Consider the following 57,671-nt stretch of genomic DNA (forward strand, 5'->3'; position numbering starts at 1 on the left):
CAAAACTTTGTCAGGTTTCAATTCAGACAGTAATACGTGTTCTTCGTTCTGTTGAAGACCAACTTCCTAACCTTGCAAAACCAATTTCTTTACCAAAGGTTTTAATGGTGGATGAATTTCTCTCTCACGCGACAGAACATCATAAAATGAGCTTCATTTGTGCCGATGGAGAAACTACTGAATATGGTGAGTTAGTAGTTCCTGAATTTAGTGACAGATAATCAAGGTGAGTTATACTTCAAAGATAGCATTAATAACATTATTTATGATGCTGAAACAAATGAAACTAATATTTACTTTGATAGTAAAAATAACCAAGATTCTTATTTGAAATTTAGTGGAAATATTAGAGAATCTCTAAACATTGGAGATAATTTACAATTAACTATGGATATTATAATATTATAAGTTTAGATGGGGAAAATAAAATAAAAGTTCCATCATATGGAAAATATTTATTAGACAATGAAAATAAAGCTCCCCTACTACAAAATTTTGTAAAAGAATAAACTATTTAGGAATGTGCTTGAATATGAAAAAACTTTTTGTAATATTTCAAACAATATTAAACTTCATAGCATTAAACGTAATTTTTGATAGAGTGGCTAACATACTTATTCCTATTGCTCCTATGGGTGCATTTCTAGGTATCTTATATTGGGGTATTTTATTGTTATTATCTTATGCTATTGCAGTTCGTTTTAAAAATAAAGATTAATTTGCTTAGTATAACGTGATTTATATAAACTCTAATCATTTTTAGAGAAAAACATGGAGAAATACCTTATAAAATATTCAAAGCCCTCAGATCGATTCTGAGGGCTTTTTAACTAGTAATAAATAGATAATAGGAACACCTAAGACACAATCATCTTACCGAACAATCCATATTGGTCCTTCTCTCCTATCGTTATTAAAAAAATATAAGCTCAGACAAAAAGAGAATAAATTATTTTACAGAGATTTTTATACTCAAACTGAATTTGTTTGCACTAAAGAAAACGGTGAGCCAGTTACGTTAAACTCAATTAAATGGTACACAGAGAAATATCGTAAAGAAAGTGGCGTCGATTATAATTTCCACTCATTTAGGCACACTCATGCTACTATGCTTCTTGAAAACGGAGCGAAACCAAAAGAGATACAAGTCCGTCTTGGTCATTCAAGGTTGGCCACAACTATGGATACGTATGCTCATGTTATCAAAAAAATGAAAAAAGAAACAGTTGATATCTTTGAAAATATAATGAGAAATGAGGCATAAAAAATCCAACATTCTTCCAACGTTTATTAAAATTGTTGGAAGAATGTTGGAAAATACTATTATTCAGTTAATCACGGTTTGCACAAACCCTTACTACTTCTTAGGTTCGTCCTCATCCATCTTAAGAACCGCCATGAAGGCTTCTTGCGGAACTTCCACGGATCCAATAGATTTCATACGTTTTTTACCTTCTTTTTGTTTCTCTAACAATTTACGTTTACGGGAGACATCTCCACCGTAACATTTAGCCAAAACATTCTTACGTAAGGCTTTAATATCTGTACGAGCGACGATTTTAGTACCGATAGCCGCTTGAATTGGTACCTCGAATTGTTGGCGAGGAATTAATTTTCTTAGCTTATCAACAATCAAACGTCCACGCTCATAAGCAAATTCTTTGTGAACAATAAAACTTAGTGCATCGACCGTTTCATTATTTAAAAGAATCTCCATCTTCACTAAATTACTTGGTCGATAACCGATTAATTCATAATCAAAGGATGCATAACCTTTTGTACTCGATTTTAATTTATCAAAGAAATCAAACACAATTTCCGAAAGCGGAATATTATAAACCACATTGACACGATACTCATCAAGATAATCCATCGTGACAAACTCACCCCGTTTACGTTGTGAAATTTCCATCACAGCTCCAACGTATTCATTTGGCACCATAATTTGAGCCTTAACAAATGGTTCCTCAACCGAATCGATGACACTTGGTTCAGGAAATTCCGCAGGGTTATCAACCACTTGTTGCGTACCATCTGTTCGATTAACATGATAAATTACTGAAGGTGCTGTAGTTATCAAATCTAAGTTGAATTCACGTTCTAAACGTTCTTGGATAACATCCATATGTAATAATCCTAAGAAACCACAACGAAAACCAAATCCTAAAGCCTGAGATGTTTCTGCTTCAAATTCTAAAGCTGAGTCATTTAATTCTAGTTTTTCCAACGCCTCTCTTAAATCAACGTTTTTAGAGGTATCAATTGGATATAATCCACAATAAACCATGGGATTCATTCGGCGATAACCTTGTAGCGCTTCTTCCGCAGGATTATCAGCTAATGTGATCGTATCCCCAACACGTGCATTTTGAATATTTTTAATACTTGCGGTGATATAACCTACATCTCCAACCATTAAGAATTCACGTTTAACGGCTTTCGGAGAGAAAATACCAACTTCTGTGACTTCATACTCTTTTCCATTGCTCATTAGCTGGATAGTATCTCCTGGTTTAACAACACCATCCATCACTCGAATATTAAGAACTACCCCACGATAGGCATCATAAACTGAATCAAAAATCAAAGCTTTTAATGGCGCTTCAAGCTCTCCGATTGGTGGTGGAACAAGCTCAACAATTTGCTCTAAAATATCTTCAATTCCAATTCCTGATTTGGCACTTGCTAGAACAGCTTCGCTAGCATCAATACCAATAACTTCTTCAATTTCACCACGCACTCTTTCAGGGTCAGCTGCTGGTAAATCAATTTTATTAATGACTGGTAAAATTTCTAAATCGTTGTCAATTGCTAAATAAACATTAGCTAATGTTTGCGCTTCAATTCCTTGGGCCGCATCTACTACGAGTACTGCTCCTTCACAAGCAGCTAAACTTCTGGAAACCTCATAAGTAAAATCGACGTGTCCCGGTGTATCAATTAGGTGAAAAATATACTCTTTTCCATCTTTCGCATTATAAGTTAGTTCGACGGCATTCAATTTAATAGTAATGCCACGTTCTCTTTCTAAATCCATTGAATCTAGTAATTGTTCTTGCATTTCACGATCAGAAACCGTTTCAGTTTGTTGTAAGATACGGTCTGCTAATGTAGATTTTCCATGATCAATGTGTGCTATGATGGAGAAGTTACGAATAGACTGCTGCCTCTTTCTCATTTCATCAAAATTCATAAATATCTCCTACTTTCTTTTCAATCAGCATTTCTTATTATATCAACCTTTTGTCCCTTTTTAAAGTATTTTCCAATAGAGTTTGTTATAATGATGAAGAATATAGAGATTAGGAGAATTTTTAATGGATGCAAAGGAAGTTAAAAAGCACTTAACTTTAAAAAAAGTTGAATTAAAACATTTAAAACAGTTTAATGAATTACTTCGTTATGTTTTTCAAGTCACTGATTCTGATTTAGAAGAAGGAGGCTACGAAGATGAATCAGAAATTATTCGTGCCAAACGACCCGTTTTACGTGAAGCCGATGTTTATGGATGGTTCAATAATGAGGATAAGTTGATTTCACAAATTGCAATTTATCCTTGTGAAGTTAATATTCATGATACGATTTACAATATGGCAGGTGTGACTGGGATTGGAACCTATCCTGAATACACCAATTTAGGTTTAATGAGTGATTTAATTAGTTTAGGTTTAAAAAAAATGCGTGAAAATGGGCAATCGATTTCTTATCTTTTCCCGTATAGTATTCCTTATTATCGCCGTAAAGGCTGGGAAATCATGTCAGATAAAATGGCATTTGAAATCAAAGATTCTCAACTTCCAAAACAAGTCAGTGTTCCTGGTTATGTTGAACGTGAAAATATTGATCATGAGGATGTTTTTAAAATCTATGATCAATTTGCAACGGTCAATCATGGTGCCATGGTTAGACAGGATTTAAATTGGGAAGAGTATTGGCGTTGGGAAAATGAAGAAGAACGAACAGCAGCCATTTACTATAGTGCCGATGGTGAACCTTTGGGCTTTTGTTTTTACTGGATTGCAGAAGAAGTTTTTCATATTAAAGAGATGGTTTATTTAAATCAAGAAGCTCGTAAAGGCTTATGGAACTTTGTATCTGCTCATTTTTCAATGGTTGAGCTTGTCCAAGGGGAAACATTCAAAAACGAACCTATTGCTTTCCTTTTCGAAGATAGTGAAATCAAAGAAACGATTGAACCTTATTTTATGGCACGGATTGTTGATGTTGAGAAGTTTATTAGAAAATATCCCTTCATCACCACTGGTAAACCTTTTCATTTTGTGGTCGATGATGCCATTGCAGATTGGAATAACCGTATTTTCAGTCTTACTTGGGATGAATTTGACCAATTGACAATCTCTGATCAGCCGATTGGAAATCCTGTCTATCTTGATATCCAAACACTAACTGCTTTATTTATGAGTTATCGACGTCCCTCGTATTTGTATCGAATTGAACGCTTAAAAACAGATAAAGAAACTCTACGAACGTTAGAAAGAATTATTCCAGATCAAGTGGCTTATTTTAGCGACTATTTCTAAAAATAAAAATCCCTTAAAGATTTAGAAGTTAATCTTCTATATTTTTAAGGGATTTTTTATTCAAATATATTTTTTGCTTTTTTTAAATTCTTTTTGATGGTGTTGATATTCTATTTCCAAACTCAAAAGCTCTGAATAAACCCAATCCATACTTTTACTCGTTGCTAAAGATAAGGAATAAATAAAAGAGACGGGTAAGCTTTTTACTTTTCGTTCTCGACTAATCCACGTGGCAACTGTAGATTGAGGATAATCAAAAAGTTCACAAAACTCATTAACCGTTAACCCAATTGAACGAATGATAAAAGTATTGATAGGGTGTGGATAAACAAAAGTATTGGTAGACATGGCGGGTAAACCTCCTTTTAAAATATTATTGATTTTGCGATAATAGTTTCATTTATATTAACATTTTTATTCGAATTTGCAAAGAAAGAACCAATAAGCAACTAGCTTATTGGTTCTTTCTTTCTTACGGTTCAATTAATTCAGTTAAAAAACTAAGTTTTCCATCGGTTTCTTCTATGATTATTTTTGATTTTGGCGGGATATTTCCACCGATAATCTCTTTAGCTAATGGTGTTTCAACTTCTCTCGTTAAGAAACGTTTGATTGGTCGTGCACCATAAATCGGATCATAGGCTTGTTCAGCAATCCAATTTTTAGCCGCTTCTGAAATTTCTAAATAAATTTCTTGATGCTCCAAGCGATGTGTTAATTGATCTGTCATTTTAACAATAATCTCTTTAACATCATCTAAACTTAAAGGCGTAAATAAAATCGTGTCATCAATTCGATTTAAAAATTCAGGTTTGAAATGAGTTTTCAATAATCCTTCTACTTGATCTACTGCTTCAGGTGTAATGTCTCCCTTTTCATTCGTTCCTTCTAATAATATTTGAGATCCTAAATTACTAGTCATAATTAAGACTGTGTTTTTAAAATCAACCACACGACCTTTAGAATCTGTCAAACGACCATCATCTAAAACTTGTAATAAAATATTAAAAACATCTGGATGGGCTTTTTCAATTTCATCTAATAAAACAATCGTATATGGACTACGACGGACTGCTTCCGTCAATTGTCCACCTTCTTCATAGCCTACATAACCAGGAGGAGCTCCTACTAAACGAGAGACACTATGTTTTTCCATGTACTCACTCATATCAACTCTGACCATATGTTCTTCTGAATCAAATAAATTTTCAGCCAAAGCTTTGGCTAGCTCGGTCTTACCAACACCTGTTGGTCCTAAGAATAAAAATGAACCAAGTGGACGATCAGGGTCTTGTAAGCCCGCACGTGAGCGTATAACAGCATCTGCTACTGCATTGACTGCTTCCTCTTGCCCAATCACACGTTCATGTAGAGTTTCATTCAAACGCAAGATTTTTTGCCGCTCACCTTCTTCTAGTTTTGAAACTGGAATGCCTGTTAAACGACCAACAACAATCGCAATTTCTTTTTCAGTCACCACTTCCTGTACGAGTCGAGTTCGGTCACCTTCTTGATCAGCAATTTCCAAATCTTCCAATTCTTTTTGAAGTTTTGGTATCGTTCCGTGTCTCAAAATAGCTGCTTGTTCTAAATCATAAGTACTTTCTGCATTTTCCAATTGTGTTTTGGCTTTATCAATTTCTGCACGTTTTTCATTTAATTTATTTACTTCTTCTTTTTCAGTTTCCCACTGCATTTTAAGCATATTGGCTTCTTCTCGTAACTCAGAAAGCTCTTCTTGTAATATTTCCAAACGACGAACACTTGCATCGTCTTCTTCTTTTTTCAAAGCAGCTTCTTCGATCTCTAACTGCATTAACCGACGAGTCACTTGATCCAATTCGGTCGGCATAGAATTAATTTCAACCCGAATAGTTGCACATGCTTCATCAACTAAATCAATTGCTTTATCAGGTAAAAAACGATCCGTAATATAACGATTAGATAAAGTCGCAGCTGAAACTAAAGCATTATCATGAATTTTAACCCCATGATGAATTTCAAATCGTTCTTTCAATCCACGTAAAATACTAATTGAATCTTCAACGGTCGGTTCTTTAACCAATACTTTTTGGAAACGACGCTCTAAAGCTTTGTCTTTTTCCATGTTTTCACGATATTCATCTAAAGTTGTGGCCCCGATACAGTGTAACTCACCACGGGCTAACATCGGTTTTAACAAGTTTCCAGCATCCATACTCCCCTCTGTTTTACCAGCACCGACAATCGTATGAATTTCGTCGATGAATAAAATGATTCGTCCATCACTTTTTTTAATTTCTTTTAAGACAGCTTTCAAACGTTCTTCAAACTCACCACGAAACTTCGCGCCTGCAATTAACGCTCCCATATCTAAAGAAAAAATAGTTTTATCTTTAAGATTTTCTGGAACATCTTTTCTTACAATACGTTGAGCAAGTCCTTCAACAATCGCTGTTTTACCTACACCAGGTTCTCCGATTAAAACAGGGTTGTTTTTTGTTTTACGTGATAAAATCCGAATAACATCGCGTATTTCTTCGTCTCGACCTATAATTGGATCTTGCGTTCCTTTTTTTACTGCTTGAACTAAGTCAATTCCATATTTTTCTAATGCTTCATATTGTTCTTCTTGATTTTTGGAAGTCACACGATCTCCTCCTCTGAGTTCTTCTATTTTTTCTCTGAGTTTTTTTTCTGTGATTTGATGGGTTACTAAATATTTTGCAAGTGGATGATTTTTTAGTTTAAATAAAGCAAGCACAACAATTTCTGTTGAAAGAAAATCATCACTAAAACTTTCTCTAATCTGGTTGGCTTCATTAAATAAATTAAATAAATTTTGGCTCATACTCTGCCCATACTGCACACTACTTCCAGATATTTGGGGTAATTTATCAATTTCATGATCGATTTCTAGTTCAAATTGGTTAACATCTAAGCCCGCATCTGAATACAAGTTCCGTGCAAAATGATTAGGTTGAACAAAAATTTTCCAAAGATGCACCACATCAATTTCTTGTTGCTTTCTTGTGACTGCAATTTGCTGTGCCTCAGCAATCGCTTGTTGAAGCGTGGTTGTCATTTTTTCAATATCCATTCGTCTTTCGCCTCCTATTCAATTAACCTACAAAAATAGTATAATCGATTGGTTAAAAATGGTCAAAGAAAAACCTCTCGAAAACACAAAATAATTTTATTATGTAAACCTAGTATGCTGCCAACTTATTTTAAAGTTTGTTATAATAAAGACATTACTAGAAAGAGAGGTTTTCCCATGCAATATTATGATCAACATGTCCATACCGCTTATTCTTTCGATTCAACAGAAAAAATTGAAGCCTACATCACCAATCATCAGCCCCACTACTTTGTTACAACAGAGCATCTCGATTTTTCTAATCCTAGTGATGGTGGTTGCGATAGTATTCCAGATTACCTTGCATATACAGAAGAAATAAAAAAGTTAACCCCTCTTTATCCAACTAAATTCTTAAAAGGAATTGAAATAGGATATGTTAAGACGCACCAGAAACAAATAAAAAAATTTCTAGAGAATAAGAATTTTGATTTAATTTTACTAAGCGTTCATCAAGATGGCAACAAAGACTTTATGGATCCCCTTGTACTTGAAGAAAATCCTGAAAAATTAATTGTTGATTACTATACCCGTATGATTGAAGCCATTGAAGTCATGTCTGAAGCTAACATTTTAACTCATTTTGATTATGGTGTTCGGCGATTAAAAATCAGTGTCACAGACTATCAAAAGATTGCTGAGCCTTATTTAGAAAAAGTTTTTCAATTAATCATAAAAAAAGAATTAGCCCTTGAATTAAATGGTAAAAGTTTTAAATCTTATGGTAATCAACACTTATATGAATATGCATTACCTTTATATCAACGCTTGGGTGGTAAACTCTTTACACTTGGCTCTGATGCCCACCAAACGAATAAATATGAATTAGCTTTTTCTGAAATGAAACAGTGTTTAACCAAGCTAAATATTGCTGAACTGGCAACTTATCAAAATCAAACGCTAAAAATGGTACCTCTTATTTTAGATTGATAAAATAAATATAAATAAAACGAGTCCTCTTATTTATAGAAGACTCGTTTTATTAATTTAACAGTGCGACGTGAGCGGAAAAAGAGTTAAATCGTCTATCACTGCTTGTTTTCCTTTAACAAATAACACATCATCATTCACCTCAACAAAAGTAGATTTCACATCTTTCACTGCAAAATAAAGGATAATTTCATGACTTACTAAGTGAGTTAACATCGGTAATATCCTTTGTAATTCAAGAGGATGATCGGCTACAATATCATACAAATGTAAGATTTCGCCCTCTACTTCCATCATGAAAATCGCGTCCAGTTCTTCAGAATAATAAAGGGAATCGGTTAGACCAACAGAAAAGTAAAAAAGTAATAAACTTTGATTGTTTACTACACTTAAAATTGAAGATGAAGGAACTCGAGTCAAAGCTAAACGTTCCAGTAATGAACGATGAGTGCCTAAACTTACTTTTTCGAGGTTTAATTTTTTTTCAAGGCGTTTAGTAGATTCAAAAACATATTTCTTTTCATTTCTTTTTTCAAAACCAAACTTCGGATAAAATTCAAGGACACTTTCATTAGCAAATAAGTAAATAAAATCACACTGATTTTCAAAATCAGCCATTACCATTTCCAATAATTGTCTTGAGAATCCTTGATTTTGATATGCTTTTTCAGTCATAACAGTCCCAATTTGAACAGCTTTGACTGCTTTCCCTTTGACAATTAAATCCATCAAGTAAACAGAGACATTCGCGACTACACGCCCTTCATCCAAAAAAGAATAAGGAATATAATCTTTCTCCCAGTATCCATTTTCATACCATGAGCTAAAGTCTAAACCAAATGTTGTTTGAGCAAGCGTATTAAAATGGTGACGTAATTCTGGATTTTCTCGATAATTTTTAACAAATTGATAGTTTTTCATTTTACTCTTCCCTTCTTATTTTGTCCCCTTAAAATCACTCCTATTTTACCGAATCAACTAAAAAAAGACCTTATGAGTTCGTTTAAACTCATAAAGTCTCCTAAACACAAAGAACAGATTCGTCCCTTCGTATTTTTTATTAACTAAGACTTGGTTTGTTTTAAACTTTTACCGCTATTTAAGGGGACACCAAATAAACTTACGTCATTTGGCCATCCATTAAATTTTAAATTAAGCTGCGGTAATAAGTTTCAACATGCTCCAAAGTCTCCTCTCTTTTAAAGAAATTAAAAATAACACACGAAAATTAAACGGTCAACCTTACCGATAAAACTAATTTAAGCTTTTTGTTCATTTAATTTTGAAATTTCAATAATTAAACTAGTTGCTTTTTCCATACTTTCTACAGCAACAAACTCAAAGCGTCCGTGCATATTCTCGCCACCCGCAAAAATATTAGGTGTTGGTATTCCTAAGAAAGATATTTTAGATCCATCTGTCCCTCCACGAACAGCTTCAATCAACGGTTTAATTCCAATATTGACCATTGCTTCTTCGGCTAAATCGACAATCGATAAATCTTTAGAAATTACTTCACTCATATTGTAGTATTGATCTTTTAATTCTAAGTTAATTCTTTCTTGACCAAAATCAGCATTCATTTTTGCGACAATATGTGTCAATAACTCTTTACGTCCTTCAAACAATTCACGGTCATGGTCTCGAATGATGTAGCCAATGCTTGCTTCCTCTGGAACGCCACTTAAATCTGTCACATGGAAGAAGCCTTGACGACCCTCTGTTTTCTCTGGTACTTCTTCATGAGGGAGTTGGTTGTGTAAATCCATTGCAACTTGTAAAGCATTAATCATCGTATCTTTCGCTGTACCTGGGTGTACATTCTTACCTTGAATCGTTATTGAAGCACCTGCTGCATTAAATGTTTCATATTGTAACTCTCCAACCGGTCCACCATCCATAGTATAAGCAAAATCAACTGGAAATTGATCAACGTCAAATTTATTAGCACCAACACCAATTTCTTCATCTGGTCCAAAAGCAACCATTAATTTACCGTGTTTAATTTCTGGATGATTGATTAAGTAATCCATCGCTGTCATAATTTCAGCAATTCCTGATTTATCATCTGATCCTAAAAGAGTTGTACCGTCTGTTGTAATCAACGTCTGCCCAACATAATTTTTTAGATTAGGAAAATCTGCAGGAGACAAAGTATAACCACTCGTCCCTAATTCAATTATTGAATCGCCATCGTAACCTTCAATGATTTGTGGGTTCACATTTTCAGCGTTAAAATCCGCCGTGTCCATGTGAGCGATAAAACCAATACTACGTACGTCTTTTTCAGTATTACTTGGTAATGTTGCAATAACAAAGCCATTGTCTTCATTATAAAAAACATCACTCATCCCAATTTCTTCAAGTTCTTTTTTTAATGTTTGAGCAAAATCAACTTGAGTCTGTGTTGATGGTGTTGTCGAACTTGTCTCATCCGAACGTGTTTCCGTTTTAACATAACTTAAAAAGCGTGATACTAATTTTTCATACATGGTCATCTCTCCTATTATTATTATTTATCTAAATTTAAAAGGATTGGTATCGACTTCACTTTCAATAAACTCAGCATCCCATCCTTCTTCTTCCTTCCACTGATTAAAAAGTTGAATAAATCTTGGCTTACATACTTCCTCAATATAGTGTCCCGGATCAATCACAGCCAAGCCTTCTTCCAAAATATCATGAGCTGTATGATAATAAACATCACCAGTAATGTAGACATCTGCTTGTTTACGAACCGCTTCAGGATAAAACTTTTCACCACTACCACCGCAAATCGCAATTCGTTGAATTAATTGAGTTTCATCATTACTAATTAATCTTAAACCCTCTAAATTGAAAGTAGCTTTTACTTTCTGAGTAAAAGCGTTTAATGTCATTGGTTCATCTAAATCACCTATTCGTCCAAGTCCATATGTTTTGGTTAAATTATCAAGTGAATAAATATCAAAGACAGGTTCTTCGTAAGGATGGTGATCAGACAAGGTTGCTAAAACTTGAGGATAAAGTGTTTCCAAGAACACAAATTCCAAACGTGCCTCAGGGACTTCTTCAATGTTTTCTAAAGACCCAATCGTTGATATTGCTTGATTAACAGGTCTAAAACGTCCAATTCCATCAGTACGATAACTACACGAATCATAATTATCAGAATACTTACCCACACCAATCGCATGCAATGCATCTCTCAAGTCAGCGACTGCTCCCATTGGAACATAAACAACTAATTTTTTATACTGTAAAGTATGAGTTCGCTTCAAATAAGTGGTGTTTTTTACGTCTAACATCTCACAAAACCAATCATTTAATCCCGGTTCAACAATATCCATATTTGTATGAGCGGCATACACTGCAATCTCATGCTTTAATAAATCAGCATACATTTTTGTTTGAAAATTATCCGTAACCAAACGCTTAATTGGTCTAAAAATAGGGGGGTGTTTAGCAATAATTAGATCCACTTTTTTATCAATCGCTTCTTGTACAACAGAGGGACGAATATCTAAAGTCATCATAATACGTTCGATTGATTTATCGAGCGTACCGATATGTAACCCTACTGGATCACCTTCTTCTGCTAATTCTTGTGGACAATATTTTTCTAACCTTTGAATAAATGTCTTAGCTTCTATCATTCGGTCAATACCTCCTCAATCTTGTTAATTTCGGCTTGATATTGTTTTATTTTTTCTGTTTGATCCTGGCTTGATTGTTGCAATTGTTTGACTACATAATAACGTTGTTCTAATTCATGTCGCCATTTTTTGATAAAAGATTCTGTTTTTTCTTGTCTCAAAAACGGTCCAAACATCAAATCATCTTTCGATAATTGAAGCTTATCAGATACCTTTTCCGCGACAATAATTTCATAAAACTTTTTGTTTTCTTCAAGAATAAGTTCTTTTATAATTCGATAGCCTTGCTCGTTTAAAAAACGACGCAATAATTCTTCACCGACATTAGGCTGTAAAACCAAACGCTCTTGACCCGTTACCTTTTTATTCGCTAAACCACGCGCCAAGATATCCCGAATCAATCCGCCTCCCATTCCACAAATTGTAATGGTTGTAACATCATCTTCTGGATTGATAACATCCAGTCCATCACCGAGACGAACATCTATCTTGTCAGTTAAGCCTAAGTCTTCAACCAATGTTTTAGCTGAGTTAAAAGGACCTTCAACAACTTCTCCAGCAATGGCATGTTTAATACTTTGATGTGTAATCAAATAAGCAGGGAGATACGCATGATCTGATCCAATATCGGCGACAATCGCCCCTTCGTGAACTTCTTTAGCAACTAAGGCTAAACGTCGTGATAAATGTTGATAATCCAATCTTTTTCGTTCCTTTCAATTTTGCAAGTAACTTTATTATAACATTATTTAAAAGAGAGTTGTAGAATAAAACAAGGAAAGAATAGGTTCTTACTTTATTATCTCTTAACCTTTTTTATCACCGAACGTTGAAAAAGTCTTTTCTGCAAATTAAAATGCTTATTTTTCAGAATCTCGGCTTTCTCTATTTCAATCAATTCTTTCTTTTTAATTGGGTTATCCAAAAAAAGAACCTCCAATAGTAATAAAAAAAGAACAGCAAGATTTCTCCAACTGCTCCATCTTTAATCTTCTAACCTCTAAATTAACTAAATAAGTTGCTGAAAAAATCTTTTATTCCTTGCCAGACACCAGCAATGCCACTTTTAGCTTTCTCTACGTTTTCATCTGAAAGCAAATTACTTTTAAATTCGGAACCATTTTTAATCAAATCATCTTTGAAGTTTGATAATTGTTTAGTCATTTGACTATCTTTAATTGCACTTGTGCTTGTAAAATCAACCATATTATTAACCACTTCAGTTTTTAATTCTGGTGTAATTGCTTCTTGCATCCCGTTTTTTTCAATTTGTTGATCCACCACTTTTTCAACCTCTGTTTGAACTTGTTCCTTTGGTGCATTGGCTAATTTTTTATTAATTTTTTGTAATTCTAATTGAATATCTGCTAACATTACTAAGATATTTTCTGATGAGTAATCTTTATTTTCTTGATTTTGTTGGTCGATTGCAGAAACAACTTGCATTTGTTCTTGAGCCACTGCTCTTTTTTCATCACGTTGAGTTTGTTCTACTCCATCTTTTGCTGGTGTCACTTCATCATAAATCTTATAAATCCCAGCTAATGCTCCACTACCATCCATTGTTCTCACACTAGCAATCCGAATGTAAGCATCATAGACACCACTCGTAATCGCCGCAGAACGATACATTGCTTCTGTTCGAGCGGTAATGTTTTCAGGCGTTACGATTTCGACAGTCACACCTGAACCCGTTTTTGTACGTGCAATAAAAGCACTTGAATATGCTTTTGAGTCTGCAGTAAACTCAGGAACATCGGTCACATATTTCATCAAGTCATGACCATCAACAATAAAAGTATTATTTTTTGCGGTATCAATTCCTTTAAGATCACTAACTTTATCAATATCATTTAATAGAATTTCTGTTGTTTTTTGTTTTTCTACTTCAGTTAAGCCATTTCCTAAAGCAAGATTAGGTATATTCCAACCCTCATCTTTATTTTTTTCTACCGCATTAACCGGTTGTCCAACGAAAACCATTCCTGTAAAAAACAGTAAAGTACTTATTATAAAATATATTTTTTTCATACAATAAATCTCCTCTTTCAACATTTTTAACCACCCTCATTATAACAATCAATAACTAATATCGTCATCCAACTTAAGAATGAATTTAGCAAAACTTATAAAAAATTAAAAAAGCAAGGTCACTATTTTCATAATGAACTTGCTTTTCCTTATTACTGATTAATCTGCTGTTTTTTTCTTTTTAGCAAATTTTTCACGTTCTGATTTATTTAAGATTTGTTTTCTTAAACGAATACTTTCTGGAGTTACTTCACAATACTCATCATCATTTAAAAATTGTAATGATTCTTCAAGTGTTAAAATCTTAGGTTTTTTAATAACCGATGTTTGGTCTTTATTGGCTGAACGAACGTTAGTCATTTGTTTTGCTTTTGTGATATTAACACCTAAGTCATTTTCACGGCTGTTTTGACCAATAATCATTCCTTCATAAACTTCAGTACCTGGTTCAACATAAACGGTTCCACGTTCTTCAATACTCATGATTGAATATGTTGTCGCTTTACCTTGGTCAATAGACACTAACGCTCCATTACGACGACCTGTTGTTAAACCACTAATCACTGGTAAGTAAGAATCAAACGTATGATTCATAATTCCGTATCCACGAGTTAATGACATAAACTCAGTAGAATAACCAATTAATCCTCTAGCTGGTGCTAAAAAGATTAAACGAACTTGACCATTACCATTATTTATCATATCTAACATTTCTGCTTTACGTTGACCAAGTGATTCAATTACGCCACCCATATATTCTTCTGGTGTGTCAATTTGAACACGTTCAAATGGTTCACAAAGAACGCCTTCAACTTCACGATAGATAACACTTGGGCGAGAAACTTGTAATTCGAAACCTTCACGACGCATATTTTCAATCAAAATTGATAAGTGAAGTTCACCACGGCCAGATACAACCCATTTATCAGGTGAATTGGTCGCTTCTACTTTTAATGATACATCTGTTTGTAATTGAGCTTGTAAACGTTCTTCAATTTTACGAGACGTTACATATTTACCTTCACGCCCAGCAAATGGTGAATTGTTCACTAAGAACGTCATTTGTAAGGTTGGTTCATCAATATGTAGTGTTGGTAAAGCTTCTTGATGATTAATTGGCGTTATCGTTTCACCGACGAAGATGTCCTCCATGCCTGAAACAGCAATTAACTCACCCGCTCTCGCTTCTTGAATTTCGACACGGTCTAAGCCTAGAAAACCTAGTAACTTAGTCACACGGAATTTTTTAACTTCGCCATCAAGTTTCATTAAAGCGACTTGATCGCCAACTTTCATTGTTCCACGGAATACTCGACCAATCCCAATACGGCCCACATAATCATTATAATCTAATAATGATACTTGGAATTGTAATGGATCTTCACTGTTGTCAACTGGTGCTGGGATGTATTTTAAAATAGCATCATAAATATAGTTCATGGTATGTTCTTGGTCTGCAGGATCATCTGATAAACTTGATGTTCCATTAACAGCTGCCGCATAAACGACAGGGAACTCTAACTGTTCATCATCTGCACCTAACTCAATAAATAACTCTAAAACTTCATCAATCACTTCAGCAGGACGTGCTGTTGCTTTGTCAATTTTATTGACAACAACAATTGGTGTTAATTTTTGTTCTAGTGCTTTTTTAAGTACAAAACGTGTTTGAGGCATTGTGCCTTCATATGCATCAACAACTAAAATCACGCCATCAACCATTTTCATGATACGTTCAACTTCTCCACCAAAATCGGCATGCCCTGGTGTATCCAAAATATTAATATGTTTGTCATTGTAGTTGATCGCTGTTGTTTTCGCTAAGATCGTAATTCCACGCTCTTTTTCAATATCTCCAGAGTCCATTGCACGTTCTTGTAATTGTGCATGTCCACCTAAAGTATTTGATTGTTTCAATAACTCATCAACTAATGTTGTTTTACCGTGGTCAACGTGGGCAATAATTGCGACGTTACGGATATCTTCTCTAAATTTCACTGTATAACATTCTCCTCACTATTTAAAACCAAAGGCGTCTAGCACCTTTAAAATTTAACCGACTGTTCATTATAACAAAAAAAGCTTATGAAAAAAAGAAAAAGTTTTCATATTTTCTTAATTTTTCCTTAAAATCGACATATAATCAGCATGGGCTTGCTTTGTAGCCACAATAAAATAACGACGATCATCTAAAATATGATACGGTGAACCATCCAAATACGTACACACTAAACCTAATGGCTCACTAAGTGCAACACCTGCCGCAAAATCCCAAGGTGCCAAATTAGAAATATAACCACATTGGTCTCCTTGAATAACACTAATAAAATCTAACCCAGCACAACCTAAAATTCTAACCCCCATCGCTTCTAATCCTGCTTGTTGTGTCCCTAACGTATCATGAGCGTACATCGAGCCATTTGCTCCTAGTAATCCATCTTTTAAAGCAACATCTTTCACTTTAGGTAAAGGGGAGCCATTCAGATAAACACCCGTTTCCACTCCACCATAAATAAAGCAATCTGCCATCACATCATAAATGAATCCTAAAACAGGATGACCATTTTCAAATATTCCAATCATAATACAAAAGTTTTTTTGTTGTAAAACAAAATTCATCGTCCCATCAATCGGGTCAATCACCCAAACCCGACCTTTTGTCGTTGTGGGTTTTTCACTCATTCCTTCTTCACCGACGATATGGTCTTCTGGATAAGCTTTTTTTATTTTCTCAACTAAAAAGCGTTCTGTCGCTTGATCAATATTAGTCACTAAGTCCCGATGATTAGACTTTGTTTTTACATCAATCACTTCATTCAATGACAATTTTATTTGATCACTAGCTTCGTAAATCCAAGTCTTCACTTCTGATACCAACTGTGTTGTTGTCATTTGACTAACTCCTTTTTATTTAAGATTCCTTTTTTTTGCTTTCGTGCTAGTTGAACGACTTGATAAAGAGAATAACCTGTTAACGCTTCATATTCTCTACCTAATTGACGTTCCTCACCGATACTCTTAACAACCCTCTTGAACAATTCATATTTTTCTAAAAAAGCTTCCGCAGATACTTTTTTTTCATAAACTTGCTCTAAGGTTGCCCATAAGTCCACAACCAAGACAATCTCATCCGTTGTCCATTCTGTGTTAATCGGATAACTAAAATTTTCCTTCATTTTACTTACCACCTCATTTTATCTCTACAAGTGTAACAAAAATAAGACTGCAATGAAACAATTTAAACTAGTTTCTTCACAGTCTTAAGTAATTTATTCCTTTTTTCCTTCTACTTGGTCTGGAAAGGTCACACTAAACGTCGTTCCTACTCCTAACTCACTATCTACTTTAATACTTCCTTTATGTAAACGTACTAGCTGATCTACAATCGATAATCCTAGACCGGACTCTCCGTATTTAGTGTTTTTACGGGAAGGATCTGATTTATAATAGCGATCCCAAATATTTTTTAAATCTTCCTCAGAAATACCAATCCCATGATCACTAATTTCAACCGTTGTTTCTAAGTAACCACGCACAACAGAAATTTTAATTTCATCATTTTCTGTAAACTGAATGGCATTTGTAATTAAATTAACCATAATTTGAACAAAACGATCATGATCCGCATCGAGCTGAACGGGCATTGTATTAACTAAAAGCAATTGATTATTTTTAGCCTCAGCTTTCCCTTTTAATTGCGTTAAAAGCGTCTCTAAAATTTCAGTAGCATTTAAACGTTGAACCACGATACTAATTTGATTGGTTAAAATTTTCTCGTAATCTAAATTCTCATTAACTAACCGAATCAGACGTGTCGTTTCATTACTCATTAAGTTCAAACAATTATCAATTTGATTTTCAGGGATGGCATGATGAGTTAACCCTTCAAGTAATCCATTAATTGTTGTCAAAGGCGTCCGCATTTCATGAGCAACATCAGCCATAAAATTACGTCTTCTTTCTTCTTGACGTTCAATCTCTAAATGAGACTCTTTTAACGCTTCTGTCATTTGATTAAAGTCCATTGCTAAGTCATCTAGTTCATCTTTGTTTTTAACTTCTAAATGAACATCAAAATTTCCGTCCGCAATTTGCTTCGTTGCACTTCGCATTCGATTGATTCGATTAACTTGAAATTTAGCAAATAAAAAACTCATAATAATCGCAATAATGGTTGAGATTAAAAAACCCCTCAATAAATTTTGAGTTAATGAATTAACACTTTTATTAATATTACTACCAGGCTGATAGACAATCAAAACACCTTCAAAAGAAAATTCACCCGAAAATAAAGGTTGAATAAACAAAGCCATTGTTTGTTTTTTATCAGGTAGTGATTTTTCATTAACTAGTTTTTTTATTGTTTGGCCTGATTTCAATATTTTTAATTCTTCATCTGAAATCAAATTATTACCTGTTTGACCTTTATCATCTTTAGGATAAGTAGCTGTTAAATCTTTATCTAAAACATAAAAACCTACTTTCTGATGTCTTAAGATTGTTTTTGTTGTATCCAAAGATTCATTTAGCGTCCAATCGAATGTTCGCATATTTGAAAGTACTGTTTCTGAATAGCCATTTAGCTGTTCATAACTCGACTCTTTAACTGTATTCTTTGTGAATTGAGTAAAAGATGCTCCAAAGATTAATAAAACAGTCAAAATAATCACAAAAAATGCAATCATTTGTTGGAGTAAATATCTCATTTCGTTTCTACTCCAGTGTCATCGAATTTATAACCTACCCCCCAAACTGTTTGAATAACTTGAGGTCCAACTTTTTCGATTTTTTGTCTTAATTTTTTAATATGTGCATCCACTGTTCGTTCATCACCAAAATATTGATAATCCCATACGAGTTCTAGTAATTTTTCACGTGAAAAAACTTGTTTAGGATTTCTAGCTAAGGTTAATAACAAATCAAATTCCTTAGGTGTTAATCCTTGAATAGCTTGTTCTTCAAGATAAACTTCACGTGTCTTGGTATTCATTTTGAAATGTTCCGTAATCACATCAAACTCACCTTTTTGTTGCTGATTATCTGCTTCATGTCCATCCTCTACAAAACTAGAACGACGATGTAAAGCTTTAATACGAGCAATCAGTGTTAGTGGACTAAACGGTTTTGTGACATAATCATCCGCCCCCATCTCCAAACCAATCACTTGGTCACTCTCAGAATCACGGGCCGTTAACATAATAATAGGGACCGTTTTAGAAACTTTTCGAACCTCACGACAAACTGCCATACCATCTAAGGTTGGTAAATTTAAATCTAAAGTAATCATATCCCAACTTTCTGGGGATTCTAAAAATTTATCTAGACCTTCTTGACCATCATAGCAAAAACTGACCTCCCAATCCTCATTTAAGAAAAACATTTTCATCATTTCTGAAACGGATTCATTGTCTTCAATCATTAGTAATTTCATTTTTAATATCCTCCTGTTCAATTATTAATTGATCATTAAATTGCTCGATTTTTCGCTCGACTAAATAAAAGAATAAAGCGATTGGAAATAAAATAAAGAAAAATTCAAGCAAGAAAAGATGGGTCCAATACATTGTTTTTAACAAAAAACCAATACAAAAAGTAACACCACCCATTAAGAGTAACATATTCCTTGCTTGTTTTTGAGCATAAATAAAGGTTTTTTCAGTCTCCCGAGCTCTTGGTGTCCGATAACCATATTTAAAATAAGTTTTTTTTGATGGAAAAAGAGCATAAACTACTCCTAAAGTAAACATCGCTAAGCCAACATAATAAAAAATCAAAAATATCCATCCCATCTATATCAATCTAATATATTTATTATAATAGATTTCCTGAATTTAGCTATCTTTTTAAATTTAATAAAAAAACTTGCAATTCTATTTTTCATATGGTATATTTATTGAAGGAATTTTGTTACCATATCGCCTTTTGCGTTAAGTTTTATTTAAGAAAGGAGTTTTTAATATGGTATATTGCACTAAAAAAATCGAATATAGAGTAACTTTAGATACAGATCGTAACGTTTTTATTGTTTTTGATGCTCAGAATGATCGCGTCTCTGCTGAAGGTAACTCAATTCAACAAGCAAATTAGTTAAGGAGTAACCTCACCATGGAAGATACCCACTATTGACTGGCGACTATTTTATCGTAGATACGAGAATAGTCGCCTATTTTTTTACGCAAAAAAAGGCTATGACTTATGTCATTACCTTCTTTTTTAAAAATTTAGTAATCTTGTTTTCTTGATTTTCGTTTCGAACGATCCGTTTGACGACGCTCAACTTTACGTTTTTGACGATCGTTTTCACTAATTGCATATTTAATTTTTTTCTTATAAGCAGGTTTAACTTTTTTCTTTTTCTTCTTCACTAAACCAATCATTTTAGGATCTAATTGTTTTTGTGATTTTTCACGTTGTGTTCGACGGTTACGATCATAAGAATCAACAATTTCACCTTGACGAATAATCTTAGGTTCGAATTTAATTCCTAATTTTTCTAACTCACCAATCGCTTGCTCATCTTGAGGGCTATAGAGAGTAATCGCAACTCCACTCATACCGTTACGTCCTGTTCGGCCCACACGATGAATAAAGAACTCTAAATCTCTTGGAACTTCAGCATTAATAACTAGTGAAACTCCTTCAATATCAATTCCTCGAGCAGCTAAATCTGTTGCCACTACATATTGATAATCTAGATTTTGAATCGACTTCATCACGCGCTTACGTTCACGGGGTTGAATTCCACCATGGATCTTCGCTACTTTTAATCCCTGTGCTTTCAGATATTCAGTAATTTCATCTACACGTTCCTTAGTATTCGCAAAAACCATCGCTAAATAAGGATTTCCCATAGTTAATAAACTATAAATCGCTTGATTTTGATTTTGTCCTTTATTCGGAATCAACCAATTTTCAATGGTATCTGAAATAATTGTCGACGATTTAATATGTTCGACGACAGGATTGTCCATATATTTTTTCAAGAAAGGTTTTAATTTTTCTGGAATCGTTGCTGAAAAAACTAACATTTGTAGATTATTTGGTAAAGTTGAAGCAATCTTATCAACTTCTTCTAAAAATCCCATATCTAAAGTCATATCAGCTTCATCAATAACTAGCGTTTTAGCAGTATAGCTTTTTAATGCCTGATTTTCAATTAAATCTAAAATCCGACCAGGTGTTCCAATGACTAAATGCGGTTGTTGGTTTTTTAATTTTTCAATTTGACGTTTTTTATCCGTGCCACCAACGTAACTAGCCACACGCATTTCTTCTCCAGAAAAACTTGCTAATTCAATCGCTGCTTGATAAATCTGTTCTGCTAATTCACGACTAGGTGTCGTAATAATCGCTTGAACTTCATCTCTTTTCGTATTTAATTCATTCATTATTGGAATTAAAAAGGTATGTGTTTTACCTGATCCTGTCTGTGACTCGCCCACCACACTTCTCCCATTAAAAATGACGGGAATAAGTTTCTTTTGAACAGCTGTTGGCTCTTCAAAGCCTTTTTTTGTTAATGCTTCTAGCATAAACGGTTTTAAATTAAAACAATTAAACTGTGTCATGTTTTAACTACACCTTCTTTCTTTTGATCACTCTGCGCATTATACCATTAAAAAAATAGATTTAACATAATTAAGATAAATAAAACATAAGAAATAATAGAATAGGTTAGACTCGATGTTGCAAATTTTTCATCTGCCCCATAGGAACGAGCAAAAATCGGCAATGCATTTTGAACAGGCATTGCTGATTGTAAGATAAAGACTTTTAGCATTAGTGGTGGCACAGGTATAATAAAAGATAACAAATAAACTACCAATGGTGAAATCACATATCTACCTAAAAGCACTCCAAAAACATCTTTATCCATTTTTAAATTTTTAAAGCCAGTTTGATAAATAATAATTCCAATAACAAACAATGACAAAGCCGTTGTCATTCCCCCAACATAGGTTGAAAAATCAAACAAAGGTTTTGGAACTCCAACTCCTGTAAGTAACCAAAGGATGCCTATTATAAAACCTAAAAGTGCTGGTGATAATAATTGTTTTAATAATTTTTTAAAACTAAAGACGTTGGTACGCAATCTTTTTTCAGGGTTATCGTTGGCTATTAACACTAAGCCGATAGTAAAGAAGAAACTTGTATTACAAATATAATATAACAATGCATAGGGAATTGCCTTTTCACCAAAAACAGCCATATTTACAGGCAAGCCCATAAAAATAGTATTTGCTGCCGTAAACATTACCTGAAAGGAACCTTGTCTTGTTATCGGTACTTTCGTTAACTTTGCATAAATAAAACTAATTATAAATGTGACAATAATGGAGGTAAAAGGCAATAAAATCCCCTGAAATAACTCTAAAAATTCTGCTCTTGTAAATTTTTGTGTCATATTTAAAAACATATTCAACGGCAACGTAATATTCAATACTAATTTTGAAAACGTATTCGCTGTTTGATTATCAAACCATTTTTTTTTAGTTAAAAGATAGGCTAATAAAATAATGGCAAAAACTACTAAAATATTCAAATAGGCAGCTAACAAACTTTTATTCCCCTCGCTTTATTCATTTAAATAGTAGCGTGGTAATCGATCAGATAAATCACACGTCACCTCATAGTTGATTGTTTCAAGGTGCTCCGCTACTTCTTGAGTACTAATAAACTCAGCACCATTTGAACCAATGATAGTAACCTTCGTCCCAATTGAATAAGCTCTAGGTAATCTGATCATACATTGATCCATACAGATACGACCGACTATTGGAACACGCTCGCCCTCAATCAAGACTTCAAACCCTTGGAATGTACGACGCACACCATCCGCATAACCAATGGGTAGCGTACCAATCCATTCCTCTTCAGTCGTTTCATAAGTGATACCATAACCAATTTTTTCTCCAGCTTTAATCTTCTTAACATGAATTAGTGCAGTTTCCAAACTTAAGGCTTGAACAAGTGAATAAGGAAGATTCAACTCTTTTCCTGAAGGGTTCATACCATACATAGCGTCACCAAAACGAATAACATTACTTCCCCAAGCATCATGCCAGAGAGCTGTCGCTGAATTTGCTGTATGAACATAAGGAATATTATTTGGAAAAAGCGCTCTCGCTTTGGTAAACACCGCTTTTTGTTTTTCAAAATAGGTCGTTGACACAGTATCCGCCGTAGCAAAATGAGTAAACAAACCAACCCACTCGATATGTTGACTTTTTTCTAAGAACAGGGCCGCTGCTCTCATTTCTTCCTCTTCTCGGATTCCAATTCGCCCCATACCAGTATCAATTTTAAGATGAACAGAAATTTTCTGACTTATTCCCAATTCAGCGATAGTTTCTTCAGCTTGAGATAACCATGCCAAGCTTGGTGCAGTTAAACTAATTTCTTCTTGAATTGCTTGTTCCAAAAATTGAGAACTAACATAACTCAAAACTAAGATAGGTTCTACTGTAATTCCGGATTCTCTTAACTCCAAAGCTTCATCGAAATTAGAGACACAAAAACCAGTTGCTCCAGCTTCTCTTGCTGCTTTGGCAACTTGTACAGCACCATGTCCATAACCATTAGCTTTTACAACTGCAAATAATTGTTGGTCGGATGTTAGACGCTCTTTTTCTAAGCGAACATTCTGACGGATGGCCTCTAAATCAATAATGACACGACTTTCACGACTATAACTTGGTTTCATTCTTATTCCTTCTTTTCTTTAATTTTTAAAAATTAAACAAATTTAAAAAAAGACTTAATTTAAATGATTAAGTCTTCTATAGATTTCGGAGCAACACCAATGGCTACTGCTTTTTCACCTAAATGAGCTCCGATTACTGGACCGAACTCACAAATAATAGTATCTAAATCTTTATCTTCTTTTAATAAATCCTGCTCCACTCGTTGAGCAATTTCACTATTATTACAATGAATAACATAGAACGTCAACTGGTCTGCTGATAAATATTGCTCGTTAAGTGCAATCGCTTGAATACGAGCTAGTGCTTTTTTTTGAGAGCGTATTTTCTCTTTTAAAACAATCGCTCCATCCTCAAAGTAGAGAATAGGTTTAATTTTTAATAGTGTTCCCAGAATAGCTGCTCCATTTTTTAAACGACCGCCACGAACCAAATGATTTAAATCATCAACAACAATATAGCCATTTAAATGTTGACGCATCATTTCTAATCTTTCTATTATTTCTTCTATTTCTACTTTTTTTTCGCATAAATCCAATGCTGTTTCAACTAATTTTCCCATTGGACCTGTTGTTAATTTTGAGTCAAAAACAGAAATTTTAATGTGAGTCAGCTCACTTGCTAAACTCTGAACTGTTCTAGTAAAACCAGATATTTCAGAAGATAGATGTATCGAAATAATGTGATCATATCCTTGGTTAATAACGTCTTCGTATAATTCTAAGACCTCCCCAACAGATGGTTGTGATGTCTTTGGTAACTCATTCTCTTGTTTTAATAAGTCATAAAACTCCGTTGACTCAATATCTATTCCTTCCCTAAATAGTCGATTACCAATAATTAAAGGAACTGAAAGGATAAACAAGTTTTCTCTTTGGCGATACTCTTCTTTTAAAAATACAGTACTGTCTGTTATGATTGCTGTCTTCATCTTAATCTCCAATTCTTTTTCAGTAAACTTATAGAAAGATAATACAATTCATTATAAATTTTATCTGATGAATTGTAAAATCAGTTTATTTTTTCAAAAAAGCATCAATAGCAGCTTTATTAACGGCTTGATCAATTTCAAGTACACTTCCAGCACCGTCATAGTAATTGTCCCAATAGCTACCTTTAACAGGTACGGTTAGAATTTCTAATGGACGGTGTTTACTAAACGTGTAAGACAACGCACTTGATGGCGCTGTTGTCATCGGTAAATTTGTTTCAGTGTATCCATTGACAGCTCCTAAAACTTCTGGTATTCGCCAAACATTTTTAGGATTAAAAGCTGATTTTACAAGCGCGTTCATCACTTGTTGCTGACGACGAACCCGTCCAAAATCACCTTCTTCATCTTTTCTAAAACGAGCATATTGCAATGCCTGGTGACCATTTAATTTTTGTTCTCCCTTTTGAATAGTTGTTCCCTCCACATCTAATGTTTTTTCTGCATTAATTGCTATACCACCTGGAGATAAAATATCAACAAATTTTGGAAATGTATCGAAATTAACAACCGCATAATACTGAATTGGAATACCAAAAGAATAACTTAAAGTTTCACGCATTCTTTCAGCACCACCGTAAGCATAAGCTGCATTAACCTTATTAAATTCAACATTATCTTGTCCACCCATGGGTATTGGTAAATAAGTATCTCGCATAACAGAAACTAATTTAGGTGTTTTGTCTTTTTTATTATAGTGAGCAATCATAATTGTATCAGCACGACCTTGATCGGCTCCTCTAGAATCACTACCTAACAGTAAAATATTAATCGAGCCATCTTGGCTTGCTTGACCTTTAAAGTCAGTTACTTCTTGAGGTTGATTAGCTTTATCTGCTTTTGCACTGAAAAAACCTTTAGCATAGCCTATTCCAGACCCAACCATTAGAAGAAAGAGTAACAATAAAAAATAGAAAAGAATTCCTTTTCTTTTTTTCTTCTTTTTTTTATTTTTCGGGGGTTTCAGGGGCTTTTTATTTTGGCTTACTCTAGGTTCAACCGTTTCTACTTTTTCCGCTTCCTTAGTCTGCTTATGACGATCCATCCTTGTCATCTGAGTCATCTCTACACCTCGTTTTTTATTCACTAACTTATTATAGCATAAACGGATTCGCAAAAAAAAGAAACCAACTAAAGTCGGATTCTTTTTTTAAATAACACAATACTGTTTTCTGATGAACTGTACTATTTCTAAAACAGATAAATCATCGACTTCAATAACTACACTTGCTACTTCACGGTAGTAAGCTTGCCTTTCTTCATAAAGCTGTTTAAAACCCTCTAAATTTTCACTATCAAATAAAGGACGTCGATTCTCTTTATCTTGACTCACTCGATTAACAATTGTTTCAAAACTTGCTTTTAACCAATAAACAGGTTGCTTTTTTAATTGCTCACGAGTGCCCAATGAACTAATAATCCCACCACCGGTCGCTACCACACCACTTTCAAGGACTAACTCTGATAATAATTCTGCTTCTAATTTTCGAAAATAACGTTCGCTTTTCTCAGCAAAAATAGAGACTATACTTTGTTGTTCTCTCTGAACAATGACTTGATCCATATCAAAAAAAGGAATAGACAATGCTTGTGACAACTCGTAGCCCACACTTGTTTTTCCAGACCCCATAAATCCTACCAAAATCAATGTTTGATTACTCATCGTGGTTTCACTAGTCTTTCTAAATCAGTAAAGAAGTGAGGATACGATACAGAAACCGCCTCTGAATGAGCTAAAACCACATGTCCCTCTTTCACTAAAAGTGCTGCTATTTGTAGCATCATTCCCATTCTATGATCCCCATAACTATCGACTTGTGTTGCTTTTAAAGGCGTTTTACCTTCAATAATCAAACCATCTTCTGTCGGTGTGACCATTGCCCCCATTTTAGTTAGCTCTGTTGCTACCGCTAATATCCGGTCGGTTTCTTTGACTTTTAATTCTTCAGCATCTTTAATAATCGTTGTGCCATGTGCCTGAGTTGCAAGTAAAGCAATAACTGGTATTTCATCAATCAACCTTGGAATTAACGCTCCTGAGATTACCGTGCCATGAAGTTCACTCGTTTCGATTGTTAACGTCCCCGCTTGATTTTTTGCATCCCAATCACTAATTGTCAATTTTCCGCCCATTGCTTTAACGACATCGATAATCCCTGTTCGGGAAGGACTTAATCCGACATTTTTTATCACAAGTAAACTCTCAGGTATCATCAATGCAGCTGCGATGAAAAAAGCGGCTGAAGAAATATCCCCCGGGATAGTGACTTGCTGACCTTTTAAATCTTGAGGTCCAACCACTGTTATTTCCTTGTCCTTCACTTCAACTGTCCCACCAAATTGTTTAATCATAACTTCAGTATGGTCCCGTGTAACTTCTTTTTCAATAATTTTACTAACTCCCTGAGCTTGTAATGCTGCAAAAAGTAGGGCTGATTTAACTTGAGCACTCGCGACAGGTAAGTGATAGTCAATTGGTTGTAAAGCAGATGTTCCTTTGATAGTCAATGGTGGATAACCATTATTCTTTTGTTGCTCAATGCTTACCCCCATTTTTCCAAGTGGTAATAGCACACGATTCATAGGACGTTTTTGAATAGATTCATCACCTGTCAGCGTCACTGGAAAAGCAGTTCCTGCTAGAATCCCCATAGTTAAACGAATTGTCGTTCCTGAATTGCCGACATCTAGTTCTTTTTTCGGTTTCTTTAACCCTTGCCAACCACAGCCATCAACCGTGATTTTTTCTCCATCGTCAACAATTGAAATGCCCATTTGTTTAAAGATTTCCAGAGTTCGTAAACAATCATCCGCTCTTAAAAAATTGGTTATCACTGTCTTACCATGGGCGATTGAACCAAACATGATACTGCGATGCGAAATTGATTTATCTCCTGGAACTTCAAGAATCCCTCCTAAAGAACTCTCTTGCAAACTTATTAATGTTTTCATTCTTTACTTCCTCTCGCCTAACTCTTGTTGCACTTCTAATCCTAATTGCGTTGACAATAATTTTTGTGCTGTCAACTGGTCTTTTTCTGTTCTAAAACTTAATTGTAACACCCCCTGAATGTCTTCTCTTGTTTCTAAAATACGAATATTAGTGATACTTATTTGAAATTCATATAAGAGCTGGGTGATACTTGCTATCGCACCTACTTCATCCGTCACATTAATAAACAAATCATAAAGATTCGGAATTGCCCCCTTCTTGTGTTGAGGTAGTTGATTACGGATAGACTGTGCTTCGGTAAAAAAAATATTGATTTTTTCTTCATCGCTCAATTGGAGCGCTTCTTTTATTTTTTCCATCGCTAACTGCCATTTCGAAATTTGATCAATCAACGTAAGGCGATTAGTCAGTAAGATATCCGTCCACATTACCGGATCGGAAGAAGCAATGCGTGTGATGTCACGAAATCCCCCCGCTGCTAATCGTGAAAAAAGAAGTGAATCCTGACTTTCTTCTTGAACTAAATTAACTAATCCAGCAGCGATAATATGAGGTAAATGACTTAATAAACCCACAATTTCATCGTGTTCTTGCGGCTCTAGAAATAAAAAATTTGCCTTTGTTTCTGAGAGTAACTGCTCCAGTTCCTGTGCTCGTACTTGATCTTCAGTAGAGGTTGAAACTAATAAATAATAAGCATTTTCAAATAGATCAACCCGACTAGCTACATAACTCGTTTTATGTGAACCTGCCATCGGATGGCCCCCTACAAAATCAATCCCTTTTTGCCTTAATAAAGAAGCCTGCTCCATAATTTCACTCTTAGTACTACTGACATCCGTCACTAAAACGTTTTTTTTAAGAGATAATTCAGCTAATTCTGCTATCAGTTTTAACGTCACTCTAACTGGCGTACAAAGAAAAATCACGTCCGCCTTCTGGACTGCTTCTTGTAAATCTAAAGAATAAGAATCAATCAAGCCCAATGTTTTAGCACCCTCAAGTTCACTAATTGAATGACTATAACCTGTAATCATAAGTTGCGAGTCTTTCTTTTTTAAATTATAACAAATTGAACCGCCAATCAGTCCAACACCAATCACCGTAATATGCACTTGCTGATCTCTCCTTTCCTAGCCCATCGACTATTTAAAATTCACGAACACGGTTTCGATACATCTTAATTTCTTTTTTTAATTGTTCAAACGAATCACTTTCAAACTTATCCAATACAGCTTTGGCTAATTCAATTGTCACCATTGCTTCCGCAATAACACAGGCCGCAGGAACAGCCGAACTATCCGAACGCTCCACACTCGCTTTAAAAGGTTCCTTTGTATCAATATCAACTGACATTAGAGGTTTATACAAAGTTGGAATGGGTTTCATCACACTACGAACAACAATTGGCATCCCTGTTGTCATCCCTCCTTCAAAACCACCTAAATGATTGCTCATGCGGTAATATCCTTTTTCTTTACTCCAGACAATTTCATCCATTACCTCACTACCATACAATGCACTCGCTTTAAATCCAACGCCAAACTCAACACCTTTAAACGCATTGATACTTAGAATTGCTTGTGCTATTTTACCATCAAGTTTGGCATCCCATTGCGTATAACTTCCCAAACCAACGGGTACGTTTTCTGCGACAACTTCAATAATTCCGCCTATTGTATTACCAGCCTTTTTAGTTTCATCAATTTTTTCTTTCATTGCCGCTTCAATTTTAGAATCAACACAACGGACACTTGATTCTTCAGCACGCTTACGAATTTCTTTAACCGTTAAAGTCTCCGTTATTTCCGCCTTAACTCCGCCTATTTCTAATACATGTCCGGCTATATCAATCTCTAACTCAGCTAGCATTCTTTTGCAAACAGCTGCCACCGCAACACGAACAGTCGTTTCTCTAGCAGATGACCGTTCTAAAACATTTCTTAAATCATCGTGTTCGTATTTAATACCGCCTACTAAATCAGCATGTCCTGGTCTTGGTTTTGAAACACGACGCTTCTTTTTTTCTCGGTCAGAGACTTCCTCAATCCCCATTACGGTTTGCCAATTTTTAAAATCATCATTCTTCACAATTAAAGTTATCGGAGACCCTAACGTTTTCCCATGTCGAACACCTGAAGTGATTTCAACGGTATCTGTTTCAATCTTCATCCTCCCCCCTCGACCATGCCCTCCTTGTCTTCTTTTTAATTCAGAATTTATTTCATTCACGTCGATTGGTATTCCTGCTGGTAATCCATCTATAATTGTTGTCAATTCTTTACCATGTGATTCCCCTGCTGTTAAAAAACGCATGATGATATCCTCCTCTATTTAAATTAAAAACTCTTTGAATTCATTCATATTAATTGTTTTTATTTTAGCTGTTCCAATTTCTTCAAGTAAAATAATTTTTATTTGACTACCTCGTGCTTTTTTATCATGTGTGACCGCCTTGAATAATTTTTCCTGATTAAATTCGGAAAAATCAACGGGTAAATGAAATTTACTTAACATTTTAACCAATTGAAGAGTTGTTCCTTTAGCTGTTTCACCTTTCGCCTCACTGACTTTATTAATTTGGCACATTCCAATAGCGACAGCTTCACCATGAGTCACTACTCCAAAGCCAGCACTTTGCTCGATAGCATGTGCAATCGTATGTCCAAAATTCAAAGTCAGACGACTACCATAATCGAACTCATCTTCCTCAACAACTTTACGCTTAACCTCTATTGATCTTGTTATTAATTCAACAGCGTGCTCCATGGCTTCACTCTCATCTTGACACTTATCTAACAATTGCCACAATTCAATGTCACTGATTGCCCCACATTTTATAATTTCAGCTAACCCCTCACGTATTCGTCGAGGTTCTAAAGTTAATAATGTCTCTGGATCAATCAAGACACCATTTGGTTGAGCAAACGTTCCAACTAAATTTTTAGCACTTAATGTATTAACAGCTGTTTTTCCACCTACACTACTATCAACTTGGGCTAATAAGGTTGTAGGAATTTGTAAAAAACTTAGCCCACGCATGTATGTTGAGCTTACAAACCCAGCTAAATCACCCACAACGCCTCCCCCTAAAGCGAGGACACCATCATGACGAGTCATTCCAAATTCAGCAAGACATTCATAACAGTTGGCAGCTGAAATTAAATTTTTACTATTCTCACCTGGTTTTATCGAATGAATCAAAACGTCAAAACCACTTTTTTCTAATTGACGTGACACTTTGTCACCATGTAATGCATTAACTGTATCATCTGTGATAATAACAACTTTTCTTGGTGCCCACAATGATTGCACCCACGCGCCCACTTGATTTAAACTCCCTTTTTCAATCCATAATTCATAATGATGATGTGGTAAATTAACAGCTACTTTCATTTTTTTCTCCTTACCTTTTAGTTTAATTTTATAGCGATGATGGTTCAGTTCACCCTCTAATTCAATTCTCTTTATCCTTTTCTTGATTCTTCTTTAATTCTAATAATACGTTCTCTGTAACTGAAGCGACTGGCATCTTCTTACCAGTCATCATTTCAAATGCGATGGCTGCTTGATGTACCAACATTCCTAATCCATTTTGTGTCGCACACCCTTTGCTTTTAGCTTCCCTCATTAATTGCGTCTCCAAAGGATAATAAATTAAATCGGCAACATAAAGTTGCGAATGTAGCCCTGCTAATGAAGCCATTGGTAAATCTAGGGTACCCATCCCAATATTGGTTGCATTGATTAAGATATCACTCGCTAATAAGCAATCTGTCATTTTTTGAGTTGCTTCATAAGGGTGAACATAATATAAAGAGTTTACTTCTTTAGCGAGCTTTTTAAAATAAGACATTGTCTCACCAAAAGTTTTGTTTTCTCTTTTAAAAATGTGTGTTTCCTTAGCTTGCTCTAAGCCACACTGGCAGGCGATAGCTTTGGCGGCTCCACCAGCCCCCAAAATAACAATTTTCTTATCTTTTAATGAGATACCCACTTCTTCTAAACTACTAACGAAACCAGCACCATCAGTATTAGCTCCTAAAATAGTTCCCTCTCGGTGAATCAATGTATTACAAACACCTAATATTTTAGCAACTTTAGTGTGACTATCCGCTTTCTCAAACGCTCTCTTTTTGTAAGGCATTGAAATATTGACGCCTAACATATCAAGCGAACGAATACTTTTAAACGCTTCATCAAAATTTTCCGGCTCAATATCAAAAGCTAAATAACATGCATCCGTTTGTGTCATAGCATAACCACTATTATGAATGAATGGTGATAAACTATGTTTTATTGGCGTTGCCATTACACCTGCTAACCTTGTTTGTCCTGTAATCATTTTTTACCTCCTTAAACTAATTCATCAAAAAAACGATACCTATCATAGATAAAAATCTACTGGTATCGTTATCTAATCTTGCTTATTAAGATAATGAAAAAGCCATATAGATTTTTTATCTATATGGTCTCTAAGTCAACTTGAAACAACCTAACCATCATAGACACAAACTAACCAAATCAATTGTTTGTATCCAATTAAATATTGAGTACAAACGTTATCTATAATAGCTAAGCTGAAATTTAATATTCGATTGTGAGTTCATGTTTTGAATTGATAATTTCATTATAATCACTCCATCAATTATGCTTCATTTAATTTACCAAATTATAGCTTTAATACAAATTAATGTCAAATTAAAATTTAGAGGTATTTTATTCAAAATGTTTTTTTTAAAAGCTTATCTTTGTTATAATTCAAGAAAAGGACTGATGATAAGATGGTAAAAAAATTAGTAATTATTTCGATTGATGCTTTTGGAAGTGAAAATTTAACCAAATATCCCGAAGCTATTCCAACTATTTTAAATTTAATAAAAAATGGCGCTATCGTTAATGAGATTAAAGAAATTTATCCGTCACTCACCTATCCGTCGCATACCTCAATTGTCACCGGTGTGAAGCCTAATATCCATGGAATTGTTAATAATACAAAAATCCAACCCGAACGACTGTCACCCGATTGGTATTGGTATCATAAGGATATCAAAGTTGAAACACTCTACGATAAAGCGAAAAAGAAAGGTTTAAAAACAGCCGCTTTTTTATGGCCTGTTACTGCTAATAGTTCTATTGATTATAATATTGCAGAAATTTTTCCAAACCGTATTTGGACAAATCAAGTTCTTATTTCTTTAAAAGCGAGTTCTCCTTTCTTTTTGTTAGAGATGAACCATAAATATGGACATTTACGTCACGGTATCGAACAACCTTATCTTGATAATTTTATTACCGCCTGTGCTATCGATACCATAAAAACAAAAAAGCCTGATCTAACCATGATTCATTTGGTTGATTTAGATAGTATGTACCACCGTTATGGCGTTCATTCTGAAGAAGCATATCATGCCTTAATGCGACAAGATTTGCGGGTCAAAAATATTCTAGCGGCGATTGAAGAAGCTGGCATGACTAACGAAACAAATATAGCTATTCTAGGTGACCATTATCAACTAAATGTTGATACATTAATTCGTTTAAATAAGCTTTTTGAACAAAAAGGGTGGTTGACACTTAACCAAAAAGGCAAAATAAAAAAGAATTGGCAAGTTTTAGCAAAAAGTTGCGATGGCTCTTGTTATATTTATCTCAAACCAACAGCAAGTGATTTATTCAGACAAGTAAAAAAAGAATTAGAAAATATTGAAGGTATCGAAAAAATTTATGAGCCAATTGATATTCTGAATGAAGGAGCTGATCCAAACGCTGTTTTTATGTTAGAAGCAAAAAAAGGGTACTATTTTATTGATGAAGCCATTGGTGAACTGCTCGAAGAAACGGCCTTAAATGAATTAGGTCAACCAGAACGCTATCTAGCAGTTCATGGGTATCATCCTTCAAAATCCAACTATGCCACAACTTTAATCTTGAATGGACCAGATATTAAAAAAGGAGTTCATCTTCCTACTGCTAATTTAGTAGATGAAGCCCCCACTTTTGCGAGGCTACTAGACCTGCCTCCTTTTGATTCTAGTATTGAAGGTCAATGCCTCAATGATATTTTTGTTTAATATAAAAAGAACACTTTAACCTATCTTCTTAAAAGATAAGTAAAAGCGTTCTTTTTTATTTATTCTTTTTCAACTTTTTTAAATGATGCAAAAACACTAATAACACTTAAAATCAAAATTACAAGTAAGCACACGATAGCAACCGTAGAACCTGTACTTGTTCCTTGAGCAAAATCAGCTGAGCGTTTTTGAAAAACACCGACAATAATTGCTACGAAAGAAGTTGAAATCGCACCCATAAATTGTTGTAGCGTACTAAATACAGCATTACCATCGTCTTGCAGTTCTTTTCCGATAGCCGATAAGCCAACGGTCATCACGTTACTATAAGCTAAACCTACACCTATCATATAGATAACATGCGAAGCAATAATTAGTGGTATTATCCCTGTATGTATTGTAAAAATAAAGCTCGACCAACCAATCACAGCCAAAAGACTACCGATGGCAATTGGTTTTTTAAAACCAAATTTATCTAATAAAGTCCCAGAAACAGGTGCAAACAACGCTCCAACCAAGGCTCCCGGGAACATCATCATTCCGGCATTCGAAGCCGGTGTCTCTAATACAATTTGAACAAAATTAGGTAAAATAAAAGAAATACCTAAAAGAATAATTTGATAAACTAGGAAAGCCATTAAATAGATAGTAAATGTTTTATTTTTAAAAACAGTCAGGTTAAGCAACTGCTTTTCCTGGTTAAATCGATTGAATAAATAAGCACCAATTAAACCAATTAGTAATGCTAGCCAACCAATCATACTAGTTGCATAACTAAAGAAACATAAAAGACCAGTAAACATCACAGAAAGCGCCATTACTGCTTTCATATTAATGGTATCTGACTTAGTCACTTTCTCTTTAGGTATCGCTAGTAAACCGATTAACGTGGATAAAATTAAGATAGGAATTAGAAAGAGATAAATGTAAGTCCAGTCTAATCGTGTCGTCAATATCCCACCATATGTCGGCCCCATCGCTGGAGCAATCGAGGTTGTTAAATTACCAATTCCAATCATCATTCCCCTTTTTTTCATTGGAACTTTCGTCAAAATAATATTAAACATCAAAGGTAATGCCATACCGGTTGCAATCCCTTGCAAAATTCGACCAAATAAAAGCATCGTAAAATTGATTGAAAAAGCATTAACAATCACTCCTACTAAAAAGAAAAGACTTGAAGCAATAAATAGGCGACGCTTATCAAAGTTCTTTATCAAATAGGATGATAACGGTACCACTATTGAAATCATCAAAAGATAAATTGTTGTTACCCATTGGACTTGCGATGTACTAATATTGAATTCCTTCATCAGCGTTGGAAATGTGACATTCATCGCTGTTTCAATCAGCACTCCTGCAAATGCCATCATTCCTGTAGCCAGTACTGCTAAATTGACATGAAACTTTTTTTCAATCATTTGCTCACTCCTAAAATTTCGTAATAAAAAGACGATATTCATCAACTGATAAATATCGCCTCTATTTCGGCACAAAATCATGTGCTATCTGTACGAATAATATATTCTCATTTTAAGAGAGGTGAGAACAAAAGTCAAGCAATAAAAGTATAAATTACTTTAACTTTATTTAACATAAGCTAAGCGATAGGAAATACTTCTCCCAAACGGATAAACTTGCAGGCCTTCCAATCTATCTGATTTCAAGTAGCCTAGAGCCCCTTGATAAATTGGTAAGACACCTGCATCTTGTTCAATCAAAATCTTTTCTAACTCTAACATCTTATTCCAACGCGCTTCTTTATCATTGGATAAAGCATTTTTCACATCATCTAATCCTTTATCATAATCAGGATTATGATACTTAGCTGTATTCAATCCACCTTTAGAATCATAAAATTCTAAAAAATTAATTGGATCAGCATAGTCAGGAGTCCAAGTTCCAAAAACCAAATCAAATTCACCCTGTTGTTGTAAATCTAAACGATTTTGAAGTGGCATTGATTTTAATGAAATTGTAAGACCGGGTAAATTATCTTGTAATTGCCCCTGAGCAAATTCAATTGTTTTTTTAGCATTACCTGTATCTGCTGAAATCAATTCCAAAGAAATTTCATCTTTTCCTAATTCTTTTTTTGCTATTTCCCAGTATCTTTGAGCTTCTTTCACATTGTATGTTAGTAATTCGCCATTTTGCTTTCTAAAATCTTCCTTATCTTTTGGTGATTTTGCAAAGCCCTCTGGAATAAAGCCATTCAAAGGTAAAGAACCATCACCCAAAATATTTTCAGTAAACTCAGCTTTATTGATAGCTAACAAGAAAGCCTTTCTAGCATTAATATTACCAGTTACTTCACGTTTCTGATTTGGACTTAGATAGCCTATCATCGATTTAGGAACGAAAGTAGCTTGTTTTGAATCTTTGTATTCTAAAGCATAAGTATCAGCTAAAATAGTATAGTCTAGTTCTCCTGCTTCAAATAATTGGATTCCTGTTGCTATTTCTTTTAAAACTTGAACATTTATTTTATTGAGTTTTATATTCTCTTTATCCCAATAGTTATCATTTTTCTTTAATGTCCAAGTATCATTAGTCCCTTTCCATCCTTCAACAACAAATGGACCATTTCCAATGAAAGTGTCTGAACTTGTTCCATATTTCTTACCTTGCTCTTTCGCAAACTTTTCATTTTTAGGCATGAAAGGCGTTCCGACTAATAATTCAGATAAATAAGGAATAGGGTATTCTAATTCTAATTCTAAAGTTTTTTCATCTAAAGCTTTTACACCAAACGTATTAAGTTCTGCCTTACCTTCACGAATAGAACGACCGTTTTTAAAAACATCCATCTGATTGCTACTACTCGAACCATAAGCCGGATCAACTACCGTTTGGAATGAATAAACAAAATCTTGAGCCTTAACAGGTTCTTTATTTGACCAAACGGCTTCTGGTTTTATTTTAAAAGTATACTTTAAACCATCTTCACTTATTTTCGGTTCTTCCAGTGCCATTGCCAATTCTGGTTGTTGTTCCTTATTTAATCGATACAAACCTTCTGTTGCCTGACCAATCATATCTGAACTATAAATATCAGAATAAAATGCGCTATCTAAAGTGGATAATTCACCTGCTGAAGACACATTTATTTCTTGTTTATCCACCTTTTGCTTTTGTTCTTTATTGCTACCACAGCCTACTAAAATGAACAACCCAACCATTAATAAAACAGTTAACTTATTTTTCATCGTCTTATTCTCCTTTACAGTTTATTCACTACAAAATCAAAGACACGACGCTCTTGTTCCAAAGTTGTATAAGCAAAATCAGGATGCCATTGAACCCCCATGATTTGTTTATTTTGATTTTCAATTCCTTCAATAATCCCGTCTTCACTCTGAGCTGTCGCTTCAAAACCTTGTGCTAAACGTTTGACAGCTTGAAAATGAAATGAGTTTACTTTTGTCTCTTTACCATATATTTTTCTTAATAAACTATCTTCTTTAGTTGTAATCAAATGAGTAGGTATTGTACTCGAAATGGGGGCTTGCATATGCCTAACCGGTTCTGGACTTCGTTGACTCAAATCTTGATACAACGAGCCTCCAAAGTAAACATTTAAAAGCTGCATTCCTCGACAAACACCAAAAATAGGTTTTTTTTGTTTTAACGCTTCTTTAATAATTGCAAACTCAAAAGCATCACGTTTGTGCGACATTAAATTATCAGGAAAAATTGCTTTTTCTTGATAATAAACTGGATTTACATTTTGTCCACCTGTTAAAACCAATTTATCAACCATAGAAACATATTGCTTAACATCTGTTATTTGATGACTGATTGGAATTAAAAAAGGTAAACCTCCTGCTAATTCGATACCTTTAGCATAACCTGAGGGTAGATAGCTGACTTCTAAATGATGTAATTTCTCACCAGAATCTTCTATCTCATTTGCGATAATACCAATTGTTTTTTTCACTATCCTCTTGCTCCTTTTTAAATTTTTTAATTAAAATTTAATAGAGCAACACTGGGGCTCAGCTCCTTCATCTATTCGAAACATATCTTTTAGATGGCGTATTCGTTTACGATGAAATTGAATTGTACTTAAAATAAAGTAACGATAACTATTCTTCACTTTTCATTGCCCCTTTCTAATAATTACATTAATTTTTTTTAATGTATTTTAGAAATGATAGCAATAATCAATGATAATGTCAATTTTATTTTCTTATAAAAAAACAAATAAAAAGAAGACTGTGTTTTAATAATAACATTAAAACAGCAATCTTACTCGTTAGGCCTCTTCTTTTTTCATTTGTTTACTTCTAAGTTGACCACAGGCAGCATCAATATCCGTCCCATGTTCCTGACGAATAACGCAATTAATCCCCTGTTTTTTTAGCTCATCATAAAAAGCTAACGTCGTTTGTTTGGAGCTACGTTGGTATTGATTGTGTTCATCAACTGGATTATATGGAATTAAATTGATATATACCAATTTCTTCTTATTTTGCATTAATTGAGCAAGTTCAGTGGCATGATGAACTTGATCATTCACCCCTGCCAACATAATATATTCAAACGTAATACGACGATTGGTTTTTTCAATATAAAAATCAACAGCCTCCATTAAACGTTCAATTGGATAAGCTTTATTGATTCTCATAATCGATGTTCTAACTTCATTATTTGAAGCATGCAGCGAAATTGCCAAATTCACTTGCAATGGAAGTTCTGCAAAAGACTTGATTTTTGGAACTAAGCCACTTGTAGAAACAGTCATGTGACGCGCTCCAATGGCCAAGCCTTTTGGATCATTCATAATATATAAGAAATTAGTTACATTTTCATAATTATCAAAAGGTTCTCCAATTCCCATCACAACAATATGGCTGACACGCTCATCCTCATCTTTTTCATCAAAGTAAGCTTGAACTTGCATAATTTGGGCAACAATTTCACCCGTTGTTAAATTACGTTGTTTTTTCAACAAGCCACTTGCACAAAAAGTACAACCTATGTTACAACCAATTTGAGTTGTCACACAAACTGATAAGCCATATTTATGACGCATTAAAACAGTTTCAATCATGTGATGATCCATCAATTCAAATAAATATTTTACTGTTCCGTCTGCTGCTTCTTGAACAACAACTTCCTTTAAAGGATTAATAATAAAGTTCAAAGTTAGTTGGTTTACCAAGCTTTTTGAAAGGTTACTCATTTCCTCAAACGTTTTAACACGTTTGACATAGAGCCAGTCCCAAATTTGTTTTGCTCTAAATTTTTTTCGCTATGTTCGACTAACCACAATTCTAATTCAGTTTGCGTTAATCCGTAAATTGATGATTTCAATTTTATTCCTCATTTCCATTAAATCTCATTAACCAACTATATAGTATCAGAAACAACTTTTCAATACTCTCATAAAATTAAAACCTGTTATGTCTTTATTGATTGACATAACAGGTTTTAAATGGTTTATTTATGATTAATTATTTTGTAAATCTTGACCAATAACATCACCTAAAGTAAAACCAGTTGTTTCTTCAGGCATTTCATAAGTTTCTTCAACTTGAGATTCTTCTTTTTCTTCTAAAGCTTTGATACTTAGACCAATACGATGACTTTCTTCATCGACATCCAAAACTTTAACTTGAATAGTTTGGCCTTCTTCAAGAGCTTCATGAGGAGTTGCAATATGTTTATGCGATATTTGTGAAATATGAACTAAACCTTCGACTCCTGGGAAAATTTCAACAAAGGCTCCAAACGACGTTAGACGTTTGACAACTCCTTCTAACACACTTCCTACAGCAGCTTTCTCTTCAATTCCACTCCACGGACCTTCTTGAGTTTCTTTGATTGATAACGAAACACGCTCTTCTTCAGGATTCACACTTAAAACTTTAACTTTAACTACTTCTCCAACTGCTAAAATATCTTCAGGCTTTTCAACATGATAATGAGCAATCTCAGAAACGTGGACTAAACCATCAACGCCACCTAAATCAATAAAGGCTCCAAATGACGTTAAACGAGCGACTGTTCCTTCGATGACATCATCTGCAGATATTTTAGATAAAATTTCTTTTTTAGCTAATGAATTTTCAGCTTCAACAACCGCTTTACGAGATAAAATCAAACGATTCTCTGACGGTTCAATTTCAATGATTTTGAAAGTTAATGTTTGACCTTTATATTCAGAAAAGTCTGATACAAAACGGACATCTACCATTGATGCAGGGACAAAACCTCTAACGCCAGTATCAACAACAAGTCCACCTTTAACAACATCTGTGACTGTTCCTTCAATAAGCTCACCATCTTGGAATGTTTTTTCAATTTTTTCCCAAACTTTTTTAGCATCAACGCGACGCTTAGATAGTAAGTAACTTCCATTTTCCTTGTCTTTACCAATTTCTGAAATAACAACGAGCTCAATTGTATCGCCAACATTTACAACTTCCGTTATATTTTCGACTGGAAGTGTTGATAATTCTTTCATAGGAACCACACCTTCAACGCCAGCACCTAAAATACCAACGATAATTTGTTTGTTATCTTCGATTTTTAGCACTTCACCTTGCACTGAATCGCCTACTTTAACTTCATTTACACTTTCCATTGCATCTAACATTGTTTCATTCATTTGATCTGTCATTTTCCGTCCTCCTCGACAACACTTACTTCTACTACTATATCTATTCTACCTAAAATAATCAAAATTGACTAGCAAAATCTGTTATTTTTTATGCTAAAGTTTTTTTATTGATTATAAACTCAATCTTTTTGACCACCTGTTCAATATTTAGTCCAGTCGTATCTACTAAAATAGCATCTTCTGCTTGAATCAATGGTGAATTTTCTCTTGTCGAATCATAGTGATCCCGGTTTTTTATTTCCATTTTCAATGTTTCAAAATCAGTAGGTATTCCTTTTGCTTGATTTTCTTTAAAACGACGCTCGGCACGTTCTTCAACACTAGCCTCTAAAAAAATTTTTATATCAGCATTAGGTAAGACTACTGTACCAATATCTCTACCATCCATTACAATGCAATCAGAATAACAAAAATCTTGCTGTCTTTTCACCATTTCTTTTCTGACTTCTTTAAATGATGAAACTTCAGAAACAGAGTTAGTCACGTTATTTTGACGAATCTCTTGAGTGACGTCTTGGTCATTCAAGTAAACATGTTGACCATCATCTAATTGCCTAAAAGTAATTTTTGTGGCGTTAAGTAAATTCATTAAAGCTACTTCATCAGAAAGATTAACTTTTTCATTTAAAGCAGAAAGAGTTAAGGCTCGATACATCGCTCCAGTATCGCAATAAATATAGTTGAGTTTTTGAGCTAATATTTTTGCTACTGTACTTTTTCCAGCTGACGCAGGTCCATCAATAGCAATTTGAATTTTTCTTGACATAGATTTACACCTTTACTATTAAATTAAAAAGTCGTCCAAAGACGACTTTTTTTATTTTTACTTAATACGAATAGATTGACCTGGTTGTAAGTTTTGTGAATCAATCCCTGGATTTAATTGCATAACTTCATCAACAGTCAAACCATTGTTTTTAGCAATACGATACAAGTTAACATTTCCGTTTTCGCCTACATTGACACTAGCGCCTCCTGCCGGTGTAGCTGGCGTTTGGTTTTCTTGAGCGGCAACATTAGCATTATCAGCATTTTGCTGATTCGTATTAACATCATTTGGAGAAACTTCAACGTCTGCAAAAGTACTAGAACTTGGAACTGTACTAGTTTCTGGAGTTGATGATGCTACGGTTGAGCTTTCTACGGTTGTCGATTCTTTTGTACTAGATGATGTCTTACTAGTTACATCAGATTTTTCAACAATCAATGATGAGCTCTCAACAATATCTTTTTTCGTATTCATATTTGCATTAACTTTAAAATATAAAATTAAGAATGTTGCAACGATGACAATAAGAAAAAGTAACGTGATTAAAGAAATCGCATACCAGTTTTTACCATCGGTTTTGCTTCTACGGTTTGTTCTAGAAGGATCTGAATTTTCTGCTTCGCCTTCGCCTTCTTCATAAATCGGTTGCTCCCATGGTTCATTATCGAGCTGTTCGTCTTTTTTCTCTTCTACTTTATCTTTATCTTTTTTACTCACAGATATACCTCCTTGAAAACTTCTTTTATCATTTTATCATAATAAACACAATAAAGCTTCCATTTTTTATAATAAAAACAGATTTTTTAATATTTGTTGAGCAGTTGGGTTCTCTCTTTTTTTAATTTTCTCCACTTTTCCGTTCTTTAATTCTGGTCTTTCATCTTGACAATTATCACAACAAAATGGTAATTCCTTAGTGGATTGCGCTCTTTTCTCACCATCAAAATAAGCTTGTATAAATTTTTTACGACATGTCTTTAAGTAGACGTAGTTTAACATCCATTCTAAATTAGTTGTCTGAGAGTGTCTTTTTATTTCTAATTGTTGTTCAAAAGAAGCCCAATCCTGTTTTGTTTTAATAATTTGATTTAACCATTTGCTTTGTAAATCTGTCAATTGAACTCCCTTATTTTTCATAAATAGAGGATCTTTGTCTTTAAAAAAAAGCAAATCTTTTTTTTGTGCATATGAATCTTCATGTAAAAATCGATGAATCTGCTCATCACCTGATTGATACAACAAAATAGCAACACTTGGGAGCCCATCTCGACCGGCTCGACCAAATTCTTGAACATAGTTTTCCAAACTATCTGGCAAATGATAATGAATAACAAAACGAATATTTCCTTTATTAATCCCCATTCCAAAAGCGCTTGTCGCACATAGTATCTGAATAGAACCATTTATAAATTGTTGTTGGATTTTTAATCGATCCTCATTAGAAACATCACCATGATAATAGTCAATCGGTAAACTTAATTTTCGTTCTAGTTCTTTTGCTACTCTTTCCGCCTCAGACTTACTAGCAAAATAAAGAATACCTGGTCCTGAATTAATATTCAAAAATGAAGTCAAAAAATCTAACTTATCCTCCGTCTGGCAAACTTCCAAATAAATATTATCTCGAGTAATTGGCAATTGAATCAATTCAAATGTCGTTTGGAACAATTGCTGATGGATATCCTCTATTACCTTAGGTGTTGCAGTTGCAGTCAAAGCAAGTGTTAACTGACAATTCAATGCTTTCTTCGCATCATTTAACAACAAATAATCAGGTCGAAAATCTGTCCCCCATTGAGAAATACAATGTGCTTCATCAACAACAAACAAAGAAATTTTAAGCTGTTTTAAATATTTTAAAACTTCTAAATTTGCAAGTGTTTCTGGGCTTACAAAAATAAACTTATAAAAAGATAAGCGTTTTAGTACATATTGTCGTTGCCTAAAATCCATCAAACTGTTGATTGCCACTGCTTTTTTTTCACCCATTCGGTATAATTGATGCACCTGATCTTCCATCAATGAAATCAAAGGAGAGACAATCACTGTCGTCCCTGTCAAACAATAGCTCGCCAATTGATAACATAGTGATTTACCTGTTGCAGTTGGTAAAATAGCTAGCGTATCCCGTCCAGATAGTACACTTTCAATCGTCTCTTTTTGTCCCTTTTTAAAATCGGAATAACCAAAGCGAGTTCTTAAAATCTCTGTTAACTTATCCATCTTGTGCACCCTTTACTAACCAAAATTGAAGTAATCGAAAACAAAAAAAATCAACGTTTCTTTTTTCTTGTATTTTTGAAAAATGCCAATCTATTACGTTTGGAAATTGTCCAGCTAACTCTAATGCTGCTTTATCTAATTGAAAACGTTGCAACAACTGAGTTAGTTCTTGAAGAGACAATGACACCAACATTTCAATCAAATGATCAGTCACTGTACTTTCCTTCAGTCTTCTAATCTTCGCAATTTCCTGAATCGCTAACCCCTCATTGAACAAACGTTGTGTAATTACAACAGTGTCTTCAGGTTGGATTTTTTTTGAAAATTCTAAAAGATGATTAAGATAAGGATACTTCTTTTTTTTTTGAAGTACACACGTGATTAGTTCGTGTAACGCTTCTTTTGATTTAATGTCACATACCCAAATAGCTAAATCATACTTTGTACTCAATTGACGTTTGGTTAATCCCGTTGTCTTATGGCCCATCAACTGTTCTACTAAAAGTAAACTTGATTTCTCTTCCAGCTCATTTAAAATAGCTAACCATTCATCCATAATCCCTTTTAACCAATGATTCGATTGCGATTTTATCCACATTTTTAACTGATATTGATAAAAAAGATTACTTTCGATTGGGATATATCGGGTATTATTATAACGTTTTTCAGAAATGACTTGCGTTAAAAACTGAAGCATTCGCCAAAAATCATTTGCAAAACGATAATAATTAAAACCATTTAGATTTTGAAAAGACGGACGACCTACTTTCGCTAATCCTTTGGCTGTTATTTTGACGAACGGCTCCGTTTCAACTATTTCTAAATCATTATCCTTAAGTAACGTATCAATAATTTGACGATATTCATTTAAAGATAGGTCTGGAAATAAATTAAAATAAGGGAGTAACGAATTAAAAAAACCAAACGTTAAAATCGAAGATGTTTTTTTCCCTTTTAAAAAATGGTACAATGTCGTAAATCGGACCACCTGTTGATGTGTAAAACAAGAAAGAATAAATTTTTGTTTTTCATCCATGACTCATCACCTCACAAAGGAGAATATTAATATGATTTGTAAAATTATGCCAGAAAAATGTATTGCTTGTGGTTTATGCCAAATTAAAGCTCCAGATTATTTTGATTACTTAGACAATGGTTTAGTTATTTTTAAAAATAATGATGCGACAGAAATTCAAGTCGAAGAGCCTTTACCTCTATCTCTTTTAGAAGCTTATCGGACATGTCCAACACGAGCCATTCTCTTAAGCGAAACCTAATTTTTAACTGGTTTTACCAGAGTTGCGTATTCTTTAAGTGTTTCAATAGCACGATGACTAAGTACTTCATAACGAAGTTTTTTGTCTCTGATGCGCTTAGGCAACTCTGGGAAAAGACCAAAATTGACATTCATTGGTTGGAAATTACTTCCAGACGTATGCGTAATATAATGTGCCATTCCTCCCATCGCTGTCTCTATTGGAAATACCAATAAGTCTTCCGATTTTGCTAAGCGAGCCGCATTAAGCCCCGCAATTAAACCACTTGCTGCACTCTCAACATATCCTTCAACTCCGGTCATTTGACCCGCAAAAAAAAGATTGCTATTTTTTCTGGATTGATAGGTTGGATTTAATAATCTAGGTGAATTCATATATGTATTGCGATGCATCACACCATATCGAACAATTTCAGCCTCTTCTAATCCTGGTATCATCTGAATAATTCGTTTCTGTTCTCCCCACTTTAAGTGAGTCTGAAAACCAACGATATTATAAAGTGACGCCGCAGCATCATCCTGCCTTAGCTGGACAACAGCGTACGGTCGTCGACCTGTCTTAGGGTCTTCCAGCCCAACAGGTTTAAGAGGACCAAACGTCAATGTTTTCTCACCCCGACTGGCCATCACCTCTATCGGCATGCAACCATCAAAAAACTTTTCTTTCTCAAATGATTTTAATGGTGCGACTTCAGCAGACACCAAAGCTTCTCGAAACTCATGAAACTCAGTTTTTGTCATTGGACAATTTAGATAAGCTGCTTCTCCCTTATCATAACGGGATTTTAAATAAACTTTGTCCATATTTATTGAAGACTGCTCCAAAATAGGAGCCGCAGCATCGTAAAAATATAAATCTTCCGTTTCAGTAAATTCTTGAATACTTTTTGCCAAAGGTTCTGAAGTCAATGGGCCAGTTGCTATCACAGTAATCCCTTCACGAGGGACCTCTAAAATCTCTTCATGATGAACAGTGATATTAGGATGGTTCGTTAATTTTTGAGTAATATATTCCGAAAATTTTTCACGGTCAACTGCTAAGGCACCTCCTGCTGGAACTTGATGGGTATCTGCAGATTCGATAATGACAGAATCAAATTGTCTCATTTCTTCTTTTAAAAGTCCCGCAGCATTTGTTAAATGATTAGCTCTCAAAGAATTTGTACAGACAAGTTCAGCAAATTTATCTGTATGATGTGCTGGCGTTTTTTTAATTTTTCGCATTTCAAATAAATCAACCTTTACTCCTGATTGAGCTGCTTGAAAAGCCGCTTCACTTCCAGCCAATCCAGCTCCAATTACTGTAATTCTTGTTTCTGTCATCTCATAACCTCTTTCCTATTTTTAAGTATCTAAAGTTCAAGGGACCTAAACATAGGTTATGCTTAGGCCCTCAATCTCATATATTATACACAATTTTTATAAAAATAGTACTTTTATTATTTTTGAACCGCTTCTTTATAATCACAATCACTACATTGAATCTGGACACTACCTCGAGCTTTCTTTTCAATCAGATAATGCTTACACTTCGGACAATTTCTACCAATTGGTTTATCCCATGATGTGAATTCACACTCTGGATAACGGTCACAACCATAAAAAATACGATTTTTCTTGGTTTTCTTCTCAATAACATCGCCTTTTTCACATGTCGGACACTTCACACCGATTTTTTTAACAATTGCTTTAGTGTTACGACACTCTGGAAAGTTACTACACGCATAAAACTTACCATAACGTCCTAATTTAATTACCATTGGACTCCCACAAAGTTCACAGTCAAAACCGGCAGGTTCATCCTTAATTTGAATTTTTTCCATATTAATTTCTGCGGAATCTAATTCTTTTTTAAACGGACCATAAAATCGGCTCACAACATCGACCCATTTTTCTTTTGCAACTGCGATATTATCTAAGTCTTTTTCCATCTCAGCGGTGAAACTCATATCAACGATTTGAGGGAAAAACTCACAAATCAGCGAATTCACAATTTCGCCTAGCTCAGTCGGTTCAAAACGACGAGCATTTAATTTAACATAATAACGTTTTTGAATTGTTTCTAAAGTAGGTGCGTAAGTTGAAGGTCGACCGACACCATTTTCTTCTAATGTCTTAATCAATGTTGCCTCACTAAAACGAGCAGGTGGTTGCGTGAAATGTTGTTTAGGTTCCAAATCAACAGCATTGACTTTTTCGCCTTCTTCTAAATCAGGTAAAATATTTTCTTTTTCTTCTTTTCCATCATCTTTCGTTTCTACGTAGACTTTCATAAACCCTGAGAACTTAATTTTAGATCCATTAGCCACAAACATCACACCATTTTGTTCTAATTCAACACGCATAGTATCAAGTACCGCTGGTGCCATTTGACTTGAAACAACTCTTGACCAAATCAGAGAGTATAATTTCATTTGATCTTTATCTAAATATTGTTCAATCGAAGCGGGTGTTCTTAAAACACTTGATGGACGAATGGCCTCATGAGCATCTTGTGACCCTTTCGCTTTTTTAGTTTTCGCTTTCGTTGTTGCTAGGTACTCTTCACCGTACTGTTCAATTACAAATGCTGAAATCTCATCTAATGCAGTATCTGATAAACGTGTTGAATCTGTACGCATATAGGTAATCAACCCAACCGTTCCTTCGCCTTTACCTAGTTTGATTCCTTCATATAATTGTTGAGCAACCATCATCGTTTTTCTTGTTCTAAAATTCAAACGGCGAGCAGCCTCTTGTTGAAGACTACTTGTCGTAAAAGGCAAAGCTGGATTTCGCTTTCTTTCTTTTTTAGTAATTTTCATTACTTCATATTCTGAACCGCTCAAACGATCGGTAACTACCTTGACATCGTCTGCATTTTTTAATTCCATTTTCTTACCATCTAATTTAGCGAAATTCGCTTTAAACTTTTTACGTTTTTTAATAAAATTATTAGCAATGCTCCAATACTCTTCAGGTTTGAATGCTCTGATTTCTTCTTCACGACTAATAATCATTTTTAATGCCACCGATTGGACACGACCTGCACTCAAGCCCTTTTTAACTTTTTTCCATAACAAAGGACTAATCGAATAACCCACTAAGCGGTCTAAAATCCGACGGGCTTGTTGAGCATCAACTAAATCAACATTTATTTTTCGAGGTTCTTTAAACGCTTCTTTAACTGCTGGTTTTGTAATTTCATTAAAGACCACTCGATTATTATCTTCTAAATCTAAGTTTAAAATATGAGCTAAATGCCATGCTATTGCTTCTCCTTCTCGGTCCGGATCGGCTGCGAGAAAAACTTTCTGAGCTTTTTTAGCATATTTTTTTAATTCTTTAATCACGGGACCTTTACCACGAATATTGATATATTGCGGATCAAAATTATTTTCAAAATCTATTCCCATTTTACTTTTAGGTAAATCCCTTATATGGCCCACACTCGCTACCACTTTATAATTTCTACCTAAATATTTTTCTATTGTCTTTGCTTTAGCAGGGGATTCGACAATTACTAAGTATTTATAACTCATATTTTTCAATCCCTTTCTCTTTTATGACTATCTAATGATGCATTGAGCAACAATCGTTAACCATCTTAGTCCATTAAATAGTCACTTGTCAAGAAAGTTATTTAAGAAAGCCCCCATTCGTTCAAGATATCTTCTGACCGCCAGACACATTTAGCTCCCTCTTGGATCAAGCGGTGACACCCTTCTGAGGTTGTTTTTAAAGCATGACCCGGTACAGCAAAAACATCCCTTCCTTCTTCTAACGCAAGACTTGCTGTAATAAAAGTACCGCTTTTTTTCTCTGCTTCAATCACACAAATACCTCTAGATAGTCCCGCAATAATTCGATTTCGACTTGGAAAATGATATGCCATCGGTGGAACGCCTGGTAAATACTCAGACACCACTAAATGATTGTTGCATAAATACTCCTGCAGGCCACTATTTTCTGCGGGATAATGAATGTCTAAACCACAACCTATTACAGCAACTGTTCGTCCATTCAAACGAGTCGTTAGCTGATGAGCTACTGCATCGTTTCCTCGAGCCAAACCGCTTACAATTGTTATTTGATGCTTTACAATCTCTGGTAACAATGATGCACTAACCTCACGTCCATATTTTGTCATGTTTCGCGAGCCAATCATGGCTAACTTTTCTCCGGTTAACCAATTCAATGAACCATCCATAAACAAGGCAATTGGTGGATCATAGATTTCTGCTAAACACTCTGGGTACACATCATCTAAAATGGTAATAAAATGATAAGTATATTGAAAAACTTCAAAATCATCCTCCGTTATTGTACAAAAAGATTGCCAAAAAGAATTGGTAAAAAGCGTTTGATATTGTTTTTTTACTTGGCCAATTAATATAAATCGTTCCAACGTTATTGGCTCCTCTTTATTGTCTAAATAGAAAGACAATATTTTTAATAACCCCTTATTTCCAATTCCTTTCAGATGTTTCAACTTAAAAATAAAAAAACGAATATCTTCCATAAAAAAAACTCCCTTCAATAATTAAATCTCATAATAAGATTCGTATTTGAAGAAAGTTTTTTTTATTTCATATCTTTTCTTTAACAGGTGCGAAAGACTGGCGATGAATCGGACAAATGCCATACTTATCAAGCCCGTCAAGATGTTCTTTTGTGCCATAGCCAGCATTGTTAGCAAAACCATAACCTGGATAATTTTGATCATAATCAATCATTAATTGATCTCTTAATTCTTTTGCGATAATACTTGCACAAGCAATTGAGACACTTTTTGTATCACCTTTAATTAATGATTGTTGGGGGATTTCTGTTGAGAGTGTCATCGCATCAATTAATAAGTATTCAACAGGAACATTTAACTCTCTCACTGCTGAAAGCATCGCAAGTTTAGTGGCTTCATAGATATTTACTCGGTCAATTGTTTTTTCATCAATTATCCCGATCCCTATTGCTAATGCTTGTTCTTTAATTTTTAAAGCTAATTCTGCCCGTTTTTTATGAGATAATTGCTTAGAATCATTCACTTCAATTAATTTAAAATCTTTTGGCAATACCACGGCACAAGCAACAACTGGACCCGCTAAAGGACCTCTACCGACCTCATCAATCCCAGCAATATAAGTAAAACCTTTTTCATAAAGCTCTTTTTCAAAAAACAACATTTCTTCAAAATGTTGTTCTAATTTTATACGTTGATTAATTCTTTTTAAAGTTGTTTTTAAAAGAGCTTGTGCTCCTTTACGTTCATCTAAGGCCAACTCTTTTAACCACTCATCGTTGAGCGTATCCACCCGTTTAGCTTTCATTTTCAATTCAGCTATTGTTACTTGTTTACTCACTCGCTCTCCTCCTGATAATCAGAAACATGATCCAAAGTATATTGACCCAAGCGACCGTCACGAATCTCTTGGACAATCATCTGACTTCCTCGTTCAAAATCATCCTGAAATCCTCTCTTCTTTGTAATTAACAAAAGAATTTCTACAGTGGAGAACCCCAACTCTTCCTCCGATAATCCATAACGATTTGCTAGTTGCTCTGGATAGAACTCTTTGAAGAATTCTATCCCAAATAAAGCCAAATCATCCATGTGTAGCAAAGTGTCTTTAATCGCTCCGGTTAACGCTAGTTTTTTACCAATGATTTGATCTTCAAACTTCGGCCATAAAATTCCCGGTGTATCTAGTAATTCAAAATCCTTACCCGACTTCAACCACTGTTGACCTTTCGTTACACCTGGTGTATTTCCTGTTCGAGCCATATTTTTATTAGCTAAGCGATTTAAGAGTGTTGATTTTCCCACATTAGGGATTCCAATACACATCGCACGTAATGGTCGTGGTTTCATCCCTTTTAGACGTTGTCGCTCGATTTTTTCTGCTAATAATTCTTTTGCTGCTGTACTAATCAATTTAATCCCTTTTCCTTGATTAGCATTGATATTTAAACAAGCATGTCCTTGTTTTTTAAAATAAGCCTGCCATAAATTTGTTTGAACTGGATCAGCTAAATCTGCTTTATTTAGTAAAACAATTCTTGGTTTTTGTTGAATAAGATTATCTAACATTGGATTACGACTCGATATTGGTAATCTTGCATCGACAATTTCTAAAACTAAATCGACTAATTTTAGTTTTTCTGCTACTTCTCTTCTAGCTTTGGCCATATGACCTGGAAACCATTGAATGGTCATTTTTCATTTCCCCTCTTCATTTATCTTTTATTTTAAAACGTATTTTCAGATTTAAACAACTTGCTTATCATAGCATTTAGCCCCTCAATCAGACAAGAACAAACTGGAACGTTTCATGATCAATTGAATTCGTCCCAGTTCGTTATTATCTAAAAAATTTAAGGTCTTTCACCGGATAATAAATAATACGCACTTTACCAATAATATCTTGAGAACGTATGACACCAAATGAACGACTGTCTTTACTTAAACGACGATTATCTCCCAACACAAAATAAGAATCTTTTGGAATTTTTTTCACACCTAAGAGTTCTTTAGAATCAAAATCAGTCGTGTACATAAACCCATTTTTCTTTTTTCGAATCCCTTCTAAAAATGGCTCTGCTGTCTCGTTACCATCTATCTGAAGTATATCATTACGGTAAGCGACTCGCTCGCCTGGCAAGCCGATAACTCGTTTTACATAGGTGTTACCATCATTCGAATGAAATACAATGATATCAAAACGTTTGATTTCTGTAAATTGCTCTGAAATAACAAAATCATGTTGTTTTAGTGTTGGAGCCATCGAATTTCCGGTCACTTCAATCGGAACAAAGATAAAAGCTCTTATAATTAAAACGATTAAATAAGCAACTACTAGCATTTTTAACCAATGCCAAGTCACTTCTAAAACTTTTTTTCCAAAACTCGCCACCACCTTACGTCTAACTATCATGATATACAAAAATATACAAAAAAGCTAGAATTTAAAATAAACTATAAAAAGAAAGAAACACAAAAAAGCCCAGGCTAACTTAAAGAAGTCAAACCTCAGCTTTTTGATTTTATTTTAAATCAATGATGGGTCAAATGATCCAACGTCTCCTCTAAAATATCAATGACATGTTGATCATCGATCGAATAAAAAATCCCTTTACCTTCCCGACGTGTCTTGACTAACCGTGCAGAACGCAACAATTTTAATTGATGAGAAACTGCTGATTGTTCCATGTTAAGTCTTTTAACTAAAGAAGAAACATTTAACTCTTTTTCTTCCATTAATAAAATTAAAATCCTCAATCGGGTAGGGTCACTGAGTTTTTTATAAAATTGACTCACTTTATTTAATTCATCATCATTAACTGGTCTCATTCTCATATCCGTTTGATTCCATCCTTTTAATTTACTTGATTAATTCTCGGATAGCCTCTTCAATTTTCAGATATTTATTCTGTGCTACTTCTTGACTATCACCCATGATACTTAAGTATAGCTTAATTTTAGGTTCAGTACCAGATGGACGTGCTGCAAACCAACTACCATCCGCAAAATGATATTTTAAAACATTAGAAGACGGTAATCCTATTTTTTCTTTCACGCCAGTTTCTAAAAACAAACGCTCGTCTACTAGATAATCTTCGCGACTCAGTATTTTTTCTCCTGCTAACTCCATCAGTGGATTCGCTCTTAATTGAGACATAATCGCTTTAATTTGGCTTAAACCATTTTGTCCAGATAATGTAATCGCGATTGTTTTTTCTTGATAGTAACCAAATTCTTTATACAAATTTTGTAAAGCATCATAAAGTGTTAAGCCATTTTCTTTATAAAAAGTTGCCATTTCAGCAATCAAAACCAATGCTTGAATCGCATCTTTATCACGAACAAAAGGTTTAACTAAATAACCATAGCTTTCTTCAAAACCAAAAACAAATGTATGAGATTCTGTTTTTTCAAATTCTTTTATTTTTTCTGCAATAAATTTAAATCCAGTTAAAACATTTAGCATTTTAACATCATATTTTTCAGCAATCGCTGTCGCTAATTCACTGGAAACTATTGATTTTAAAGCAGCTGAATTAGATGCTAATTGTCCCGTACGCTTTTGTGCATCCAAAATATAATGTAGCATCAAACTACCAATTTGATTTCCTGTTAAAACTTGATACTCACCATTTGGCAACTTAACAGCTGCCCCTAAACGATCGGCATCTGGGTCTGTCGCAACTAAAAGATCGGCATTTTTTTGCTGACCTAAACGAATAGCGTATTCAAAAGCTTCACTATCTTCTGGATTTGGTGAAACGACCGTTGTAAAATTCGGATCCGCTATCGCTTGTTCGGGAACGAATTCAAAATTAGAAAAGCCTGCATGGAGTAATGCTTTTTCACCTAACATTTGACCTGTTCCATGTAACGGAGTAAAGATTAGTTTCAAATCTTTAGCTGAGCGTTCTAATAATTCTAAATCAATTGAAACTGTTTTAACTTCTTCTAAGTAAAGATGATCAATTTCCTCACCAATAATATTGATAAAATCTTCTGCATCTTGAGGATTAGACACACGAAGCTCCAATGGGTTACCAATACTACGGACATGTTTTATCACTTCATCCGCGTCACAAGGTGGCATTTGCCCTCCATCCGCACCATAAACTTTAAATCCATTATAATTCGATGGATTATGACTTGCTGTAATCATAATTCCAGCAACACAGTCAAAATGACGTACCGCAAAAGAAAGTTCCGGTGTTGGTCGCAAACTTTCAAAAACAAACGATTGAATACCATGATCAGCTAACATAGAAGCTGATACCATCGCAAACTCTTGCGATTGATGGCGACAATCATATGCTATGGCAACCCCTTGACGTTTCGCTTTAATTCCTAATGATTCAATAAATAAAGCTAAGCCTTCAGCCGCCTGTCTAATTGTATAAATATTCATTCGATTAATTCCTGCACCTAGAACACCACGCATCCCTGCCGTTCCAAATTCCAATGGTGCAAAAAAAGCATCTTCTAATTCATGTTCTCTTTTTTCCATCTCATGCAAGGATTCTTTTACCTGACTATCCAGTTCTTCAAATTCTTTCCACTGTTGATAAACTTCTTTCCAAGACAACTTCATCACCTCTAAGCATTTTATATCATGATTATAACATTAAGTCAGATCCTTTAGTAAATATTTTAGTAAAAAAATAAACTATCTGACTCATTTGATTTTGTCAGATAGCTCGCCATTTTTAATCAGCTAATTTTTGAATATAATTATAAACCTCTTGACCAGCGATACTGCCATCACCAACTGCAGTAGCAATTTGTCTCAAAACGGTTTTTCTTACATCTCCAACCGCATAAATACCTGGTATTGCCGTTTCCATTTTTTCATTCGTTTCTATCCACCCCTGTTCATCCGTGATCTTTAATGATTGAACAGGCTCTGATAAAGGATCTAAACCAATATAGATAAAGACACCATCTGCTTCTAATTGTGATTCTGCTCCGGTTTGAGTATCTTTTAGTGTTAACGAAGTGACTTTACGATCATCACCATGAATTTCAAGTGGTGTTTTATTCCAAATAAAATCAATTTTTTCATTTTTAAAGGCACGAGCTTGCAGGATTTTTTGAGCACGAAGTTCATCACGGCGATGAACAATCGTCACTTTTTTTGCAAATTGTGTAAGATACATTCCCTCTTCCACCGCTGAATCTCCACCACCAATAACGACTAAATGACGATCTCTAAAGAACGCTCCATCACAGACGGCACAATAAGAAACACCTTTTCCAGTAAACTCTGCTTCACCAGGAATATTAATTTTTCGATGATCACTACCTGTTGCAACAATGATTGTTTTTGCCTCATAAGTTTCATCTTCACAAACCACTTTTTTTATTTTCCCATGATCTTCAATCGAGATAACGTGACCATAAACATGTTTTGCTCCGAAGTTCAAAGAATTTTCATACATTTTTAAGGCTAATTCGGGACCTTCAATTTTCTCAAACCCCGGATAGTTTTCAACCTCACTAGTATTCATCATTTGACCACCGGGAGCTCCTCTTTCAATAACCAAAACGGATAACTCCGAACGAGAAGCATAAAGTGCCGCTGTCATCCCCGCTGGTCCTGAACCTAAAATAATTACATCATACATTATAAAACCTCCAAACATATTTTCTACTTAACTTTAACCTTTTACAAATTACTTGTCTATTCTTTTGTTTACTTAGCAGATTAGCATAATTTTACCATCACTATTTTTAAAACGAATCATGTGATTTATTATAAAAACGATTGACTTATCTAAAATAACGATTACAATACTCTAAGATATATGAAAACGATTAGAAAGAAAGGGGTAGATTTATGGAGAAAATCAAAAACTTTTTCAAAAGCTCTTCCATCTCAGACAAAGAATTACTTTTTTTAAGCTGGCCCATTTTTGTAGAATTATTCCTCAGGGTGTTTATTGGTAATATTAACGTTTGGATGATTTCACAATATTCTGAATCTGCTGTTGCGGCTGTTGGGGCTGCGAATCAATTGCTCAATTTATCTGGATTTATTTATGGATTTATCACTGTTGGTGCCCAAATCATTATTGCCCAGTTGATTGGGGCGGAAAAACGTGAACAAATAAAACAAGTCATTTCTACCGCACTCATTGGCTCATTTATTTTAGGTATTATTATTAGTTTAATTTTCATGATGTTTCCAGAACAATTACTCTATTTTATGAATTTACCAGAAAACATTGTAGAAATTGGGGTTAGTTACGTTCAAATTTATGGTGCAAGTCTATTTATTACTTCAATTTCTTCAGCTATAATAGCTGTTTTGAGAAGTCATGGTCAAACAAAAGCAGCTTTAATTATTCCAACTATTGCGATTGTTTTCGCAGTAATTGGTAATTACTTTGCGCTTTATGGTCCTTTTGGTTTACCTCATCTAGGTGTCGAAGGTCTTGCCATTTCTGCCGTTATTAGCAATTTCATCTCACTCATTTTTGCATTTATCATTCTCAATCGAGTTATTGGTTTTAATATTTTTAAATTACAGTTTAAAGATATTTCCTTTGTAATGTTAAAACGAATTTTAACATTAGGACTACCATCTTCTGGTGAAAACCTTTCTTATACTGCTTCACAAGTTGTGGTAACGATGATTGTTGCTAGTTTAGGTGAAAATATGTTAGTCGCGAAATCATACGTAACAGCTATTACACAATTTGTTTATCTCTTTGCTGCCTCTTTAGGCCAAGGAAATCAAATCATGATTGGACGAAACGTCGGAGCGAAAGAATTCGATCGTGCTTATAATCGTGGTAAAAGAACTGTCGTTATCGCCATGATGTTTACTGCGGTTATCTCCATCTTTACATGGCTCGCCATTGAACCAATTATGCATATTTTTACGTATAATCCTGAAATCATCGCAATTGCGAAGGTTGTCTTTTTTGTAGATATCTTCCTTGAACTAGGACGAACAGTTAATATGATAATGGTCGGATCGCTAAACGCTACTGGAGATGTTAAGTTCCCACTTATTTGTAGTTTAATTGTACTTTGGATTATTAGTTTACCTTTCTCATATCTTTTAGCTATTCCTGTCCACCTTGGTTTGGTTGGCGTTTGGTTAGCCTATGCTATCGATGAAGGGTTACGAGCCGTTCTTTTGATAAAACGTTGGCAATCTGGTATTTGGCGTTCAAAATCAAATATTTAAATAAGAAACACCAAACGATTCATCATAAATTATGAACCGTTCGGCGTTTCTTTAAATTCTAATAATCATATCTACTTGATTTAATACAGTTTCGCGATGGCTTACTAAAACAACTAATCTTTTCTCTTTTTCTTTTGCCAACGCTTGTAAAATAAGTTGTTCATTCAAGTAATCCAAATTACTTGTTGGCTCATCTAATAATAAAATAGGGGCATCGTGTAAAAATAAACGAGCTAAACCGATTCGCTGTTTTTCACCGTCAGATAAGTCTCGATTTCCTTTTTTTATTAATGTCAAGTAACCATCAGGTAGTGCCATAATCCATTCATGAATGGACGCTTTTTTGGCAGCTGCATAAAGGTCTGCTTCTGTAGCATTCTTATTTCCAAGTAAAATGTTTTCTTTAATCGTACCTGAAAATAAATCTGTACTTTGAGTCATAAAACCTTCAATTTCATGCAACTGTCGTGTGTTTATTTTTTGAATGACAGTATCATTCAGCTTTACTTCGCCTTCACTGACTTCCCAAAAACGCATCATTAGGTGCAGGAGTGTACTCTTGCCTCGACCACTTTTTCCTTGTACCCCAACTAAGCCTTTGTCACCAAAATTATAAGAAAAACTAGAAAACAAAAGCTCTTGATGAGGATACGCAAATGTTAGATCATGCCCTTCTGCTAAAAAATGAGTCGCTTGGCTTAACTCCGATTGTTTTGTTACTTCTGCAACAACTGGAGCTTCCTCCATTATACTTTGTAAACGTTTAGCTGATGAAAAGGTCGATAACAATTCATTTCCTAGCATACTCAAGGGAATAAACGGACCAAAAGAACTCATAAATACAACCATTAAGATCACAAGTGATACTGGGTTAATCTTTAAAGCACTTCCTATTAATAAAAAGAACAGTGAACTAAGTCCAATTACCGTTTGCATCAATGTTTCAATTGACATTAATTGATTTTCTTTTTTTAATGAATATAAATTTAGTTTACGACCTTTTTCTGTTAACTTTTTTAATAATAATTCTTTTAATTGATATTGTTGAACCTCTTTATACCCCTCACTCATTTCAATCACACTTTGATTTAAATTTGTTAGAGCTTCTTTG

At 34.4% G+C, this 57,671-nt stretch carries 52 protein-coding genes and 2 pseudogenes (1 of these 54 running past the window's edge); 10 read left to right on the plus strand and 44 right to left on the minus strand.

Annotation, left to right across the window (positions count from 1 at the left end; genetic code table 11):
- From ACTJFD_RS08600 to ACTJFD_RS08615, 4 genes and pseudogenes are all read left to right on the plus strand, one after another.
- Window positions 1–176, plus strand: a pseudogene (locus tag ACTJFD_RS08600) (ISL3 family transposase); the annotation flags it as partial.
- A 34-nt stretch (window positions 177–210) separates the two neighbouring features.
- Window positions 211–408, plus strand: coding sequence for a hypothetical protein (locus ACTJFD_RS08605; RefSeq protein WP_442260938.1), 198 nt, complete (start codon window positions 211–213; stop codon window positions 406–408).
- A 124-nt stretch (window positions 409–532) separates the two neighbouring features.
- Window positions 533–718, plus strand: coding sequence for a hypothetical protein (locus tag ACTJFD_RS08610; protein WP_442260939.1), 186 nt, complete (start codon window positions 533–535; stop codon window positions 716–718).
- Between the two features lie 129 nt (window positions 719–847).
- Entirely contained in the window at window positions 848–1,264 is a 417-nt protein-coding gene (locus ACTJFD_RS08615; protein ID WP_442261090.1) for a tyrosine-type recombinase/integrase, read from the plus strand.
- Window positions 1,265–1,357: 93 nt separating this feature from the next.
- Here ACTJFD_RS08615 and lepA read toward each other — a convergent pair whose 3' ends face one another.
- Complete coding sequence (lepA, locus tag ACTJFD_RS08620; protein WP_442260940.1) at window positions 1,358–3,193, minus strand: translation elongation factor 4; 1,836 nt, start codon at window positions 3,191–3,193, stop codon at window positions 1,358–1,360.
- Window positions 3,194–3,317: 124 nt separating this feature from the next.
- Between lepA and ACTJFD_RS08625 the strand changes: the two genes are divergently transcribed.
- A complete protein-coding gene (locus ACTJFD_RS08625) occupies window positions 3,318–4,541 on the plus strand; it encodes a GNAT family N-acetyltransferase (RefSeq protein WP_442260941.1) in 1,224 nt (407 codons plus the stop codon).
- A gap of 60 nt (window positions 4,542–4,601) precedes the next feature.
- Here the strand turns inward: ACTJFD_RS08625 and ACTJFD_RS08630 are convergent, their stop codons facing one another.
- Together ACTJFD_RS08630 and clpB are read right to left on the minus strand one after the other, a co-directional pair.
- Window positions 4,602–4,889 (minus strand): type III secretion system protein PrgN, encoded by a 288-nt coding sequence (locus tag ACTJFD_RS08630; RefSeq protein ID WP_442260942.1) that lies wholly within the window; start codon window positions 4,887–4,889, stop codon window positions 4,602–4,604.
- Between the two features lie 124 nt (window positions 4,890–5,013).
- Window positions 5,014–7,620, minus strand: coding sequence for an ATP-dependent chaperone ClpB (clpB, locus tag ACTJFD_RS08635; RefSeq protein WP_442260943.1), 2,607 nt, complete (start codon window positions 7,618–7,620; stop codon window positions 5,014–5,016).
- 177 nt (window positions 7,621–7,797) lie between these two features.
- On the opposite strand from clpB, the gene ACTJFD_RS08640 reads away from it, so the two are divergent.
- Window positions 7,798–8,589, plus strand: coding sequence for a histidinol-phosphatase HisJ family protein (locus tag ACTJFD_RS08640; RefSeq protein WP_442260944.1), 792 nt, complete (start codon window positions 7,798–7,800; stop codon window positions 8,587–8,589).
- 57 nt (window positions 8,590–8,646) lie between these two features.
- Here the strand turns inward: ACTJFD_RS08640 and ACTJFD_RS08645 are convergent, their stop codons facing one another.
- From ACTJFD_RS08645 to ACTJFD_RS08695, 11 genes are all read right to left on the minus strand, one after another.
- Window positions 8,647–9,510: a GNAT family N-acetyltransferase gene (locus tag ACTJFD_RS08645; protein WP_442260945.1), complete on the minus strand. Its 864-nt coding sequence runs from the start codon at window positions 9,508–9,510 to the stop codon at window positions 8,647–8,649.
- Window positions 9,511–9,848: 338 nt separating this feature from the next.
- Window positions 9,849–11,081, minus strand: a complete 1,233-nt coding sequence (gene pepT / locus ACTJFD_RS08650) for a peptidase T (RefSeq protein WP_442260946.1) — start codon at window positions 11,079–11,081, stop codon at window positions 9,849–9,851.
- Between the two features lie 24 nt (window positions 11,082–11,105).
- A complete protein-coding gene (locus ACTJFD_RS08655) occupies window positions 11,106–12,224 on the minus strand; it encodes a Nif3-like dinuclear metal center hexameric protein (protein ID WP_442260948.1) in 1,119 nt (372 codons plus the stop codon).
- Window positions 12,221–12,925 (minus strand): tRNA (adenine(22)-N(1))-methyltransferase, encoded by a 705-nt coding sequence (locus tag ACTJFD_RS08660; RefSeq protein ID WP_442260950.1) that lies wholly within the window; start codon window positions 12,923–12,925, stop codon window positions 12,221–12,223. Before ACTJFD_RS08660 ends, ACTJFD_RS08655 begins: the two co-directional genes overlap by 4 nt.
- Before the next feature lie 304 nt (window positions 12,926–13,229).
- The gene (locus ACTJFD_RS08665; RefSeq protein ID WP_442260952.1) at window positions 13,230–14,255 is read right to left on the minus strand and encodes a DUF1002 domain-containing protein; all 1,026 of its coding nucleotides are present in this window, start codon (window positions 14,253–14,255) and stop codon (window positions 13,230–13,232) included.
- Between the two features lie 159 nt (window positions 14,256–14,414).
- Window positions 14,415–16,253, minus strand: a complete 1,839-nt coding sequence (gene typA, locus ACTJFD_RS08670) for a translational GTPase TypA (protein ID WP_442260953.1) — start codon at window positions 16,251–16,253, stop codon at window positions 14,415–14,417.
- Between the two features lie 117 nt (window positions 16,254–16,370).
- Window positions 16,371–17,147: an inositol monophosphatase family protein gene (locus ACTJFD_RS08675; RefSeq protein ID WP_442260955.1), complete on the minus strand. Its 777-nt coding sequence runs from the start codon at window positions 17,145–17,147 to the stop codon at window positions 16,371–16,373.
- Window positions 17,144–17,431, minus strand: coding sequence for a UPF0223 family protein (locus ACTJFD_RS08680; RefSeq protein ID WP_442260956.1), 288 nt, complete (start codon window positions 17,429–17,431; stop codon window positions 17,144–17,146). The genes ACTJFD_RS08675 and ACTJFD_RS08680 overlap by 4 nt, the downstream gene beginning before the upstream one ends.
- A gap of 93 nt (window positions 17,432–17,524) precedes the next feature.
- Window positions 17,525–18,961 (minus strand): ATP-binding protein, encoded by a 1,437-nt coding sequence (locus ACTJFD_RS08685; protein WP_442260958.1) that lies wholly within the window; start codon window positions 18,959–18,961, stop codon window positions 17,525–17,527.
- A complete protein-coding gene (locus tag ACTJFD_RS08690; RefSeq protein WP_442260959.1) occupies window positions 18,958–19,686 on the minus strand; it encodes a response regulator transcription factor in 729 nt (242 codons plus the stop codon). Before ACTJFD_RS08690 ends, ACTJFD_RS08685 begins: the two co-directional genes overlap by 4 nt.
- Window positions 19,667–20,029: an SdpI family protein gene (locus ACTJFD_RS08695; protein ID WP_442260961.1), complete on the minus strand. Its 363-nt coding sequence runs from the start codon at window positions 20,027–20,029 to the stop codon at window positions 19,667–19,669. Before ACTJFD_RS08695 ends, ACTJFD_RS08690 begins: the two co-directional genes overlap by 20 nt.
- A 184-nt stretch (window positions 20,030–20,213) precedes the next feature.
- Here ACTJFD_RS08695 and ACTJFD_RS08700 point away from each other — a divergent pair, with 184 nt between their 5' ends.
- On the plus strand, window positions 20,214–20,342 hold the full coding sequence (locus tag ACTJFD_RS08700; protein ID WP_442260963.1) for a hypothetical protein: 129 nt from the start codon (window positions 20,214–20,216) through the stop codon (window positions 20,340–20,342).
- 134 nt (window positions 20,343–20,476) lie between these two features.
- Here ACTJFD_RS08700 and ACTJFD_RS08705 read toward each other — a convergent pair whose 3' ends face one another.
- From ACTJFD_RS08705 to aroE, 11 genes are all read right to left on the minus strand, one after another.
- Window positions 20,477–21,823 carry a DEAD/DEAH box helicase gene (locus tag ACTJFD_RS08705; protein WP_442260965.1) on the minus strand — a complete coding sequence of 449 codons (1,347 nt, stop codon included), beginning with the start codon at window positions 21,821–21,823 and terminating at the stop codon, window positions 20,477–20,479.
- Window positions 21,824–21,870: 47 nt separating this feature from the next.
- Window positions 21,871–22,812 (minus strand): AEC family transporter, encoded by a 942-nt coding sequence (locus ACTJFD_RS08710; RefSeq protein ID WP_442260966.1) that lies wholly within the window; start codon window positions 22,810–22,812, stop codon window positions 21,871–21,873.
- Between the two features lie 18 nt (window positions 22,813–22,830).
- Window positions 22,831–23,958, minus strand: coding sequence for an alanine racemase (alr, locus tag ACTJFD_RS08715; protein ID WP_442260968.1), 1,128 nt, complete (start codon window positions 23,956–23,958; stop codon window positions 22,831–22,833).
- Window positions 23,959–24,017: 59 nt separating this feature from the next.
- Window positions 24,018–24,887 carry a DegV family protein gene (locus tag ACTJFD_RS08720; protein ID WP_442260970.1) on the minus strand — a complete coding sequence of 290 codons (870 nt, stop codon included), beginning with the start codon at window positions 24,885–24,887 and terminating at the stop codon, window positions 24,018–24,020.
- Between the two features lie 85 nt (window positions 24,888–24,972).
- Window positions 24,973–26,010 carry an LCP family protein gene (locus ACTJFD_RS08725; RefSeq protein WP_442260972.1) on the minus strand — a complete coding sequence of 346 codons (1,038 nt, stop codon included), beginning with the start codon at window positions 26,008–26,010 and terminating at the stop codon, window positions 24,973–24,975.
- 87 nt (window positions 26,011–26,097) lie between these two features.
- Window positions 26,098–26,610, minus strand: coding sequence for a shikimate kinase (locus tag ACTJFD_RS08730; protein ID WP_442260974.1), 513 nt, complete (start codon window positions 26,608–26,610; stop codon window positions 26,098–26,100).
- Window positions 26,607–27,899 (minus strand): 3-phosphoshikimate 1-carboxyvinyltransferase, encoded by a 1,293-nt coding sequence (gene aroA, locus ACTJFD_RS08735; RefSeq protein ID WP_442260976.1) that lies wholly within the window; start codon window positions 27,897–27,899, stop codon window positions 26,607–26,609. Before aroA ends, ACTJFD_RS08730 begins: the two co-directional genes overlap by 4 nt.
- A 3-nt stretch (window positions 27,900–27,902) precedes the next feature.
- Window positions 27,903–29,015 carry a prephenate dehydrogenase gene (locus tag ACTJFD_RS08740; RefSeq protein WP_442260977.1) on the minus strand — a complete coding sequence of 371 codons (1,113 nt, stop codon included), beginning with the start codon at window positions 29,013–29,015 and terminating at the stop codon, window positions 27,903–27,905.
- A 34-nt stretch (window positions 29,016–29,049) separates the two neighbouring features.
- The gene (gene aroC, locus ACTJFD_RS08745) at window positions 29,050–30,216 is read right to left on the minus strand and encodes a chorismate synthase (protein ID WP_442260979.1); all 1,167 of its coding nucleotides are present in this window, start codon (window positions 30,214–30,216) and stop codon (window positions 29,050–29,052) included.
- Window positions 30,217–30,234: 18 nt separating this feature from the next.
- Complete coding sequence (gene aroB / locus ACTJFD_RS08750; protein WP_442260980.1) at window positions 30,235–31,296, minus strand: 3-dehydroquinate synthase; 1,062 nt, start codon at window positions 31,294–31,296, stop codon at window positions 30,235–30,237.
- Between the two features lie 61 nt (window positions 31,297–31,357).
- A complete protein-coding gene (gene aroE, locus ACTJFD_RS08755; protein WP_442260981.1) occupies window positions 31,358–32,245 on the minus strand; it encodes a shikimate dehydrogenase in 888 nt (295 codons plus the stop codon).
- A gap of 439 nt (window positions 32,246–32,684) precedes the next feature.
- On the opposite strand from aroE, the gene ACTJFD_RS08760 reads away from it, so the two are divergent.
- Window positions 32,685–33,974: an alkaline phosphatase family protein gene (locus tag ACTJFD_RS08760; protein WP_442260983.1), complete on the plus strand. Its 1,290-nt coding sequence runs from the start codon at window positions 32,685–32,687 to the stop codon at window positions 33,972–33,974.
- A gap of 59 nt (window positions 33,975–34,033) precedes the next feature.
- Here ACTJFD_RS08760 and ACTJFD_RS08765 read toward each other — a convergent pair whose 3' ends face one another.
- From ACTJFD_RS08765 to ACTJFD_RS08805, 9 genes and pseudogenes are all read right to left on the minus strand, one after another.
- Window positions 34,034–35,395 carry an MFS transporter gene (locus ACTJFD_RS08765; RefSeq protein WP_442260984.1) on the minus strand — a complete coding sequence of 454 codons (1,362 nt, stop codon included), beginning with the start codon at window positions 35,393–35,395 and terminating at the stop codon, window positions 34,034–34,036.
- A 165-nt stretch (window positions 35,396–35,560) separates the two neighbouring features.
- Window positions 35,561–37,183 carry a peptide ABC transporter substrate-binding protein gene (locus ACTJFD_RS08770; RefSeq protein WP_442260986.1) on the minus strand — a complete coding sequence of 541 codons (1,623 nt, stop codon included), beginning with the start codon at window positions 37,181–37,183 and terminating at the stop codon, window positions 35,561–35,563.
- A gap of 14 nt (window positions 37,184–37,197) precedes the next feature.
- A complete protein-coding gene (locus ACTJFD_RS08775) occupies window positions 37,198–37,917 on the minus strand; it encodes a gamma-glutamyl-gamma-aminobutyrate hydrolase family protein (protein WP_442261091.1) in 720 nt (239 codons plus the stop codon).
- A 315-nt stretch (window positions 37,918–38,232) separates the two neighbouring features.
- A pseudogene (rlmN, locus tag ACTJFD_RS08780) lies at window positions 38,233–39,293 on the minus strand (23S rRNA (adenine(2503)-C(2))-methyltransferase RlmN).
- Between the two features lie 136 nt (window positions 39,294–39,429).
- Complete coding sequence (gene rpsA / locus ACTJFD_RS08785) at window positions 39,430–40,602, minus strand: 30S ribosomal protein S1 (RefSeq protein ID WP_442260987.1); 1,173 nt, start codon at window positions 40,600–40,602, stop codon at window positions 39,430–39,432.
- A gap of 88 nt (window positions 40,603–40,690) precedes the next feature.
- Window positions 40,691–41,368 (minus strand): (d)CMP kinase, encoded by a 678-nt coding sequence (gene cmk, locus ACTJFD_RS08790; protein ID WP_442260988.1) that lies wholly within the window; start codon window positions 41,366–41,368, stop codon window positions 40,691–40,693.
- A gap of 57 nt (window positions 41,369–41,425) precedes the next feature.
- Entirely contained in the window at window positions 41,426–42,088 is a 663-nt protein-coding gene (locus ACTJFD_RS08795) for a LysM peptidoglycan-binding domain-containing protein (RefSeq protein WP_442260990.1), read from the minus strand.
- Between the two features lie 66 nt (window positions 42,089–42,154).
- A complete protein-coding gene (locus tag ACTJFD_RS08800) occupies window positions 42,155–43,594 on the minus strand; it encodes a RecQ family ATP-dependent DNA helicase (protein ID WP_442260991.1) in 1,440 nt (479 codons plus the stop codon).
- Window positions 43,587–44,630, minus strand: coding sequence for a helix-turn-helix domain-containing protein (locus ACTJFD_RS08805; protein ID WP_442260992.1), 1,044 nt, complete (start codon window positions 44,628–44,630; stop codon window positions 43,587–43,589). The genes ACTJFD_RS08800 and ACTJFD_RS08805 overlap by 8 nt, the downstream gene beginning before the upstream one ends.
- 31 nt (window positions 44,631–44,661) lie before the next feature.
- Between ACTJFD_RS08805 and ACTJFD_RS08810 the strand changes: the two genes are divergently transcribed.
- Window positions 44,662–44,871: a ferredoxin gene (locus tag ACTJFD_RS08810; RefSeq protein ID WP_442260993.1), complete on the plus strand. Its 210-nt coding sequence runs from the start codon at window positions 44,662–44,664 to the stop codon at window positions 44,869–44,871.
- Here ACTJFD_RS08810 and trmFO read toward each other — a convergent pair.
- From trmFO to trxB, 9 genes are all read right to left on the minus strand, one after another.
- Window positions 44,868–46,193 carry a methylenetetrahydrofolate--tRNA-(uracil(54)-C(5))-methyltransferase (FADH(2)-oxidizing) TrmFO gene (trmFO, locus tag ACTJFD_RS08815; RefSeq protein ID WP_442260994.1) on the minus strand — a complete coding sequence of 442 codons (1,326 nt, stop codon included), beginning with the start codon at window positions 46,191–46,193 and terminating at the stop codon, window positions 44,868–44,870. The two genes, ACTJFD_RS08810 and trmFO, sit on opposite strands and share 4 nt — an antisense overlap.
- Before the next feature lie 116 nt (window positions 46,194–46,309).
- A complete protein-coding gene (gene topA, locus ACTJFD_RS08820) occupies window positions 46,310–48,391 on the minus strand; it encodes a type I DNA topoisomerase (protein WP_442260996.1) in 2,082 nt (693 codons plus the stop codon).
- Between the two features lie 101 nt (window positions 48,392–48,492).
- Window positions 48,493–49,371, minus strand: a complete 879-nt coding sequence (gene dprA, locus ACTJFD_RS08825; RefSeq protein ID WP_442260998.1) for a DNA-processing protein DprA — start codon at window positions 49,369–49,371, stop codon at window positions 48,493–48,495.
- Window positions 49,372–49,438: 67 nt separating this feature from the next.
- On the minus strand, window positions 49,439–50,209 hold the full coding sequence (locus ACTJFD_RS08830; RefSeq protein ID WP_442260999.1) for a ribonuclease HII: 771 nt from the start codon (window positions 50,207–50,209) through the stop codon (window positions 49,439–49,441).
- Window positions 50,206–51,063, minus strand: a complete 858-nt coding sequence (gene ylqF, locus ACTJFD_RS08835; protein ID WP_442261000.1) for a ribosome biogenesis GTPase YlqF — start codon at window positions 51,061–51,063, stop codon at window positions 50,206–50,208. The genes ACTJFD_RS08830 and ylqF overlap by 4 nt, the downstream gene beginning before the upstream one ends.
- A 145-nt stretch (window positions 51,064–51,208) precedes the next feature.
- Window positions 51,209–51,760 (minus strand): signal peptidase I, encoded by a 552-nt coding sequence (gene lepB / locus ACTJFD_RS08840; RefSeq protein ID WP_442261002.1) that lies wholly within the window; start codon window positions 51,758–51,760, stop codon window positions 51,209–51,211.
- Window positions 51,761–51,900: 140 nt separating this feature from the next.
- Complete coding sequence (locus tag ACTJFD_RS08845) at window positions 51,901–52,203, minus strand: ArsR/SmtB family transcription factor (protein ID WP_442261004.1); 303 nt, start codon at window positions 52,201–52,203, stop codon at window positions 51,901–51,903.
- A 25-nt stretch (window positions 52,204–52,228) separates the two neighbouring features.
- A complete protein-coding gene (locus ACTJFD_RS08850; protein ID WP_442261006.1) occupies window positions 52,229–53,950 on the minus strand; it encodes a phospho-sugar mutase in 1,722 nt (573 codons plus the stop codon).
- Window positions 53,951–54,071: 121 nt separating this feature from the next.
- Window positions 54,072–54,989, minus strand: a complete 918-nt coding sequence (gene trxB, locus ACTJFD_RS08855) for a thioredoxin-disulfide reductase (protein WP_442261008.1) — start codon at window positions 54,987–54,989, stop codon at window positions 54,072–54,074.
- 212 nt (window positions 54,990–55,201) lie between these two features.
- Between trxB and ACTJFD_RS08860 the strand changes: the two genes are divergently transcribed.
- Complete coding sequence (locus ACTJFD_RS08860; RefSeq protein WP_442261009.1) at window positions 55,202–56,560, plus strand: MATE family efflux transporter; 1,359 nt, start codon at window positions 55,202–55,204, stop codon at window positions 56,558–56,560.
- Window positions 56,561–56,611: 51 nt separating this feature from the next.
- Here the strand turns inward: ACTJFD_RS08860 and ACTJFD_RS08865 are convergent, their stop codons facing one another.
- Window positions 56,612–57,671: the 3' portion of an amino acid ABC transporter ATP-binding/permease protein gene (locus tag ACTJFD_RS08865; RefSeq protein WP_442261011.1), read on the minus strand. It continues 569 nt past the right edge of the window; 1,060 of the gene's 1,629 nt are visible here — the last part of the coding sequence; the start codon falls outside the window, past its right edge; the stop codon is at window positions 56,612–56,614.

The organism is Vagococcus sp., from assembly GCF_052102835.1.
Taxonomy (GTDB): Bacteria; Bacillota; Bacilli; order Lactobacillales; family Vagococcaceae; genus Vagococcus.

Coding starts and splice junctions, on each gene's coding strand:
- ACTJFD_RS08610 (WP_442260939.1), top strand. CDS start 533: ATGAAAAAACTTTTTGTAATATTTCAAACAATATTAAACTTCATAGCA.
- lepA (WP_442260940.1), bottom strand. CDS start 3,193: ATGAATTTTGATGAAATGAGAAAGAGGCAGCAGTCTATTCGTAACTTC.
- ACTJFD_RS08625 (WP_442260941.1), top strand. CDS start 3,318: ATGGATGCAAAGGAAGTTAAAAAGCACTTAACTTTAAAAAAAGTTGAA.
- ACTJFD_RS08630 (WP_442260942.1), bottom strand. CDS start 4,889: ATGTCTACCAATACTTTTGTTTATCCACACCCTATCAATACTTTTATC.
- clpB (WP_442260943.1), bottom strand. CDS start 7,620: ATGGATATTGAAAAAATGACAACCACGCTTCAACAAGCGATTGCTGAG.
- ACTJFD_RS08640 (WP_442260944.1), top strand. CDS start 7,798: ATGCAATATTATGATCAACATGTCCATACCGCTTATTCTTTCGATTCA.
- ACTJFD_RS08645 (WP_442260945.1), bottom strand. CDS start 9,510: ATGAAAAACTATCAATTTGTTAAAAATTATCGAGAAAATCCAGAATTA.
- pepT (WP_442260946.1), bottom strand. CDS start 11,081: ATGTATGAAAAATTAGTATCACGCTTTTTAAGTTATGTTAAAACGGAA.
- ACTJFD_RS08655 (WP_442260948.1), bottom strand. CDS start 12,224: ATGATAGAAGCTAAGACATTTATTCAAAGGTTAGAAAAATATTGTCCA.
- ACTJFD_RS08665 (WP_442260952.1), bottom strand. CDS start 14,255: ATGAAAAAAATATATTTTATAATAAGTACTTTACTGTTTTTTACAGGA.
- ACTJFD_RS08675 (WP_442260955.1), bottom strand. CDS start 17,147: ATGACAACAACACAGTTGGTATCAGAAGTGAAGACTTGGATTTACGAA.
- ACTJFD_RS08680 (WP_442260956.1), bottom strand. CDS start 17,431: ATGAAGGAAAATTTTAGTTATCCGATTAACACAGAATGGACAACGGAT.
- ACTJFD_RS08685 (WP_442260958.1), bottom strand. CDS start 18,961: ATGAGATATTTACTCCAACAAATGATTGCATTTTTTGTGATTATTTTG.
- ACTJFD_RS08690 (WP_442260959.1), bottom strand. CDS start 19,686: ATGAAATTACTAATGATTGAAGACAATGAATCCGTTTCAGAAATGATG.
- ACTJFD_RS08700 (WP_442260963.1), top strand. CDS start 20,214: ATGGTATATTGCACTAAAAAAATCGAATATAGAGTAACTTTAGATACA.
- ACTJFD_RS08705 (WP_442260965.1), bottom strand. CDS start 21,823: ATGACACAGTTTAATTGTTTTAATTTAAAACCGTTTATGCTAGAAGCA.
- alr (WP_442260968.1), bottom strand. CDS start 23,958: ATGAAACCAAGTTATAGTCGTGAAAGTCGTGTCATTATTGATTTAGAG.
- ACTJFD_RS08720 (WP_442260970.1), bottom strand. CDS start 24,887: ATGAAGACAGCAATCATAACAGACAGTACTGTATTTTTAAAAGAAGAG.
- ACTJFD_RS08725 (WP_442260972.1), bottom strand. CDS start 26,010: ATGACTCAGATGACAAGGATGGATCGTCATAAGCAGACTAAGGAAGCG.
- ACTJFD_RS08730 (WP_442260974.1), bottom strand. CDS start 26,610: ATGAGTAATCAAACATTGATTTTGGTAGGATTTATGGGGTCTGGAAAA.
- aroA (WP_442260976.1), bottom strand. CDS start 27,899: ATGAAAACATTAATAAGTTTGCAAGAGAGTTCTTTAGGAGGGATTCTT.
- aroC (WP_442260979.1), bottom strand. CDS start 30,216: ATGCGTTTTTTAACAGCAGGGGAATCACATGGTAAAGAATTGACAACA.
- aroB (WP_442260980.1), bottom strand. CDS start 31,296: ATGAAAGTAGCTGTTAATTTACCACATCATCATTATGAATTATGGATT.
- aroE (WP_442260981.1), bottom strand. CDS start 32,245: ATGATTACAGGACAAACAAGGTTAGCAGGTGTAATGGCAACGCCAATA.
- ACTJFD_RS08760 (WP_442260983.1), top strand. CDS start 32,685: ATGGTAAAAAAATTAGTAATTATTTCGATTGATGCTTTTGGAAGTGAA.
- ACTJFD_RS08765 (WP_442260984.1), bottom strand. CDS start 35,395: ATGATTGAAAAAAAGTTTCATGTCAATTTAGCAGTACTGGCTACAGGA.
- ACTJFD_RS08770 (WP_442260986.1), bottom strand. CDS start 37,183: ATGAAAAATAAGTTAACTGTTTTATTAATGGTTGGGTTGTTCATTTTA.
- rpsA (WP_442260987.1), bottom strand. CDS start 40,602: ATGACAGATCAAATGAATGAAACAATGTTAGATGCAATGGAAAGTGTA.
- cmk (WP_442260988.1), bottom strand. CDS start 41,368: ATGTCAAGAAAAATTCAAATTGCTATTGATGGACCTGCGTCAGCTGGA.
- ACTJFD_RS08800 (WP_442260991.1), bottom strand. CDS start 43,594: ATGGATAAGTTAACAGAGATTTTAAGAACTCGCTTTGGTTATTCCGAT.
- ACTJFD_RS08805 (WP_442260992.1), bottom strand. CDS start 44,630: ATGGATGAAAAACAAAAATTTATTCTTTCTTGTTTTACACATCAACAG.
- ACTJFD_RS08810 (WP_442260993.1), top strand. CDS start 44,662: ATGATTTGTAAAATTATGCCAGAAAAATGTATTGCTTGTGGTTTATGC.
- trmFO (WP_442260994.1), bottom strand. CDS start 46,193: ATGACAGAAACAAGAATTACAGTAATTGGAGCTGGATTGGCTGGAAGT.
- topA (WP_442260996.1), bottom strand. CDS start 48,391: ATGAGTTATAAATACTTAGTAATTGTCGAATCCCCTGCTAAAGCAAAG.
- dprA (WP_442260998.1), bottom strand. CDS start 49,371: ATGGAAGATATTCGTTTTTTTATTTTTAAGTTGAAACATCTGAAAGGA.
- ylqF (WP_442261000.1), bottom strand. CDS start 51,063: ATGACCATTCAATGGTTTCCAGGTCATATGGCCAAAGCTAGAAGAGAA.
- ACTJFD_RS08845 (WP_442261004.1), bottom strand. CDS start 52,203: ATGAGAATGAGACCAGTTAATGATGATGAATTAAATAAAGTGAGTCAA.
- trxB (WP_442261008.1), bottom strand. CDS start 54,989: ATGTATGATGTAATTATTTTAGGTTCAGGACCAGCGGGGATGACAGCG.
- ACTJFD_RS08860 (WP_442261009.1), top strand. CDS start 55,202: ATGGAGAAAATCAAAAACTTTTTCAAAAGCTCTTCCATCTCAGACAAA.